This is a genomic window from Mesorhizobium sp. M0227 (assembly GCF_040321855.1).
In the GTDB taxonomy this organism is placed as follows: Bacteria; Pseudomonadota; Alphaproteobacteria; order Rhizobiales; family Rhizobiaceae; genus Mesorhizobium.
The window spans coordinates 107892-162933 of record NZ_JAMYSJ010000008.1 but is presented as its reverse complement, the minus strand read 5'-3'; the positions used below and the strand labels follow the sequence as shown (position 1 = coordinate 162933).

Sequence of the window (55042 nt, the reverse complement as noted above, 5' to 3'; positions counted from 1 at the left end):
TTGTAAGAGGCCTGCAAGAGCATCGTCGTCTTGCCGGCGTTCATAGTCGCGTAGTGGAAGTAAAGCTTGGCCATGCCGCTCTTTTAAGCCGACTTGCCCTGATACGGGGAGGGGCGGTCGCCCGCATTCCCCTGAAAAAGCCCGCCCGTCTTCGAAAAAACCGTCCGGCATGGCAAAAGCGCCTGATGTGTCGCTGATTGGCCAGCCCGCGCCGTTGATCGTGATTGTCTTAATGCTTGAAACCACACCAGAATGGTGTTTGGCTGACGAAACAAGGCGGGCATAGAAACCGTAGCTACGCTTCGCCAAAGAATCACAATGGGAGACTGTCTATGTCGCGTATGAACTCTTTCGTCGCCGGCCTCGGCCTGGCGGCTTTTTTGTCCACCAGCGCTGCCTTTGCCGGCGATCCGGCGAGCTGCAAGGCGGTGCGTCTTTCCGATGTCGGCTGGACCGACATCCAGGCGACGACCGGCGTCGCATCGGTACTGCTCACCGCGCTCGGCTACGAACCGCAGACGATCCAGCTGTCGGTGCCGGTGACCATGGCGTCGCTGAAGAACAAGGATCTTGATGTCTTCCTCGGCAACTGGATGCCGTCGATGACCAACGACATCAAGGACTACACCGCCGACGGTTCGGTCGAGACCATCAGCGAAAACCTCAGTGGCGCCGGCTACGGTATCGTCGTGCCGACCTATGTCGCGGACGCCGGCGTCAAGACGCTGACCGACCTCGGCAAGTTCAAGGACAAGTTCGACGGCAAGATCTACGGCATCGAGGCCGGCAATGATGGTAACCGCATCATCCTCGACATGATCAAGAACCCGAAGGACAATCTCGAAGGCTTCGAGCTGGTCGAATCCTCGGAGGCTGGCATGCTCACGCAGGCCGAGCAGTCGATCAAGAGCAATGAGTGGATCGCGTTCCTCGGTTGGACGCCGCATCCGGTGATGGGTGCCATGAAGATCACCTATCTCGATGGCATGGGCGACAGCGGCTTTGGCGCAGCCACCGTGCATACCAATGTGCGCAAGGGTTACACCACCGAGTGCCCGAATGCCGGCAAATTCATCGCCAACCTGAAGTTCAATCTCGACATGGAAGGCGAGATAATGGACGCGATCCTCAAGGGCGCCGATGCCAATACGGCTGCGACCGACTGGCTCAAGAAGCATCCGGACGCGGTTGCTCCGTGGATTGCCGGCGTGACCACTTTCGATGGCGGCGACGCCGCTGCAGCCGTGAAGACTGCGCTCGGAAGCTGAGCAGGTCTTGCGTTCGGCGTGACCGATCAAGAAGGGCAGTCACTGTAGAAAGGGCTGCCCTTTTTCATATCCTGTGACAAGATGACCGTCCGGCAAGGACGGCGACTGCCAAAGAGGGGCAAGATGGATCCGATTTCAAAATTCTTTGTCAGTTATAAAATCCCCATAGGCGAGTGGGGCAAAGCGTTCTTCACCTTCCTTACCGACAATTTCAACACCTTCTTCCGCGGCCTCTCCGGCGGCTTGAATTTCCTGCTCGATGGAGTGGTCGACACGCTGCTGCTGGTACCGCCGGTCCTTCTCATCGCGCTGATTGCACTGCTTGCCTATTATCTGCAGCGATCGAGAGGCTTGGCGGTGGCTGTCTTTCTCGGGTTGCTGTTCATCCTCAACCAGAACCTCTGGAAGCAGACGGTAGAGACACTGGTGCTGGTGGTTGCCGCCGCCGCCGCCTCGATGGCCATCGGTGTGCCACTCGGTATCTGGGCGGCGCACAAGCCGAAGGTCTATCGCGTCATGCTGCCGGTGCTCGATTTGATGCAGACGCTGCCGACCTTCGTATACCTCATCCCGGTGCTGACGCTGTTCGGCCTCGGCAATGCGCCCGGCCTCATCGTCACCATCATCTTCGTCATCCCGACCGCGGTTCGTCTCACGCATCTCGGCGTCGTCTCGGTGCCGAAGTCGATCGTCGAGGCCGGCGAGGCGTTCGGCGCCACCAAGAGCCAGTTGCTGTGGAAGGTGGAGCTGCCCTCGGCGCTGCCCACCATCATGGCCGGTCTGACGCAGTGCATCATGCTGTCGCTGTCGATGGTGGTGTTTGCCGCACTGATCGGCGCGGGCGGCCTCGGCACCGAAATCAACCGGGCGCTGGGTTCGCGCAAGATCGACCTCGGGCTCGAGGCGGGCCTCGCCATCGTCGTTTTGGCCATCGTGCTCGACCGGATGACCCGCATCGCCGTTGGAGGCAAGAAATGACCGTCGCCGTCGATTTCCGGAACGTCGATATCGTCTTCGGCGCCGACCAGGCCGGATCGCTGAAAATGATCGACGCCGGAGCCAGCCGCGCCGAGATCCTCGAAAAGACCGGCAATGTACTGGGTTGCGCCGGCGCCAGCCTGACCGTGAACGAGGGCGAAATCTCCGTGCTGATGGGTCTCTCCGGTTCGGGCAAGTCGACATTGCTGCGGGCGGTCAACCGGCTCAACGTGGTGTCGCGCGGCCAGGTGCTGGTCAAGGATGGCGATAAAACCGTCGACGTCGTCACCTGCGACGAGGCGACCCTGCGGCGCCTGCGCCAGAAACAGGTGGCGATGGTGTTCCAGCAGTTCGGCCTTTTGCCCTGGCGCACGGTGGAGGAGAATGTCGGTCTCGGCCTCGAACTCGCCGGCGTACCGGAAGCCGAGCGCAAGGAGCGCGTGCAACGCCAGCTCAAGCTGGTCAATCTCGACCAGTGGTCGAAGAAATACGCGCATGAGCTGTCGGGCGGCATGCAGCAGCGCGTCGGCCTGGCGCGGGCCTTCGCCACCGAGGCGCCGATCCTGCTGATGGACGAGCCGTTCTCGGCGCTCGACCCGCTGATCCGCACCAAGCTGCAGGACGAATTGTTGCAGCTGCAGGCCGAATTGAAGAAGACCATCATCTTCGTCAGCCACGACCTCGAGGAGGCGCTGAAGATCGGTTCCCACATCACCATCATGGAGGGTGGGCGCATTGTGCAAACCGGCGCGCCGGAGGACATCGTGCTGCGGCCCGCCAACGACTATGTCCGCGACTTCATCGCCAATGTGAACCCGCTGTCGGTGCTGACCGCCTGGAACGTGATGCGCGACCGTCGCGATCTGGAGCACGGCAAGGATGGCTGGGTGTGGCTCGACCGCCGCAAGACGACGCGCTTCAAGATCGATGATCACGGGCTGGTGGCGGCGGCCGAACGCGATGGCAAACCGGCGGTCTGGGTGTCGTGCGCCGAAGTCGAAGGCCAATCCGAAGAAGCCGCGCAAGTGTTCTGGGCCAATCCGGGCACCTCGCTGAAAACCGTGATGCTGGCCATGCACCGTTCGCAGACCGCTCCCGTGGCGCTGTTCGACGACCAGTCGCGCTTCGTCGGCGCCATCGGCATCCGCGACGTGCTGAGCGCGGTGCTGCGGCGGTAACCTTCGCCGTCAATTCAGCCCATAGGGCGGTTTATTGTTTTCGAGGGAACAGCCGGGTCGCATAATTGAGGTTGAGGAATGCGAAACGCGACGGTGGCTGCACTCATATACGAGTTTCTATTCGACGTTTACCGGCTAATCGACGCCGAGCGAGAGCACAACGAGTGGCTGCCAGACGAACATAGTGTGGTGCGCGAAGCCTTCTTTCACAGTTACATCAGCTGCTGGGAGTGGAGTACCTCGGTGCTGGAGGAGGTCGGCGCCACCAAGACCCTCCAGCTGCCGCACATTAGGCAAGACCCGAACAGGCGCAGTCCGTACAGCTACCCTTTAATGACCTTGGACGACTGTCGCGTTGCAGACTTTTCAGAGTTCGAGACATTCGACAATTATTGCTATGCAATGTTCACCTTTTACCAATTGATCGGTCAAACTTCGCGTGAGAACGAGGTCAATCTGGCCGTTCGGTCTCCCCGGTTCTTGGAGGCAGTCGCATCCAAGGACGATGTCTTCATGATCGAGGACATTCATTGCGTTAAATTTAGACGAGATCGCTTCGAGGAAAAGGTGATGACGCGTTGGCGCGAGATGCAACTTCGCATATTTCGACGCAAGGACGGCGTACTGAAATACGCAACCAGCCCATCCACCGCTCGTTGACCTATGCTGGTTGAAGTTGAGAGCAGACCGACGAAGAACCGGCTAACGAAACTGCCCTGTCATATTGTGGCAGCCTTATGCCGCCAGCGGCAGGCGCAGTTGGGTCAGCAGGCCGCCGCCCGGGTTGTTGGACAGGCGGATCTCGCCACCGGCGGCGCGCGCGATGTTGCGGGCAATGGTCAGGCCGAGGCCCAGACCGCCGGTCTGGCGGTTGCGCGATTGTTCGAGGCGCACGAACGAGCCGAACACGGCATCGATCTGTGCCTGCGGTATGCCCGGCCCTTCATCGCGGATGGTGAGCAGGATCATGTTCTCCGACCGGCGCAGCGAAAGATGCGCCTTCTTGCCGTAGGTGACCGCGTTCTGCACCAGATTGGTGACGCAGCGCTTGAGCGCCACCGGCCGCGCCATGCAGATCAGCCCGCGCGAACGGGTCTCGTCGTCGAACGACACGTCGTCATAGCCGTCGGCGATCGATTCCACGAGCGACCAGAAATCGATGCGTTCGTTCTTTTCCTCGGTCACTTCGAAGGTGGCGAAGTCGATCACCGAGCTGGCGATGCCCTCGACATCGGCGAGGTCGTGCGCCAATGCCTCGCGGACCGCCGATTTGCGCAACAGCTCCAGGCGCAGGCGCATCCTGGTCATCGGCGTGCGCAGATCATGCGCCAGTGCCGCCGCCAGATGTTCGCGGTCTTCGACATATTCGCGCAACCTTGCCTGCATGGCGTTGATCGCCTTGGCGGCGGCTCGCACTTCGCGGCTGCCGCTCTCAGCGATCGGTGGGCTCTTCAGATCCTTGCCGATCCGGTTCACGGCGGTTTCCATCATCCGGTAGGGCGCCGTCAGTCGGCGCAGCGACCAGATCGACATGATCACCACCAGCCCTGCGATCAGCGAATAGAGCGGCAGGCTGTCGAAGCTCAGGATCGGGCCGACCGGCGTGATCGGCTCGGTGAAGTTCAGCCATTGGCCGTCGGCGAAGCGCAGCGAGGCCGTCAGCTTGTCGCTCTGGGCGAAGTCGGCGGCCAATACCAGAAGGTCGCGCTCGACCTGGCCGATGTCGGGTCCCGGGGCCGTGCCGTCCGCGTCATCGGCCTCGCGCGTCGCCGGATCGCGGCGTACGCGTGCATCGGTGATGCCGAATTTCGACAGCCTGCCGACGAGGATGTCTTCGAGTTCGGCCAGTTCGTCGTCACCGGCGATCGACGAAGTGACCGCCGGCGTGTCCGAAACGGTGAGCGCATAGGTTGAATTGAACAGGCCGCTCGCCGTCGCCTTGCGCTCGTCCGGACTGGCGTCATGCATGAGCTGCACCAGCGAGAAGGCACGGTCGTTGAGCCGGTACAGGTCGACGACGTCGTTGGCGGCGGCGCGGTCGCGCGATACGATGTAAAGGGTCGCGACCTGGCTGATCAGCAGGCCGGCAATGACGATCAGCAGCACCCAGACAGGCAAGGTCTGCGGCAGGAAACGTCTCATTCGGAGGTCGTCTCGGGCAGGAACTGGTAGCCGCCGCTGCGCACGGTCAGGATCAGCTTGGGCGTTTTGGGGTCGTCTTCCATCTTGCGCCGCAACCGGCTGACCAGGATGTCGATGCTGCGGTCGAAGGAATAGTCGCTGTCGCCGCCGGACAGTTCGATGAGCTGGTCGCGAGTCAGCACGCGCTGCGCGCTCTTGACGAAGGTCTGCAGCAGATTGAATTCGGCCATGGTCAGTTCGACCCTGACATCGTCGGGTGCGATCAGCCGGCGCCGAGCACAATCCATCGTCCAGCCGGCGAAGCGGTAGATCTGCTTGGTGGTGGCGCGCTTCGGCTCGGCGGCGCCATTGCGCCTGAGCACGGCGCGGATACGCGCCAAAAGCTCGCGCGGGTCGAAGGGTTTGGGCACATAGTCGTCGGCGCCCATTTCCAGGCCGACGACGCGGTCGGTCGTCTCGGTGACGGCGGTCAGCATGATGATCGGCGTCGAATACTGGGCGCGCAGGTCGCGGCACAGCTCCAGCCCGCTCTTGCCGGGCAGCATCACGTCGAGGACGATGAGGTCCACCTGGACGCGCCGCAGGATGGTCTCCATCTCGATGCCGTCGGCGGCAACCGAGGTGTGCAGGCCCCGTTTCTGGAAGAATTCCTGCAGCAGGTCGCGGATACCCTTGTCGTCGTCGACGATCAGTATGTGTGCGTCGGATTTCACAGCAGCCCTGTCATTGTTGCCAAGCCCTTCTGTCTTTGATTGCCAAGCCCTTCTGTCGCAACCCACACGATAGAATTCAGGCCATATGTTGGCCAGTGGCTATGACGGGTTCACACCGGCTTTCTCAGACACAATCCAGAAACAAAATTCTACAGTTCAGAAAAACTCCTGAAAAATTTCAAGGGCATAACTGATCTCGTGGCGGTCAGGTCATCGGCTGCGACGCTAGTCTCCGGGTTTACGGATAAACCGATGCCAAGGTTGTCGATCAGTTTGTTGGGTGCGTTGCTGGGCTTCTGCCTGGTCACTGCCGCTGTCGGACAATCGGACGCAAAGGTGACGCTCACAACCCGGAGCGAACGGTGCGCCAATCTTAGCCACCAATTTGATGAAGCCCTCGAAACCCATGCCACGGCAACGCAGGTCACCGCGGCAAAGGCACTTCAGAGAAAGGGCAACCGGTACTGCGCCGCCAAGAAACAGGCGCAGGGCATCCGGATGCTCGCCAGTGCTTTGAAGCTGCTTGGAGTGACGCCGAACGACCCGGTTCAGTAACACTCCGAAACTTGGCCCGCATAAAAAGGAAACGAAGCCATGAAAAAGTCCATCCTCTCCGCAACCGGTCTCGCCGTCGCTCTCGCCGTCGCGATGCCGGCTCTCGGCAACGCCGCCGCCACCACGACCGCTGCTCCGGCTGCTTCGACGACCACCGCTCCGGCGACTGCCGCTCCGGCCAAGGCTGCTCCGAAGAAGGTCGTCAAGAAGACCGTCAAGAAGCACAAGAAGGCTGCCGAGAAGGCCGTCAAGAAGGACGCCCCGAAGACCTAATAAGGTCCGGCGCAAAATGCCGGCCTGTTGACCAAGGCCGCTCCAGCTGGTTTCGGCTGGAGCGGCCTTCTTCCTGTCCGAACCGCTGAAGCCCTGACGTTGGCGATGAAGCGGGTCGATGGGTTCAACTGATCTTGACGAAGTCTGGCACCGGCAGCTTCCGCCTCGACTGACACTTAACCCGTTTGCAACGCCGACCGTGTAGGACAATCCGCATGAAGAAGCGGCTTTCGTCCATTTTGCGCTCGATGGTGATCGGCGGCCTGGTTGCCACCGGCGTCGCCAGGGTGCTGATCCTGTTCACCGCCAGCCCGGTGCCCGATCCGGCCACCGGACGCACCGAGCCTTCGCTGTTCGCGCCGGCGATTTCCACCAGCTGGGACTACATCACGCCGGCACAGACCTGGCTGCTGGTCGTGCTGACCGGCGCGACGCTGATCTGCGTCGCCGCGTGGCCGATCGCGACCTGGCTGGAACGCCGGGCGGATGCCGGTGGAAACCGCTTTCGCCCCGATATGCCGTCCGCCACGACCGCGCGGCAGATTCCAAGCCGTCGGATGTTCGGTCGCCAGGGCCGTTGAACGGCAAACGACACTTTCCCACATAGGTGTGAATAGCCGCGCCCGGCTTGCGGCGTTGATCAAAATAGACGGCTGCTTTCGCTGGTGCCAGAATGGCGAAGGTCGCTTACGCAAATGGTCGGTTCCAATGCCTGAAATCACCACAAAACCGCGCGTCCAGGTCAAGCCGCAGGTCGAACGGCCAAAGCTCTACAAGGTCATCCTCATCAACGACGATTTCACGCCGCGCGAGTTCGTGGTGACGGTGCTGAAGGGCGAGTTCAAACTCAGCGAAGACCAGGCGCATCGGGTGATGATCACCGCGCATCGGCGTGGCGTCTGCGTCGTCGCCGTGTTCACCAGGGATGTCGCCGAGACCAAGGCGACGCGTGCCACCGATGCCGGCAAGGCCAAGGGCTATCCGCTGATGTTCACGACGGAGCCGGAAGAGTAGCCCTACCGTCCTTCGCGGTACCACATCGAACCCATTGCCAGAAGCAGCAGGCCGAGGCCGAGGAAGCCGCCGAACAGCGGCACGCGCGAGACGGCCTTGAGCACGCTGTCGTCCGTGGTGCGCAGTCCGATCCAGTCGTTGCCGGACGCGGCGCCAGCCGAGCGCACCGGCACGATGGAGGGCAGCGTCACGTCGCTGCCAAGGGCTGTGGACGACGCCAGCCGGCGCACGCTGCCGCCGGTGGCTTCAGCCGGCGCCTTCAGCCGGCTTTCGGTGGAAATGACGTCGGCGAATTCCGGTGCGTTGACCGGCCCGACATGGGCGAGCGCGGTGAGGTCGCCATTGGCGACCTGATAGAGGCCGATCTCGCTGGTCTCGACGCTGCCGAGGAAGACCCCGGGCTCGGATTTATCGAGCTTGACGGTCAAGGTCTTGCCGGACGGGGTGATGATCTGCGCGGGGCCGGGATCGTCGGCCATCGTCTGGCGGCGGATTTCCAGCACCATGCCACGGCCGTCGGCGGTCAGCCGCTCTTCCTCGAGTTCAGGCTCCTTCATCAGCCAGTGGGCGATGCGCCGGTAGAGCTGGACATGCGGGCCGCCGCCCTCGAAGCCGCGCGCCCACAGCCAGCCCTGATCGGACAGCAGCATGCCGACGCGGCCTTCGCCCTTGCGGTCGAGCAACAGCAGCGGCCGGTTGTCGGCGCCCTTCATCACCACTGCGCCTTCGGGATTCTGCACGCCGATGGTGCGGAACCAGCGGCTCCAGTGCGGCGGCTCGCTAGCAGAGCCATCCAGCCCACGCGTCACCGGATGGCGCTGGCCGAGTTCGGTGAGGCGCGGATAGAAGGCCTTGTCGACCACCTCGCCGGTCGGCATCGCCGGCAGGGCGGACATCAGCGGCGTGCGCGCGATCGAGCTTTCGCCGGCATATTCGGGGCCGGCCGCGATCAGCAGCGCGCCGCCCTTTTCGACATATTCGGAGATGTAGTCGTAATAGAGGATCGGCAGCACGTCGCGGTGCTGGTAGCGGTCGAAAATGATGAGGTCGAAATCCTTGATCTTCTCGACGAACAGTTCGCGGGTCGGGAAGGCGATCAGCGACAATTCGTTGATCGGCGTGCCGTCCTGCTTTTCCGGCGGCCGCAGGATGGTGAAATGGACGAGATCGACCGAGGCGTCTGATTTCAGCAGGTTGCGCCAGGTGCGTTCGCCGGCATGCGGCTCGCCGGAGACGAGCAGCACGCGCAGATTCTCGCGAATGCCGTCTATGAGCGCGATGGCGCGGTTGTTGGTGTCGGTCAGTTCGCCCGGTTCGCGGTCGATGGCGAGTTCGACGATGTTGCGCCCGGCGCCCGGAATGGTCACCTGCAGCGGCATCGCCTGGCCAACGGTGGCGTGCTCGACGGCGACCTGTTCGCCATTGACCGAGACGCGCACATCGACCGGGCCGGTCTCGTTTTCGGTCGAGATGACGCGATAGGTCATGTCGAGCGGCTTGCCGACAAGGCCGAAGCGCGGCGCGTTCTCGAAGCGGATGCGGCGGTCCTTTTCGTGGTCGTTGCCGGTGATCAGGGCATGCAGCGGGGCGTTGAAATCGGGCGCGGCCGGGGGGGCGTCATGGACCTCGCCATCGGTGATCATGATGGCGCCGCCGATGCGTGACGGCGGCACGTCGCGGAAGGCGCCTTCAAGCGCACCGAACAGCCGTGTCTCGGTGCGCTCCTCGGCGGCCTCGGATTTGCCGGCCTCGACGAGGCGCACGTCGAACTGCTTGAAGCGGCCAAGTCGCTGCTGCAGCCCGGCCAGCGCCTCGTCGGTCTGCTTAGTGCGGTCGCCAATGTCCTGGCTCTGGCTGCGGTCGACGACGAGGGCGACAACGCTTTTCAGCGGCTCGCGCTCCTCGTTGAGGAACACCGGGTTGAACAAAGCGGCGGCGAGCGCCAGAAGGGCGATGAAGCGGAAGACCGAGCCGCGCTGGCGAAACCACAGGCCGACAAGCGCCAGCAGCGCCAGCGGCACTAGCGCCAAGGCCAGCAGGGGCCAGGAGATCAGCGGTTCGAAGGAGATCGACCAGTTCATTCCTTACCCTCCCCTTTGTGGGGAGGGTTTATCCGAGACCGGAGGGCACCAAACAAACTCATCTTACTGCCCCAGCCGTTCGAGCAGGATGGGCACGTGCACCTGGTCGGATTTGTAGTTGCCGGTCAGCATGTACATCATGATGTTGACGCCGGCACGCAGCGCGTAAATGCGCTGCATCGGGTCTGCCGGTACGGTCGGCAGCAGCGGATCGCCATTCTCGTCGACCGCCCAGGCGCCGGCGAAATCATTGGCGGTGATCATGATCGGCGAGACGCCGTCGCCGGTGCGCACCGGCCGGTTCTCGGCATTGCTGGCGTCGAGCGACGCCTCGACCCACAGTGGGCTGCCGGCGAAGCGGCCGGGGAATTCGGGCAGGATGAAGAAGGATTTGGTCAGCACGTGGTCGGACGGCACCGGCTCCAGCGGCGGCACGTTGAGGTTGCCCAGGATGTCGCGTAGCCGCTCCGTCGCCGGACTGGTCGAATCGGCGCCGATGCCGTTGGCGAACTGGTCGCGGGTATCGAACAGCACCGTGCCGCCCTGCTGCATATAGGCGTCGATGCGGGCGATGGCGGCCTGGCTCGGCATTGGGGCGGCCGGATCGATCGGCCAATAGATCAAGGGATAGAACGACAGCTCGTCCCTTGAGATGTCGACGCCGGCCGGCGCGCCCGGTTCTAGTGCCGTCTTTTCGACCAGGAAGCGGGTCAGGCCCTCGAGCCCGGCGCGGCTGATCGAATCGTCGCCCGGCACGCCCGTCAGCACATAGGCGATGCGGGTCTTCGAAATCGCCTCGATGGCAACCTCATCACCTGACTTGGCGTCGTCGGCGCGGGCAAGGTCGGCATGACCGAACAGGCTACCCAGCGCAATAAGGACCGCGGCGGTGGTTGCCACGGCACCGGCGCGACGCGGCCGGCGTGAAAACAGGCCGCCCATCCAGAACACCGCCAGCGTATCAAGCAGCATCAGCACCAGGGCGGCCGCGACCAGCGCGCCTTTCAAATTGCGCGATTCGTCAAAGGCATACTGGATCGAGGTGATGGGAACAGTGATTTGCGGGCGCGCCAGCGGAGCCAGCGTGCTGTCGGCTTCAAGCAAATTATGGGCAAATACACCTGTCTCGGAACCATAGAGACCGGGCGGGTTTTCAAAAGTCACCGGCAGCGCGCCGGCGCCCGGTACAAGCGGCCGCGCGTCCGGCGTCGGCGGCACCAGCGAGCCGTCGGCTGCAATCATGCGATAGGGCGCCAGCGACGCCGCGGCGGCTTCGGCATTGGCGATGGCCGCGCCCTGGTTGCGCGACAGCTGCACGATGCGGCGCAGCATCTCGACGAAGCTGCCAGAGATCGGCAGGTTCGACCAGGTTGCCTCAGGGGTGACGTGGAACAGCACCAGCGTGCCCTTGCCTTTCTTCAGTCCGGTGACCAACGGCGTGCCGTCGGCAAGGGCCGCCCAGGTGCGCTCGACGATATCGGGTGTCGGCTCGGCCAGCACCTGCCTGCTGACGGTGACCTCGGTCGGGGGCGCCAGATCGGCGAACGGGCCGGCCTTGGGGAATTCGGTGACAGGCTGCGGCGACGTCCATGATAGCGCGCCGCCGAGCGAACGCTCGCCGGTGCGAAGGCGGACCGGCAGCAGATCGTCGTCATCGCCCGCAGTAGCCAGCCGCGAACCGGCGAAACGCACCAGCGTGCCGCCATTGTCGACCCAATCGACAAGCCTCTGCCGGACTTGTCCGGGAATGGTGCCGATATCTGCCATGACGATCATCGCGGGCTTCTGGTCGAGGATCTGCGGGATGGCGTCGGCAAGATCGGCGCTGGAGGGTTCGACCAGATCGGCGAATGGCTGCAGCGCCCGCCTGATGTAGTAGAGCGGCGACAAAAGCGGCTGTGCCTGGTCGGCCTCGGCCTGCGACAATAGACCGACGCGCCGCCGCTTGGAGCTTTCGTCGAGCACGCGGACCGCACCGGCCTGCCGCTCGCCGTCGAGCGCGATGGATGCGAAGTCGTTGCGCAGCTCGAACGGCACCGCCATGGTGCCGGTGGCGGTGGTTTCGCCAGGCGAAAAGGTCAGCGTAGCATCGGCGATGCGGCGGCCCTTGTCATCGAAGGCGCCGGCGGTGACCTGAGCCGGGGCAGGGTCGCCCGGCGCGCGGATGGCGGTCAGTGCAAAGCCGTCGACCTGGTTGTCGGCGGTGGTCAGGCCGGTCAGCGACAGCCTGTCTGCGGTTGCCCAGACGACACGGGTGGCATTTTTCGACAAAAGTGTGTTGAAGGCGGCTTCATCGCCTTTTGCCGCCAGGCCGTCGGCAAGCACGGCGACACTGGCCCCGGGCAAGGTCTCCAGCACGCCGGCGACGCGGGCATAGACGGCGGGCCGGTCGGTCGGGATCGGCCGCGGCTTGGCGGCACGCAGCCGGTCAAGGGCGGTGGCGGCATCGAACGGCCCGATCTCGGCATTGGCCTTTTCGGCGGTGAAGGCGATGACGACCGGCACGCCGTTGGAGCCGGCGTCGTTGATCAGCCGCTCGGCGGTGGCGACGCGTTTGCCCCAGTCGGCGGCACTTGCCCAGTCATTGTCGATGACGAGCGCAAGCGCTGCACCCTCGGCCGGCAGCTTTTCGCGCGGATTGAAGACCGGGTCGGCCAATGCGGCGACGATGAGGGCCGCCATCAAGAGCCTGAGCAGCGTCAGCCACCACGGACTCTGCTGCGGCGTCTCCTCGCGCTTCAGCACGCGGGCCAGGATCTTCAGCGGCGGGAAGATTTCGGTCTGCGGCTTGGGCGGCGTCAGCCTGAGCAGCCACCAGATCACCGGCAGTGCCAGGAGGCCCCACAGCACCATGGGGGCGCCAAAGGAAAGCGGCAGCCAACTCATGCGACAGCCTTTCCTGGCCGATCGCCACCGGCGATCGTGCCGGCACGACCGTCAGCGGTCGGCCTGACCGAGGGGCCATCAGTGGTCATCGCCATGTGCAGCCGCACCAGCGCGTCGGAAGCCAGCCGATCGGTGTGGTTGACGGTAAAGCTCCAGCCAAGCCGTTTGCACCAGGCTGCCAGTTCGTGGCGTCGGGCGGCGTAGAGCAGGCGATACTCATCCCCCAGCATTTCGGCGCGGCCGGCGGTCAGCTTGTCGCCGGTCTCGGGATCGGTGAACTCGGTTCGGCCAGCATAGGGGAAGGTCTCCTCGGCCGGGTCGGCGACCTCGATCAGGTGGGCACGTACGCCGTGGCGGGCCAGCACGTCGAGCCAGGCCATCGTCTCTTCGACGGGATCGAGGAAATCGCTGACGATGACGATGTCGCAGAAGCGCCTGATATCGGACAAATCGGGTTTTGCCGGCAAATCGCCGGCATGCATCAACTGGGCGGCGATGCGTTCGGCGCCGTTGCGGGCGGTGAACGGATCGGTGAGGCCCGGCCAGGCGATGCGCTCGCCGCTGCGCGACAACAGCTCGGCCATGGCCAGCGCCAGCACCAGCGCGCGCGATTGCTTGGAAACGCTGGCGCCGGTCGATTTGTAGAGCATCGACGGCGAGGGGTCGGCCCACAGCCAAACGGTATGGGCGGCTTCCCATTCGCGGTCGCGCACATAGGTGTGGTCGTCGCGGGCCGAGCGGCGCCAGTCGATGCGCGAGGAATCGCCCTCGACATAGGGCCGGAACTGCCAGAAATTCTCACCGATGCCGCGTTTGCGGCGGCCATGCCAGCCGGCGATCACGGTGTTGACGATGCGCCGCGCCTCAACCAGCAGGTCTGGCACAAGCGAGGCCCGCAACCGGCCACGGGCGAGCGCGTCACGCGTCGCTGCCGGAGCCTGGACCTCGCCGATGCGCGGCATCAAATCCCTTTCACGAGTTTCGCCACCACGTCACGCACGCTGGTGCCTTCGGCGCGGGCGGCGAAGGTCAGCGCCATGCGATGCTGCAGCACCGGCTCGGCCAGCGCACGCACGTCGTCGACCGAGGGCGCCAGCCGTCCGTCGTAAAGCGCGCGCGCCCTTGTGCACAGCATCAGCGCCTGGCTGGCGCGAGGGCCGGGGCCCCACGCGACGTTCTTGTCGGTTTCGGCGTTGCCTTGGCCGGGACGCGCCGAGCGCACCAGCGTCAGGATCGCTTCGACGACGCTTTCCGGCACCGGCATGCGGCGGATCAGCGTCTGGATCTCCTTCAGCCGCACCGGCTGCAGCACGTTTTGCGCTTTCGCGTCCTCGATGCCGGTGGTTTCCAGAAGGATGCGGCGCTCTGCCTCGATTTCGGGATAGAGGATATCCACCTGCATCAGGAAGCGGTCAAGCTGGGCCTCGGGCAACGGATAGGTGCCTTCCTGCTCCAGCGGGTTCTGGGTTGCCAGCACATGGAAGGGGGCCGGCAGGTCATGGCGGGCGCCGGCAATGGTGACGTGGTATTCCTGCATGGCCTGCAGCAGCGCCGACTGGGTGCGCGGCGAGGCGCGGTTGATCTCGTCGGCCATCAGCAACTGGGCGAAGATCGGCCCGGGAATGAAGCGGAAGGAGCGTTTGCCGGTCTCGTCCTGCTCCATCACTTCGGAGCCGAGGATATCGGACGGCATCAGGTCCGGCGTGAACTGGATGCGACGCGAATCGAGGCCGAGCACGATGCCAAGTGTTTCGACCAGCTTGGTCTTGGCGAGGCCCGGCACGCCGACCAAAAGCGCATGTCCACCGGCCAGCAGCGCCACCAGCGTACGCTCGACGACGCTTTCCTGTCCGAAGATGACCCGGCCGACCCCGTCGCGGATCCGGGAGATGTCGGCAAGCGCCTTTTCGGCCTCGGCGATCATGTCCTTTTCGCTGATCGGGCTTTCCTTGACCATCACGCTCATGCCGCATCGATCCTTGTGGTTGGAATACCATGGCTGGAACAACGGCTGCACCATACCATAAGTTGCCGCGATTCGGCCTCGCGTGGCGCCTATGTCGAAACTTAAATCACAGACTTAGGCTGACAAGCGGAACAACAGTGACTATTTCGTGACCATGACGGGACCCTTGGGACATCGTGAAGAAAGCCTGACTGATGCCACCGAGGCGCGTGGTCTCGAGGCGCTGATCTCGCGCGCCGCCCGTGCCGGCAAGGGCGCGGCACCCGTCGAACGCTGGAATCCCGACTTCTGCGGCGATCTCGACATGGAGATCAAGGCCGACGGCACTTGGTTCTATCTGGGCACGCCGATCGGGCGCATGCCGCTGGTGCAGCTGTTTTCCTCGGTGCTGCGCAAGGACGCCGATGGCAGGACCTATCTGGTGACACCCGTGGAAAAGGTCGGCATCCGCGTCGCCGATGCGCCGTTCATCGCCGTCGAGATGGACGTTGCGGGTAGCGGCGAAGCGCAGACTATCACCTTCCGCACCAATGTCGGCGATGTCGTCGAGGCCGGGCCGGAGCGCCCGCTGCGCTTTGTCGACGAGAACGAGACCGGCGGGCTGAAGCCCTATGTGCTGGTGCGCGGCCGGCTGGAGGCGCTGGTGGCGCGGCCGGTGATGTATGAACTGGTCGGGCATGGCGAGGAGATCGAGATCGGCGGCAAGACGATGTTCGCGGTGCGCTCCAAGGGCGCCGTGTTCCCGATCATGCCGGCGGACCAGTTGAAGCGGCTGAGTGTGTGATGGACCAGGTGACGCCGGCGCCGTTTTCATCCGCGGATTTTCGCGCGCGCTTTGCCGTGCAGCCCGATGCGCATGCAGGCGACGATTATGGCGATCATCGCTTCAACCCCGGCCATCCGCGCCTCAATCAGGGCATGGCGCTGCGCAATGCCGCGGTGCTGATCCCGGTGGTCGATCATGAGGGCGATGCGACGGTTCTCCTGACCAAACGGGCCGAAAAGCTGCGCAGCCATTCGGGGCAGGTGGCATTTCCGGGCGGCACAATCGATCCGACCGATCCGAGCCCTGAGGCTGCGGCGCTGCGCGAGACCTTCGAGGAGATCGGGCTTGGCCGAGACCGCATCGAGATCATCGGCCGCATGCCCGACTATGTGGCCGGCAGCGGCTACCGCATCGCGCCGGTGCTGGGCATCGTGCTGCCCGGTTTCCAACTGACGCTCAACGCCGACGAGGTCGACGCCGCTTTCGAAGTGCCCCTGCGCTTCTTGATGGACCCGGCCAACCACAAGCGCGACAGCCGTATGTGGAACGATCTCGAATGGTTCTTCTACGACATGCCTTACGGCGAACGGCGCATCTGGGGCGTCACCGCCGGCATCATCCGTACCCTCTATGAAAGGCTTTATGCGTGAGTGTCTCGATCGCGGAAAGGGCCGACTGGCTCGGCGACAAGCATCTGCAGCGCCTGCTGTTCGCACTGGCCGAAGGCGGTGAAGAGGCGCGAGTCGCAGGCGGCGCGGTGCGCAACACGCTGATGGGCCAGCCGGTCGCCGACATCGACATCGCCACCACCTGCCTGCCAGAGGAAACCCTCCGCCGCGCCGAAGCGGAAGGGTTCAAGGCGGTGCCAACCGGCATCGAGCATGGGACAATCACCGTGGTTGCCGGCGGAAAACCTTATGAAATCACGACCTTGCGCGCTGATATCGAGACCGACGGGCGGCGCGCGAAAGTGTCGTTCGGGCGCGACTGGAAGCTCGATGCCGAGCGGCGCGACTTCACCATCAACGCGCTCTATGCCGGGGCCGATGGCAAGGTGGTCGACCTGGTCGGCGGCATTGCCGACATCGAGGCACGCCGCCTGCGCTTCATCGGCGACCCGGAAGCACGCATTCGCGAAGACTACCTGCGCATCCTGCGCTTCTTCCGCTTCTTCGCCTGGTACGGCGACGGGCGGCCGGACGCCGAAGGGCTGAAAGCCTGTGCCCGGCTTAAGGAAGGGCTGGCCCAGCTTTCGTCCGAGCGAATCTGGTCGGAACTGAAGAAACTTTTGTCGGCGCCCGATCCGTCACGGGCGCTGCTCTGGATGCGGCAGGCAGGTGTCTTGACCGCAGCGCTGCCGGAAAGCGAGAAATGGGGCATCGATGCCATCCATGGGTTGGCCAAGGCCGGGAAGGATCTGGGCTGGGCACCCGACCCGCTGCTCAGACTGGAAGCGATCGTGCCGCCCGATGCCGCGCGCATGAAGACGCTTGCCGAGCGGCTCAAATTTTCGACCGCTGAAGCGGATCGCCTGCGCCACTGGGCGCTTGCCACCGCCGTCGAGCCGAAGACGACCGAGGGCGAACTGGCGAAAAGGCTCTATCGCGGTGACCGGCAGGGGTTTGTCGACCGTCTGCGGCTGTCGCTTGCGGCAGCCAGGGTGCGCGCCGTCGAGGACAATGAGGCGCTGCTCGAAGCCGGTGGCTTTTCGCGCCTGCTCGCCTTCGCCATCAACTGGGAAAAGCCGTTGTTTCCACTGAAAGGTGCCGATCTCACGGCGCTCGGCGCAACTCCAGGACCGAAACTCGGCGAAATCCTAAGGAATCTCGAGGCGGAATGGGTCGAAGCCGGGTTTGCCCCTGATCGCGACGCGCTCCTCAAGCGCGCCGCCGAAGCCTTGAAGGCCGGGTAGATCAGGCCGCGTCGCGGGTCTTTTCGATGCGCGAGCGGATCGCCTCGATCATCGTCTCGCGGATCACCGTCTCACCATGCGTCTCGCGCATGTGCTCGACGGCACGGCGCATGACCTCGGCCTCCTCGTCGGCACGCGTGTGCCAGTCACAGCCGGGCACGAGCGACCCGCAGTGAAATTCCTTCATGAGATTTCTCCTTTTCCTCCGTGGAGCCCGAGGCTCCGGCACTTTTTTGGCTGACGGTCCAAATCCGAGATCGGATACTGGGGCCGCGAGCGGGAGAAGCATAACACAGGTAGAGTGGCATTGGTTGCAGTCAACGGCGAAAAGGCGGAGCAGGCGCTGCTCCGCCCTCTTACGCTACCCCCAAACAGGACCGGATATCGTCTCATCCTGCTCTGGCGGGCAAGCCATCATTTTGCGACCTTGACGGCCTCGGCGACCTTGTTCTTGCCCTTCATATCCCATGAGACGCGGACCTTTTCACCGACCGTCAGGCCAGGATCCTTGAAGGTTTTGGGAAGCGTAAAAGACGATCCATCATCGAGGACCAGGCTCATGGCCGTCGTGTCAAAGGTCTTGATCGTTCCGGTGGTGTGCTTGACGGCGGCGAATGCCACTGAACCGGAAGCGAGAAGGGCAGCGGCGGCAGCCGAAACAATGATCTTGCGCATTGCGAAGTACTCCTGGAAAGGCGGGTATCTTTTGACGAAGATGTCCCGCATCGTCTTGGGCCGTCCGGTCGCGTCGGGTCGCGGCTCGCTTTGTCTTGACGCAATTCCGGTCGGAAAGCCGTTTCGCACTTTCCTGGAATTGCGCGCAGGCGAGCCGCCGGCGCTTCCCGACCCGGCGCCACAAATAGACCAGTCTTTTCAACAGCCTATTAGACGAAAAAGAAATTTTTCGCCGCACCGTGTGCCACATTCCATGCCCATTTCGAGCGAATGGGACATCAATGCGGCTCACGCCGGGCTCACCATTTTGTTACGGCCAGCGGACCTCGGGCGGCAGGCTGGAGAGAATGGACGCGACATTGCCGCCGGTCTTCAGTCCGAAGATGGTGCCGCGATCGTGAAGCAGATTGAATTCGACATAGCGGCCGCGGCGGATGAGCTGTTCGTCACGGTCGCCATCGGTCCAGTTCTCGTTGAAGTTGGCGCGCACCAGGTGGCCATAGACGACGAGAAAAGAGCGGCCGACATCCTGGACGAAGTTGAAATCGGCATTCCAGCCGCCTTTGTCGTCACCCGAATGCAGCCAGTCGAAGAAGATGCCGCCGGTGCCGCGCGGCTCGTTGCGGTGCGACAGATAGAAGTACTCGTCGCACCAGGCCTTGAATTTCGGGTAATCGGCGACCGCGGCATTCTTCTCGCAAGCGAATTGCATGGCGCGGTGGAAGGCGACGGTATCAGGGTCGTCCTGGGTGCGGCGGCGATCGAGCACCGGTGTCAGATCGGCGCCGCCGCCGAACCATTGGCGAGATGTGACCACCATGCGCGTGTTCATGTGCACGGCCGGAACGTTTGGGTTCCAGGGATGCGCGATCAGCGAAATGCCAGATGCCCAAAAGCGCGGGTCTTCCTCGGCGCCCGGCATCTGCTTCCTGAATTCGGGTGAGAACTCGCCGTGGACGGTCGAAGTGTGGACGCCGACCTTTTCGAAGACGCGGCCGTGCATCATCGACATGGTGCCGCCGCCGCCGCGCCCCTCGTCACGTTCCCATGGCGTCTTTTCGAAGCGGCCGGGCGACCACGAGGCCAGCGGCCCGCCAAGATCCTGCTCGATCTGCTCGAAGGTGGCGCAGATGCGTTCGCGCAGCGCCTCGAACCACAGCCTTGCCTTCATCTTCTTCTGTTCGATGTCGGCGGGCAGGCCTGCCGGTATTTCTGGTCGTTCCAAGTGCCGTCTCCGGTTGGGGCGGCGAGTCCCACAAATGACTCGTCTTTTGCCGGCGCGATCCCTAATCTCTTAAGGGCAAGGGTCAAGTCACTTTGGTTTTGCGCATGATCCTTTCCGAAACTCGATTCCGATTTCGGGGTCATGCGCCAGGTGCAAGGAGTTGTTTCGTGCGCACCCCGGCAAGACCGCCGCTGGATGGCCTGAAGAAAAGGCTCGACCAAAGCCGTGCCGAGCGTGTTCGTATGCCGCGCGACGGTTTCCTGCGCGAGACCTTCGTGCTGCCGCGCTCCGATGCGCGGCTCAAGGCCAAGGAATGGTTCGAGCGCTTTCCCAAGCAGGCCTACTGGACCGAGATCGAAAGCTGGTTCGAGCGGCCGGGCGACTTGATTGAGTTCACCATCAGGCGCTTGCCTGCGGCTGACTAGGATGTCCTCGAGAGAGGCGGAGCAACCAGCCTTCTTGCCCCTGTCCCCTCGCGCGCCAGCCGGTCGCCCTTGTTACGCAGCGGGCATTTGTCGATCGACATGCAGCCGCAGCCGATGCAGTCGGTCAGCCCGTCGCGCAGTTTCTTCAACTGGGCGATCTTGTGATCGAGCCCGTCGCGCCAGGCGGTCGACAAAAGGTTCCAGTCATCGCGCGTCGGCGTGCGGCCTTCTGGCAGCGATGCCAGGGCTTCACCGATCTCGGCCAGCGAAATGCCGACCTCCTGCGCCACCTTGATGATCGCCACGCGCCGCAGCACGTCACGGCCGTAGCGGCGCTGATTTCCCGCCGTGCGGTGGCTGCGGATCAGGCCGCGGGCCTCATAGAAATGCAATGCCGACACCGCCACACCGCTGCGCATGGCGACCTGGCCGACCGTTAATTCCGTTATCGGTGCCATCTCTGTTTTTCGTCCCGATTTTTCCGCTTGACCTCAAGTTAAGTTGAGCTTGTAGCGAAGAAACCCAGGATCTGCAAACGAAGGAGAAGGCGATGTGCGCCTGGGTCAAGATGACGGGAGACGGGCTTGCCGGCGAACCCCTATCCCAGTTGCCGGATGGCTTCGCCCGCCACCATGGCGACGGAAAGCGCGACATTGATGCTGCGCGCCGCGCCCTGCATGGGGATGGTCAGCCGCGCATCCGCCGCCTGATGAACAGGATCCGGAACGCCTGCGGATTCGCGGCCGAACAGGAGGATGTCGCCATCGGCGAAGGTGAAGCTGGTGTAAGCGGTCGTGGCTTTGGTCGACAGCAGCACCAGCCGGTGCGCGCCGGCTTTGCGCCAGTCCTCGAAGGCGTGCCAGTCGACATGCCGGATCAAAGCAGCCATTTCGAGGTAGTCCATGCCGGCTCGCTTGAGCGCTTTGTCGGAGAGCGGAAAGCCGGCCGGTTCAATGATATCTACGCCGAGCCCGAGGCAAGCGGCGAAGCGCAGGATTGTCCCGGTGTTGCCGGCGATATCCGGCTGGTAGAGCGCGATGCGGAGACGACAGTTCATTTCCGCGTCTTTCTAATAAGTGGCAAATCGGCCACAGCGGGCTCGCGGTTTTGGAAATTGCTGGACCTGCGGGTGGCCATTTTCTGCGAAGTCGGGTATGTCAGCTCCATTGTCAACCCGAACCGATGGAGGGGTAATTCATGATGACCATGCACATCCAGCGCCCCTCTTATGGGCTTACCTGCCTGCCGGCGGTTTCGGTACGACGATTCTCCTGACTCTCTAAGACTTGATCGCACCGATTCCCGCCGAAACGATTTTTCGGCTCTCGAAGGAATCCTGCGATGTTTTTCAAAAAGTCAAAAGGGCTAAACGCCCCAACTGAAGCTGTCCGGACCGATGCTTGTCGTGTCCGGACCGATGCTTATCGTGTCCAGACCGACGCAAAGCGCGCCTCCGGCCGAATGCCGGCGGACGATATTGCTTCGCCTTTTTATCTCGATTTTCACACGGAGGACGGACCGATGTTCGATCCCTATAGAATACCTGGCTCGAGGAGCCTGCATATCCACCGACTGCCGACCTGGGCGCTGCTGATCGGCGACACCTATTCGTCTGCGGTTCACGCCGAGGTTCGCCGCCGGCCGCATCGCGGCATGCTGCCGGATGTCGATTTTTCGCGCGCGGTTCCCGATCCGAGCCGCCCGTCGCTGGTGCGCCGGATCATCCGGCTGGTCAGGCCGGGCGCGAAAAACCGGGCTGGCGGCACCGTGTCGTCAGGATCGGCTGGCGCAGCTGTCGGCGAAAAGCCCGCGAGCCCCTATATTGCACGAGGCATGGCCGACGGTCCGGGTGATTCCAGACCGTCGGCCCTTGATGCCATGGGTACCGGGGATTTCGTACGCTCACGTGCCGCGTAAGCGGCAAACACATTTCACAGGCATAACCTATGTTGTTGTTTAGCTGGTTTGAAAAAAGGCTCGATCCGTTCCCCGCAGCGGAACCGGCCGAGCCGCCCAAGACGCTGGTTGCCTTCTGCCTGCATTATACGCGCGGCGCATGGCCTTATATCCTTTTCGACGCGGTGCTGGTGACGGCCATCGCGATCGCCGAAGTATGGATGTTCGGCTTCCTCGGCCGCATCGTCGACTGGCTGTCGGGGCAGAATCGCGAAACCTTCCTGCAGACGGAAGCCTGGAAGCTCGCCGGCATGGCCTTCATCGTGCTGTTCGCGCTGCCGGGCACGGTATGGCTGCATTCGTTTCTCAACCAGCAGACGCTGATGGGCAATTATCCCATGCGCATCCGCTGGCAGGTGCACCGCTATCTGCTCAAGCAGTCGATGAGTTTCTACCAGGACGAGTTCGCCGGCCGCATCGCGACAAAGCTGATGCAGACGGCTCTCGCCGTGCGCGAATGCGTCATCAAGGTGATCGACGTCCTGAACTACGTTATCGTCTATTTCCTCGGCATGCTGCTCATCGTCGGCTCGGCCGACTGGCGGCTGGCCGCGCCGCTCGGCGTCTGGCTGGTCGGCTATATCCTTTTGCTGCGGTTTTTCATTCCCCGGCTGGGCAAGGTTGGCGAGGAACAGGCCAATGCGCGCTCGATCATGACGGGCCGTGTCGTCGACAGCTACTCCAACATCCAGACGGTCAAGCTGTTCAGCCATGCACGCCGCGAAGCGTCATTCGCCAAAGACGGCATGTCCGGCTTTCTCGAAACGGTCTACCGGTCGATGCGGCTGGTGACAGTGCTTTTTGGCTCGCTTTACATCCTAAATGCATTGCTCTTGTTCTCTGTCACCGCGATGGCGTTGTGGCTGTGGCTGGGGCAAGCAGTGACGATCGGCGCGGTCGCCGTGGTCATCGGCCTTGTGCTCAGGATGTGGGGGATGTCGCAATGGATCATGTGGGAAATGTCGGGCCTGTTCGAGAACATCGGCACGGTGCAGGACGGCATCGCCTCAATCTCGCTGCCGCGCCTTGTCGAGGACAGGCCGGACGCGAAGGAGATCAGCGTTTCCAGGGGTGAGATCCGCTTTGAGGACATTCGCTTCCACTACGGCAAGCAGAAGGGTGTGATTGAAGGCCTGTCGCTGGCGGTGAAACCGGGCGAGAAGGTCGGCATCGTCGGCCGTTCCGGCGCCGGCAAGTCGACGCTGGTCAACCTGTTGCTGCGCTTCTACGACCTCGAAGCCGGGCAGATATTGATCGACGGCCAGGAGATCGCCGGTGTGAAGCAGGATTCGCTGCGTGCGCAGATCGGCATGGTCACGCAGGACACCTCGCTGCTGCATCGTTCGGTGCGCGAGAACATCCTTTATGGCCGGCCCGATGCCACCGACGAGATGCTTGTCGAGGCGGCGCGCCGCGCCGAGGCGCTGGATTTCATCGGCGGGCTTTCGGATGCCAGCGGCCGCAAGGGCTTCGATGCCCATGTCGGTGACCGCGGCGTCAAATTGTCCGGCGGCCAGCGGCAACGCGTCGCCATTGCTCGCGTTATGTTGAAGGACGCACCTATACTTATCCTTGACGAAGCGACTTCGGCGCTTGATTCCGAAGCCGAGGCGGCGATCCAAGAGAATCTCTACAAGCTCATGCAAGGCAAAACCGTCATCGCCATAGCGCACCGGCTGTCGACCATCGCGGCGATGGACAGGCTGGTGGTGATGGACAAGGGTCGTGTCATCGAGGAAGGTTCGCACGAGGAACTCGTCGCCAAGGGCGGGCTCTACGCGCAGCTCTGGCAGCGCCAGTCGGGCGGGTTCCTGCTTGAGGACGGTCCCGCCGACGCCGCCAACGACGCACTTGCAAAGGGGCAAGCCGCAGAATGATGGCCGCCGCATGATGACAGCCGTCTATCGCTGGTTCGAGAACTGGGTCTATCCGTTCAGGGAGCCAGCGAATCTTCGGCCACCGACCAGCGTCGGCGGCTTTCTCTGGCACTATGTCGGCCAGGCGAAGTTCGCCTTCTTCGCCATGCTGGTCATCGGCGGCATCGCGCCGCTGGTCGAGGCCGGCCTGTTCTACTTCGTCGGGCGGCTGGTCGATATTCTCGACCAGCTTCCCGCCGAGCGCAGTTGGCACGCACTGTGGGCCGCCGCAGGCCCTGAACTGGTTTTCATGGCCGTGGTGGTGCTGGTCATCCGCACCGTCGTCGTCGGCCTTTCGGCGCTGGTCGACGAACAGACGATCACGCCCGGCTTCTACAATCTGGTGCGCTGGCAGGCGCACCGGCATGTCTCGCGCCAGTCCGACGCCTTCTTCCAGAACGATTTCGCCGGCCGCATCGCAACAAAGGTCTGGCAGGCGGGCCAGGCCACCGGCGACCTGATGGAAAGCTTCATCGAGGTCGTCTGGTTCATGATCGTCTATACGGTGACGACGCTGGCGCTGGTCGCAGGCCTCGATCTCAGGCTGGCGGTGCTGGTGGTGATCTGGATTTCCGCTTTCGCTTGGCTGGCCAAGCTCTATCTGCCGGCAATCCGCAAGCATGCCGAGGAAACAGCCGAGGCCGGCTCGATGATCACCGGCCGCATTGTCGATTCCTATTCCAACGTGCAGACGCTGAAACTGTTCTCGGCCGATGGCGACGACCGCTACATCAGGAACGGTTTCGACATCTACCTCGACGCATTGCGCCCGTTCACCCGCCGGCTGACCGGCGTGCGCATGGCGCTGACGACGCTGTCGGGCATCATGATCACGGCGATCGGCTGTTTTGCCGTCTATCTCTGGGTCGAGGGCTCGATCACCGTCGGCGCTGTCGCCTTCACCCTGTCGCTGGTGCTGCGGCTCAACATGCTGCTTGGCCGGCTGATGATGCAGCTCAACAGCATCTTGCGAAACCTCGGCGTGCTGGAGAACTCCAAGGCGCTGATTTCGCAGCCGCTCGGCCTCACGGATGCGCCCCACGCCAAGGAACTCGTGGTGGCAGGCGGGCGTATCGAGGTGAGGAACGTCGAGTTCCATTACGGCAAAGGTTTCGGCGTGCTGAACGGCATCGACCTTGTCGTCAAGCCGGGCGAGAAGGTCGGGCTGGTCGGACCGTCTGGCGCGGGCAAGACGACCCTCGCCAATCTGATCCTGCGGCTCTACGATCTGGAGAGCGGGTCGATCACCATCGATGGCCAGGATGTCGCCAAAGTCACGCAAAATTCGCTGCGCGCCAATATCGGCGTCGTCAGCCAGGACACGGCGCTGTTCCACCGTTCGCTGCGCGACAACATCAAGCTCGGCATGCCTGACGCGACCGATGCGGAGGTGATCGCGGCGGCGAAAAAGGCCGAGGCGCACGAGTTCATCCTGACCTTGCGCGACAACAGGGACCGCGCCGGCTACGAGGCCTTTGTCGGCGAGCGCGGCGTCAAACTGTCGGGCGGCCAGCGCCAGCGCGTGGCGATCGCCCGTGTCTTCCTGAAGGACGCGCCGATCCTGATCCTCGACGAGGCGACCTCGGCGCTCGACTCGGATATCGAGGCGGCAATCCAGGAGAATCTGACGCGGCTGATGGAGAACAAGACGGTCATCGCCATCGCCCACCGTCTGTCGACGATCGCGGCACTCGATCGGCTGGTGGTGCTCGATGGCGGCCGCATCGTCGAGCAAGGCACGCATGACCAGCTGGTGGCGCTCGACGGGCTCTATGCGCGGCTGTGGAAGCGGCAGTCCGGCGGCTTTCTCTATCACGAGGACAGCGTGCTCGAAGAGACGCGGCCTGCGGAGTAGCTCCATGGCTGGATCAACAGGCGCCATCTCAGAGGTCGGCTACGTGCTCAAGCGGCTCCGGCCGACCATGCCGGCCTTCGACACGCTGAAGGAAGAGAGCCGGCTGGAAGGCTACTGGATGCTGGTGCGCCTGGCGGATGGCTGGGCAAGTGGCCGCAACAAGTTCCTGAAACGGGGCGAGGCGCTGTACGGAGCCTGGGATGGAAGGGAACTCGCCGGCGTGTGCGGGTTGAACATAGATCCCTATTTCGAGGCCAGGGACCACGGCCGGGTCCGGCACCTGTTCGTCAGTGCGCGGCACCGTCGCGCCGGCCTTGGCCGGATGCTGGTCGAGACCGTTATCGACAGGGCACGTCACCATTTCGCCGTGCTGAACACCCGCGCGCCGCAAGAAGCCTTCGGTTTCTACGAACGGCTTGGCTTTCAGCGCGTGGAAGGCGAAGAATTCGTCACACACCGCATGGTCTTCGGGAAAGGAAGCTGAAATGTCCTTGCGTCCGCCATCTCATCTAGCCGGCGCCTCGTCCGCGGAAGCCGCCTTCGACGCGCTCGGCCATGAAATATTGGCGGAAAAGGCGGCAGCACTTGGCCGCGCCGGCCAGCGGGTAGAGGAAACGTTGGCCAGGCTGCGCGACAATGCCGACGAGCAACTGCGCCCCCGGCTGCTCAAGGATGCCGCCGAGGCGGTGCATGGCTATTTCATCCAGCGCGAGCTGTGCGGCTTGCGCAAGCACGATACCGTCATTCGTGAATACAACATCCCGAAAGCGGTGCTGGCCAGGCTCGGCGCGAAATAACTCTCTTTTGTTGGACCATGATCCCGAAAACCGGTTCCCACTTTTCGGGATCATGGTCTACTCAAGCCATTCGGTGATGAAGCTGCCATTCTCGTGGATGTCGGTCGTCTCCAGCGGGCCTGGGCCGAGATTGGTGAATTTGTGCGGCGTATTGGGCGGCACGATCAGGATCTGGCCGGCGGATGCCTCGATCTCCTGGTCGCCGACGGTGAACAGGCCGGTGCCCTGGCGAATGATGAAGATCTCAGCGTAGGGATGTGTATGCAGGCGGGGCCGCCTCCGACGCCAGGCAGATAGTTGAAGATCAGGCAGGAGAGCCGTAGGCGCCACATTGCAATTCGCCCTTCCAATGGTCGGAACGAACAGACCAGGTGTCGCGGTCTATGATTTGTGCCCTGGCTATCTAGCCCTTCGCGGGTATCCAGGGATTGAAAAGCTTCACCCCGGTGCCCTCAAAATCCTTGGTATTGCGTGTCACGACTGTCAAATTATTGACAAGCGCGCTGGCGGCAATGAGAGCATCGCGTTCCGGCTTAGGGTCAGGAACGTGGAGGTTTGCGCAACGCACGACAACGGCCGTGTCTATGCTCAGTATCCGGTCGTCGAACTGTGGAATTAGTATTTGATCCAACCACTCACGGTACATGGCGGCCTGGCGGGTGTCCTTCCTCGACAACAACAGTGTTCCGATTTCGAGTTCCAGGATCGAAATCACCGACATGAAAAAGCTGGCGACGTCGTGGGTCTCAGACCAGGCTAAAACGTTGCGATCGGCCTTGTCCCGACGACGCAGATTCGAAACGACATTGGTGTCGAGAATAAACATCAGTCGAGATCGGGAATCTTGAAAAACGGTCCTTCCAGGCGAGGTGGTTCCCAGTCGAAGTCTGCTTCGGGGCGATCGTCGGCAATCGCGTCCGCGAGGCTTCTCGGCTTCTTCTCCAACCGCTCGTATTCCTCCATCGAAATCAGCACATGGGAAGGCTTGCCGCGATCGGTGATGATAACCGGTCCGTTCCTGGCAGCCCGCTTCGCAAGCGCCGTGTCCTGGTTGAATTCACGGCTCGACATGATGGTGATCGTCTTCGTTGAGATGTTCATTTCAGCACCTCCGTCGAGTAGATGTAGACATATTGCTACATTTAGCCAAGCACGTCAAATTCATCGCTGTGCGGAACGCCCGCGACAATCTGCCCTTGTGCCTTCACCCGTCTGGACAAAAACGGGCTTCACGCATAAACCGAAGTCCAAATGCCGGAGGAATTCGCAAGCCTGTTCGCCATGCGCTGTCGGGTTGGCGTAATTGAGCGGGGAACAAGGCTCAGCCACCGGCACGGAAGAGGCGAAAGGATCAGGCACCCGTGAGCGCAACCGACACCCAGGATCCCAACCGTCGTGATTTTCTCTACGTCGCCACCGGCATGGCCGCAGTGGTCGGCGCGGGTGCTTTCGCGTGGCCGTTCATCGACCAGATGCGCCCCGATGCCTCGACGCTGGCGCTCGCTTCCGTCGAAGTCGACGTCGCCTCACTGACGCCGGGCATGTCGCTGATCGTCAAGTGGCGCGGCAAGCCGGTCGTGGTCCGCAACCGCACCGAACAGGAAATGAAGGACGGCGAGGCTGTCAATCTCGCCGATCTCAAGGATCCGATCGCCCGCAACGCCAATCTGCCGTCCGATGCGCCGGCGACCGACGCCAATCGCACCACGCCCGGCAAGGAGGCCTGGATGGTGATGGTTCAGGTCTGCACGCATCTCGGCTGCATTCCGCTTGGCCAGGAAGGCGATTTCGGCGGCTGGTTCTGCCCGTGCCACGGTTCGCAATACGATACGGCCGGCCGCATCCGCAAAGGCCCGGCGCCTGAGAACATGGCGGTTCCGGTATTCAAGTTCATTTCCGATACCAAGATCCTTATCGGTTGAGGCAGGGGATATTTCGATGAGCGAGGGACACTCGACCTATACGCCCAAAACCGGTCTCGGACGCTGGTTCGACGCCCGCATGCCGCTGCCGCGGCTGGTCTATGACAGCTTCGTTGCCTATCCGGTGCCGCGCAACCTCAACTATGCGTGGACCTTTGGCGGCATCCTTTCGATCATGCTGGTGGCGCAGATCCTGACCGGCATCGTGCTGGCCATGCATTACACGGCTGACACCAATCTGGCCTTCGGCTCGGTCGAGAAGATCATGCGCGACGTGAATTCCGGCTGGCTGCTGCGCTACATGCATTCGAACGGCGCCTCGTTCTTCTTCGTCGCCGTCTACATCCACATCTTCCGTGGCCTCTATTACGGCTCCTACAAGGCGCCGCGCGAACTGCTCTGGATCCTCGGCTGCATCATCTATCTCCTGATGATGGCGACCGGTTTCATGGGCTACGTGCTGCCATGGGGCCAGATGAGCTTCTGGGGCGCCACCGTCATCACCGGCTTCTTCAGCGCCATTCCGCTGGTCGGCGACTGGATTCAGCAGCTGCTGCTCGGCGGCTTTGCCGTCGACAACCCGACGCTGAACCGTTTCTTTGCGCTGCACTATCTGTTGCCGTTCATGATTGCCGGCGTCGTCGTTTTGCACATCTGGGCGCTGCATGTCGTGGGCCAGTCGAACCCGACGGGTATCGAGGTCAAGTCGAAGACCGACACTGTCGCCTTCACCCCCTACGCGACCATCAAGGACGCGTTCGGCATGATCGTGTTCCTGTTCTTCTTCGCTTATTTCGTCTTCTACCTGCCGAACTATCTCGGCCATCCCGACAACTACATCGTCGCCAACCCGCTGAAGACGCCGGCCCACATCGTGCCCGAATGGTACTTCCTGCCGTTCTACGCGATCCTGCGCGCCATCACCTTCAATGTCGGGCCGATCAACTCCAAGCTCGGCGGCGTGCTGTGCATGTTCGGCGCCATCGTCATGTTGTTCCTGGTGCCGTGGCTCGACACTTCGAAGGTACGCTCGGCCGTTTACCGGCCCTGGTACAAGCTGTTCTTCTGGTTGTTCGTGGCCGATGCCATCCTGCTTGGCTGGCTGGGCTCGCAGCCGGCCGAAGGCAGCTATGTGTTCATGGCGCAGATGGCGACATTGTTCTACTTCGCCTTCTTCCTGATCGCGCTGCCGGTGCTCGGCCTGATCGAGACGCCGCGACGGCTGCCGAACTCGATCACCGAGGCGGTGCTCGAGAAGAACAAGGGCGGCAGCGGACATCCGGCGGGCGCTACGGCGGCTCCGGAAACCAAAGGCTGAGCGGGTAGAGAATCTAAGGGGATTTGGCATGAAAAAGATTCTCACCTCGCTGGCGCTGATCGGCCTCGTGGCCGTCGCCGCTGGGGCCGCGGGCACTCGGGCGATCGCCGCCGAAGAGGCACACAATGTGGCCAATCCGACACATTTCCCGATCGACGAGCCGAAGGAAATGGACTGGAGTTTCACCGGCCCATTCGGCACTTACGACAAGGCGCAGCTGCAGCGCGGCCTCAAGGTCTACAAGGAAGTCTGCTCGGCCTGCCATTCGATGAACCTGGTGGCTTTCCGCACGCTGTCGGACCTCGGCTATTCCGATGCGCAGATCAAGACGCTGTCGGCCGAGTACACGATCCATGACTGTCCCAACGATGCCGGCGACATGTTTGACCGTCCAGGCAAGCCGTCCGACCACTTTCCGCCGCCGTTCGCAAACGACGAAGCGGCCGCCGCTTCCAATGGCGGCGCTGCCCCGCCCGACATGTCGCTGCTGGCCAAGGCGCGCGGCGTCGAGCGCGGCTTTCCGCAATTCGTCTTCGACATCTTCACCCAGTATGACGCGGGCGGCCCCGACTATATCCACTCGCTGCTGACCGGCTACGACCAGACGCCGCCGGCCGGCATGGTGATCCCGGAAGGCACCCACTACAATCCGTACTTCATGTCCGGCGTGTCGCTGAAAATGCCCAAGCCGCTCTCCGACGGCCAGGTGACCTATGATGACGGTGCGCCGCAGACCGTCGATCAGTATTCCCGCGACGTCTCCGCCTTCCTGGCGTGGGCGGCTGAGCCGCATATGGAAGACCGCAAGAAGACCGGTTTTCGCGTTCTGGTGTTCCTGCTTTTGTTCGGCGCGCTGGTCTATCTCACCAAGCGCAAGGTGTGGGAAGGCGTGGCCCACTAGGCCACACAATCAAGTGATCGCGAAGGGCGCCGAGAGGCGCCCTTTTGCATTTCCGGAGGCTGGTCATGTCACATGGCCGTCATCGCATCCGGCGATCCTGTGCTGCTCTCATCAAAGGATCGCATTCATGAAAAGATACGCATCGCTCGCGGCAGGCCTGTTGCTGCTCATCCTCGGCTCGGCCGCGCAAGCGGAAGACGCTCAGCCCTTCGTCACCAACAAGGACGTCGACCTGACGATGATCCTGCCGCCGCCGCCGGCAAACGATTCGGCGCAGACCAAGGCCGAACTCGGCGAGGTGCTGACGCTGCAGGTGACGCGCACCCCGGAGATGGTCGCCAGCGCGGTGGCCGATGCCGAGGAGAATGTCTGGCGCTTTGCCGACGTCATGGGGCCGAAATTCAACAAGGAAACGCTGCCGAAATTCAGCGCTTTCTTCGATCGCGTGGTGGCTACCGAAGGGGCTGTCGTCGACCCGGCCAAGGATGTCTGGAAGCGCCCGCGCCCGCATCAGCTCAGCGATCTCGTCAAGCCGGCGGTCAAGCTGTCGAGCTCCGGTTCCTGGCCGTCTGGCCATGCCACCGTAGGCACGATGATGGGCATCATCCTGTCCGACATGGTCCCGGAAAAGCGCGCCGAGATCATGGCGCGTGCGGCCGAATACGCCCACAACCGCGAGGTCGGCGGCATCCACTATGCGTCCGACGTCGAGATGGGCAAGATTTCCGGCAGCGTTATTGCCGCGGTCCTGCTCAACCGGGACGACTTCAAGGCTGAATATGAAGTGGCCAGGGCCGAGCTTCGTTCCGATCTCGGCATGTAATCCTCGTCAGCCGGATTTAGACGGGAAGGGGCGCTTAAGGCGCTCCTTTTTTGTTAACGCTCGTGCTCAAGCGAAAGTTCGGCAATTAGTCCGTTGGCATGGCGGCATCAGGTTGATATTCGACGCATCGAACGGTGGCGAGAAGCTCGTCCCGCCATGGCCTTTGGAATTCGATGATGCGGCTCAGCGACTGTCACAACTTTTCCGATTTCCGGCGGATGGCACAGCAGCGGCTGCCCGGGCCGATCTTCAACTACATCGACGGCGCGGCCGACGATGAGGTCACTTATCGCCGCAACACCGAAAGCTTCGAGACCTGCGACCTTGTTCCCAACGTGCTGCGCGGAGTGAGCGAGGTCGACATGTCGGTGACGGTCATGGGCCAGAAGCTGGCGATGCCGTTCTATTGCTCGCCGACCGCCTTGCAGCGCCTGTTCCACCATCAGGGTGAGCGCGCGGTCGCCAGGGCCGCCGCCAAATACGGCACCATGTTCGGCGTCTCCTCGCTTGGCACCGTCAGCCTCGAGGAGGCGCGCGGCATCAGCAGCAGCCCACAGGTCTACCAGTTCTATTTCCACCGGGATCGCGGCCTCAACCGGGCGATGATGCAGCGCGCAAAGGCGGTTGGCGTCGAGGTGATGATGCTGACCGTCGACAGCATCACCGGGGGAAACCGCGAGCGCGACAAACGCACCGGCTTTGCCATTCCCTTCAAGCTCAATCTCGCCGGAATGGCACAGTTCGCGCTCAAGCCGGCCTGGGCGATCAACTATTTCACCCATGAGGGGTTCAAGCTGCCGCAGCTCGACGAGCATGTCGACATGGGCGGCGGCACGATGTCGATCAGCCGCTACTTCACCGAGATGCTAGACCCGTCGATGACGTGGGACGACGTGGCCGAGATGGTCAAGCTTTGGTCGGGTCCGTTCTGCCTCAAGGGCGTCATGTCGGTGGAGGATGCAAGACGCGCCGTCGACATCGGCTGCAGCGGCATCGTGCTGTCGAACCATGGCGGGCGGCAGCTGGATGGCTCGCGGGCGGCGTTCGATCAGCTTGCCGAGATCGTCGACGCCGTTGGCGACAGGATCGACGTCATCATGGATGGCGGCGTGCAGCGCGGCACGCATGTGCTGAAAGCGCTGTCGCTGGGTGCCAAGGCCGTCGGCGTCGGACGCTACTATCTGTTCCCGCTCGCGGCGGCCGGCCAGCCCGGCGTCGAACGGGCGCTTGAACAGATGCGGGTCGAGATCGAACGCGGCATGAAGCTGATGGGCTGCAGTTCGATCGAACAATTGTCGCGCAAGAACCTCCGTTTCAGGTAATCTCGACCCATGAAATCCTCCCTCGAAGACACATTGCTCGCCGCGATCCGCACCATTCCGGATTATCCCAAGCCCGGCATCCTGTTTCGCGACATCACCACGCTGCTCGGCAATGCGCGCGCCTTCCGCCGCGCCATCGACGAACTGGTGCATCCCTATGCCGGCCAGAAGATCGACAAGATCGCCGGCATCGAGGCACGCGGGTTCATCCTTGGCGGCGCCGTCGCCCATCAGCTCTCGGCCGGCTTCGTGCCGATCCGCAAGAAAGGCAAGCTGCCCTACGAGACGGTGCGCGTCGCCTATAGCCTGGAATATGGGCTGGACGAGATGGAGATGCACAAGGACGGCGTTGCTCCGGGCGAGAAGGTGATCCTTGTCGACGATCTGATCGCCACCGGCGGCACCGCGGAGGCGGCGGTCAAACTTCTGCGCCAGATCGGCGCCGACATCCTCGCTGCCTGTTTTGTCATCGACCTGCCGGACCTCGGCGGCCGCGCCAAGCTCGAAGCCCTCGGTGTGCCGGTCAGAACGCTGATAGGGTTCGAAGGACATTGAGGAGTGCTCTCCCTTCTCCTACAAGAAGGGAGAGGGAAAGTGGCGTTACTCGGCCTTCACCAGAACGGCGCTTTCGAACTCGAGCACCTTGTCGCCGGTGGAATCGAAAGCTTCCGAACGCAGCGCCAGCAGCCGCCAGCCGGGGCGTGAGGCGATTGGGCGGTGCGACAGCGCGGTGCGCGTGAAGGTGATGGTTTGCCCGGCATAGACCGGCTTCAGCCATTTCAGGTTCTTGAAGCCGGGCGAGGGACCGAATTCCGGCACTGGACCGGGACCGCTCCACGCAGCGATCTCGGCGTCCATACGGTTTTCCAGATTGAGTTTCATCCAGGTCGCGGCCGTGTGCCAACCGGACGCGCAGAGGCCGCCGAGCACACTTTTCTTCGCGGCCTCCTCGTCGATATGGAAGATTTGCGGGTCGTACTTACGGGCGAAGGCCTTGATCGCCTCGGGCTCGAATGAGTGCGAGCCGAGCGTGACGGTGGTGCCGATACGGAAGAACTCGTCCAGTGTCATGCTTGGCTCCCCGCGGCATCGCGCGTGAGGAACATGACGGAGTTCTCGAGCTCGAAGACGCTTTCGCCACGCTGGTTGAACAGTTCGCTGCGCATGGTGACCAAGCCGAGTTGCGGCTTCGATTTCGACAGGCGCTTGGCAATAACCATCAGGGTGCCGGTCAGTTGGTCGCCGGCCAGGACCGGCTTCTTCCATTTGACCTGATCGACTCCGGGCGCGCCCTGGCAGGTCGAGTCCAGCAGGAACGCATCGCACAGCATGCGCATGAACATTGCGCAGGTGTGCCAGCCCGACGCTGCCAGCCCGCCGAGGATGCTGGCCTTACCGGCTTCCTCGTCGAGATGCATCGGCTGCGGGTCGAATTCTCCGGCGAATTCGACGATCTCGGCGGCACTCACGAGCTTCGAGCCGAGGTCGATCGATGCGCCCTCGATGAAGTCCTCATAGGCCCATGTTTTTATCTCTGCAGTCATGGTCTGGAATCCGGCTTGTCGACCCACGATCCCCAGGATCGGGGTTTCCGGATGCAGGCCGGCGTTCGTTTGGTCAAGCGATTTCTACTGCGCCAGCCTGTGGCAGCCGATCGACAGGGCCACTCAGAGCCAGCCGCGGCGGCGGAAGTACCAGAAGGGCAGGATCGCCGACAGCACCATCATGGCGATGGCGAAGGGATAGCCAAGCTCCCATTTCAACTCGGGGATGACGTCGAAATTCATGCCGTAGATCGAGGCGACCAAAGTCGGCGGCAGGAAGATGACGGCGGCGACCGAGAAGATCTTGATGATGGCGTTCTGCTCGATCGAGATCATGCCGAGGGTGGCGTCGAGCAGGAAGGAGATCTTCTGCGACAGGAAGGTGGCGTGGTCGGCCAGCGACAGCACATCGCGCGACAGCGTCTTGATGCGCGCCTTGGTGTCCTTGCTCATCTTGGTGCGGGTCGAGGCATGGGCGAAAAAGCCTGCCAGGCGCTGCAGCGAGATCAGGCTGTCGCGGATCGAAGACGCGATGTCCTCCTTGCGGCCGATGGCTTTCAGGAGTTCCTGGAAGTCGCGATTGCGCTTGGAAACCTTGGTCGATCGCGCTTCGAAGATATCGCGCGAGATCGCCTCGATGTCGCGGCCAGCGCGTTCCAGAATGTCGGCGAGACGGTCGACGATCGCCTCCAGCAAGCCGATCAGGATGGTGTCGCCGCTGGTGCAGCCGGTCGCCACCTTCTCGGCGCGCTGCGGAAAGGTCTTGAAGGCCTTCGGCTCGTGGTAGCGCACCGTGATCAGCCTTGTGCCGGCCAGCACGAAGGTAACTGGCGACATCAAGGGATCGTCGATTTCGGTCTGGGCGGGCAGGGTGGCGGTCATGAAATAGGCGCCGTCCTCGACATAGAGGCGGCTCGAAATCTCGATCTCCTCCATCTCCTCGCGCGTCGGAATGGCAACGCCGAGCCAGCTCTCGATCGTCGCTTCCTCTTCCTTTGTCGGGTTGAACAGGTCCGCCCAGACGATGGTCTCGCTGTTTGCCAGGAGATCGTCGACGACGCGCAGGCGATCATTGTCCACGACGAAGGCCTTGATCATCGCCTGGTATCCCTTGCTGGGGCCAAAGGGTGCGTTCGGATTGACGCGTCGTGTTGGATTGCACGGTTCTCGACGTCAGCGCCGACCGTGCTTCTGCCGCTTAGACCTGTGACGTGACAAAATCAAGACAAGTGGCGACCCAACCGATCGCCACGGGCCGGATCGGAAGATCACGCCGAGAAAGCTTCCCCGATTACTCGTCGGATGTTTGGGTGCCTGACAGGCCGGCGTCAGGTGTTGAACTTGAACAGCAGCACGTCGCCGTCCTGGACGACATACTCCTTGCCTTCGTCGCGCGCCTTGCCGGCTTCCTTGGCCGCCACTTCGCCGCCCAGTGTGACGAAGTCGTTGTAGGAGATGGTCTGGGCGCGGATGAAGCCGCGCTCGAAATCGGTGTGGATGACACCGGCGGCCTGTGGCGCCTTGTCGCCCTTATGGATGGTCCAGGCGCGCGTCTCCTTCGGCCCGGCGGTGAAATAGGTGATGAGATGCAACAGGTCGTAGCCGGCGCGGATGACCTTGTTCAGGCCGGGTTCGTCGAGGCCCAGCGACGACAGGAATTCCATTTCTTCCTCGTCGGAGAGCTGGGCGACTTCCGCCTCGATCGCCGCCGAGATCACCACGGTGCCGGCGCCTTGGGCGGTGGCCATGTTTTCCACGGCACTGGTGTGCTCGTTGCCGGTGGCGGCGTCGGCCTCGGCGACATTGCAGACATAGAGCACGGGATGCGAGGTCAGAAGGTTCAAGCCCTGCAGGATGCGCAAATCTTCGGGCGAAACACCCTTGAGCAGAATGCGGGTCGGCTTGCCGGCCTGCAGCAGTTCGAGCGCTGCCTCCATCAGCGGCAGCACGGTCGTCGCTTCCTTGTCCTTGCTGCCGGCGCGCTTGCGGAATTGCACGATGCGGCGTTCGAGGCTGTCGAGGTCGGCGAGCATCAGCTCGGTCTCGACCGTCTCGGCATCGGCGACGGGGTCGATGCGGCCCTCGACATGGGTGATGTCGTCATCCTCGAAGCAGCGCAGCACATGCACGATGGCGTCGACCTCACGGATGTTGGCGAGAAACTGGTTGCCCAGCCCTTCGCCCTTCGAGGCACCGCGCACCAGACCGGCAATGTCGACGAAGGATATGCGGGTCGGGATGATCTCCTTCGACTTGGCGATCGCGGCGATCTTCTGCAGGCGCGGATCTGGCACCGCCACCTCGCCGGTGTTCGGTTCGATGGTGCAGAATGGATAGTTGGCGGCTTGCGCCGCAGCCGTTCTGGTCAACGCGTTGAAAAGCGTCGACTTGCCGACGTTGGGCAAGCCAACGATGCCGCATTTGAAACCCATTTTTGTTCGGTCCTATCGGGAAAATAGAAATTTGATCAGGGCTATGGGCGATAGGGGTGATCAACGTCAAGCCCTTCGGTCCCCTTGATGCTCAGTCCTTGCCGCCGAACAGCTTCTTCAGCATGGCGGCCATTGGACCGCTTTCCGGCAGCTTGGCTGGCACCTGCTGCGGCCGTGCCTGGCGGACGTGACTTTGCTGCTTCTGCGCCGGCTGCTTCGGTGCCGGCTTTTCCGGTTGCGAGCCGGCCTTGCCCTGGACGGCGAGGCTGGTCTTGTTCATGAAGCCGGACTCGTCGCCCTTGGCGATCATGGCGGCGTTGTCGGCGATCGCGTCGAGCAGCGGTTCGAGCCATTCGCGGTCGGCCTTGTCGAAATCGCCGAGCACATGGTGCTGGACCATTTCCTTGACGCCGGGATGGCCGACGCCGATGCGTACGCGGCGATAGGCGTTGCCGACATGGCCGTCGATCGAGCGAATGCCGTTATGGCCGCCGGCACCGCCGCCAGTCTTTATGCGCAGCTTGCCTTCGGCAAGGTCGATCTCGTCATAGAAGACGGTGAGCGCGGAAAGCTCGAGCTTGTAGAAGCGCAGTGCTTCGCCGACCGACTGGCCGGACAGGTTCATGAAGGTCTGCGGCTTGATCAGGACGATTTTTTCGCCGCCGAGCGTGCCTTCAGAAATCAGGCCCTGGAATTTCTTCGTCCAGGGCGAAAAGGAATGGCGGCGGGCGATTGCGTCCGCCGCCATGAAACCGACATTGTGGCGGTTGCTGGCGTATTTCGCGCCCGGATTGCCGAGGCCTGCAAAGACAAGCATCGTCTGCTCCGGGCGGGAAAGAGTTACTTCTCTTCGGCGGCAGGAGCCGCTTCAGGTGCAGCCGCTTCAGCCGTCTCTTCCGTCTCCGGCTTCATCGCCGACGAACCGGCAATGGTCGCGATGGTGAAGTCGCGGTCGGAGATCACAGGCTTGACGCCAGCCGGCAGCTTGACCGCCGAGATGTGGATCGAGTCGCCGATGTTGGCGCCGGTGAGATCGACGGTGATGAACTCCGGGATCGCATTGGCCGGGCAGTGGAACTCGACTTCGTGACGCACGATGTTGAGCACGCCGCCGCGCTTGATGCCGGGCGACTTGTCTTCATTGATGAAGTGGACAGGCACGTCGACATTGACCTGGGTGTCCTTGCCGATGCGCAGGAAGTCGACATGGACAGGGAAATCCTTGACCGGGTCGAGCTGGAAGTCCTTCGGCAGGACCTGGATCTTCTTGCCGTCGACATCGATCGTGGCGATCGTGGTCAGAAACCCGCCGCCATGGATCTTGTAGTAGATGTCCTTGTAGGTGAGCGCGATAGCCAGGGGAGGCTGCTTGTCACCATAGATTACTGCAGGCACTTTACCGTTGCGGCGAACTGCACGGGCGGACCCCTTACCGACCTGTTCGCGTGCTTCGGCCTTGAGCTCGTAAGTGTCGTGGCTCATGGCATTTCCTTTCGGTTTGTTCTGGAGCGCTCACGGTGGGCAGAGTGCCTGGACCGTAAACGTCGAAAGCCGACATACCCATGCATGATCTGGTCCGAAAACCGGAATCCACTTTTCGGGATCATGCGGGAAGGCGGCCTTCCGCCGCGTTGCCTCCAAGGGTGTCTACGCGGGTGGCGGCTCTATAGCGGAAGGCGGCCGGAGGTGCAAGCCAAAGGCACGCCCGGCCTGGTGCAGTCCAGGCGGTCGCTATCCGCGCTTTTCGATGACGGCATAAAGCACGTTGCGGTTCTCGCCGAAGAACACCTGCGCCTCGACGGTGTTGCGGTCGACGCTGGCATTGACGATGTTCCACATATCGATCTCCGATCTCAGCAGCAACACCCAGTCCATGAATGTCTCCCGGTAGCCGGCGTCAGGCGTGCCCTCGGCGTAGTTCGCAAACAGGAAGGTGCCGTTCGGCTTCAACATCTGCAGGCAGGTCTTCGTGAGTTTCACGGCGACGTTGTGGGCGAGGTAGTCGTAAAGGCCGGAGGCATAGATGAAGTCGAATTTGCCGAGCTTGTGGCCTCGCGTGAGCACGGTTCGCACCGAGCCGTCGATGGCTTCGACCGCGGTGCCCTGGAAGTCGCGCGCGATAAGCCCAACGCTCTGGGGGTCCTGGTCGAGCGCAACCCAGCGCTTGAGCCGGCCCTCCGTCAGGGCGACCGAACGATTGGCTTCCCGCAAATGGCCGGCCGCGATCGCCAGGACCTCGGTTTCCGGTCCATTCTTGGCCGCGATCTGATCGACATATCGGGTCAAGAGATCGCGCCGCTCCCGTGCGGCGACGCATGACGGTACGTTCTGGGTATGGCTGTACAGGGCCTTGCCGATCTCCGAGGCGTTGGCCACGCTCTCTGCCACATGCGGATCGCAATAGATGTAATCAAGCAACTGCGCGTCGCCGGAATAGCCCCTGGGCTTGGTGAAGGACCAGTGCGTCAGCGGATCCTCGAGAAAATACTTCAGGATCGGATGGTTCTGCGCGACCGGTATCAACGCATGCCAGACGTCGGGATGAACCTTGGAATGCAGGCCATTCAGAAAGGACAGCAAGCGACCGACGATCTCGGCCGGGTTCTTGTCCTGTTCGACCTGCTGCTGTGTCGCGTGGAGAATGAGGGCCAGCTCAGCACGCGCGGTTTCGAACGCTTCGCCATGATGCTCGAGCTTTCCCCGAGGCAGCGTGCCGGCGAGCATCTCGGCAGTAATCAAGCTTTTGCCATCAAGAACGGTCTGCACGCCATCACTCCATAGTTAACAGTCGGTTAACTTATTGCGTAGAATGCTCCCTTTGCCAATGTCGGGCCGACGGCATTTTATCGTTATGATTAATTTCCCGCCAACCATGTTCCTCTTTAGACGGCTTTCGGCCCGAATTCCGGGTTCGAGTTAACGGAAACTTGTCTTGCGCGATTGCATTTGTTTGCCCGGCGTCGCAATCGCCGTCGCGTCCAAGGAGCCGGCCCGCGTGGGGGCAGAAGCTGGAAATGAGTTCGGAAAACAAAATCCCTTTCAAACGGGGTCTATTGTGATGAACGAACACCTGTCCTCCGTATTGGTCGATGCGGTTGATGCGGAGCCGTACGAGCCGCGCTACGAACTGGGGGCCGACGAGCTTCGCACCCTTTACCGCACGGAAGCGCAGGCGACGCGAAGAGGGGAAGCCAGGCCAGGGCTTTGGATCGCGGTTGCGATCTATCTCTTGTTTTCGGCAACCGATCTGCTGCTGATCCCGGATGTGGCCGCCTATACGATCACGGCGCGCTTCACGGTCGGATTGAGCGCGCTTTTGATCCTGGAAGCGCAGCTTCGCCATGGCGTCGGGACGGAATGGCTCGACGTGACCTGCGCCGGGGCCATTATCTTTGGCTATGTTGGTTGGCTGTGTCCGGCGATTATGGGCGCGGACAAGGAAAGTGTCTCTTACTATATGGTCTTTGGGACCATATTCATGATGAGCGCCAATCTTTTCTTTACGTTCAATTTCAAGCTTTCTATCGTAACTTCTGCAATAATTTTATGTATACTTTACATTGTAAACTACTTTGTTCCTTCAACCCTCACATACAAAATGGTTTTTGGGGCTTTCTATGTTTCTTGTTTCACGTTCACCTCGTATGTGAACTGGAAACTAAATGAGGAACGCTACAACGTCTTTCTGAATGCCCTGGAAGCCAAGATCCAGCACAATGAGGCGACCGAACGCGGCAAGGCCCTGCTGAGATTGTCGCGGACCGATCCGCTTACAGGTCTGGAGAACCGGCGCGCGATCGACGAGAAGCTGCGGGACTACTGGAGCGATTGGCAAAAGGTCGGCACCAGCTTCGGGGCGATCCTCATCGACGTGGACTTCTTCAAGAAATTCAACGACTGCTACGGCCATCAGGAAGGCGACCGCTGCCTGATCCATGTCGCCAATGCCCTTAGCGAGATGATCAAACAGTATAATGGTTCCATAGGCCGCTACGGCGGCGAAGAGTTCATCGTCCTGGCGCGCATGGAGACAAAAGAGCAGATCCTGAACATCGCGGAAGCCATTTGCAGCACGGTGGAGAACCTGGCGCTTACCCACGAGCTCCGGCGCGACGGCGTCTCGATCGTAACGGTGAGCGTTGGCGCCGCATTCACCAGGACGCAGACCGGGGCCAAGCTGGAGAAGATCATCCACGAGGCCGATCGCGCTCTCTATCTGGCAAAAGCCGGCGGCCGAAATTGTGCCCGGCTGTTCGATCCAACCGATCCGCAAAGCAGCGACGAGAGTGAGAACATTGCGGCCTTGCTGAAGATCGCGATCGGCCAGAATCTCGTTTCACTCGTTTATCAGCCCATCCAGGATGTCAAATCGGACCGGGTCGAAGCGGTGGAGGCTCTGATGCGCCTCAAGATGCTGGACGGCACATCGGTTCCGCCCAGCCTGTTCATTCCCGTCGCCGAACGAACCGGCGCGATCCTGGAACTCGGGCGCTGGGCGATAAGGACAGTGTGCGCCGAGCTCCTGGCAGACGATCACGTCCATGTCGTCAGTGTCAACGTCTCCCCGATCCAGCTTAAGACACCGGGCTTCGCAACGTCTGTTGCGACCATTCTGGGCGAGACCCGCGTCGCCGGCAGCAGACTGGCCTTCGAGATCACCGAAGGGCTGGAGATGGAGATGCATTCGGACATCCTGCGCTGCATCAGCGACCTGAAGCTGCTCGGGATCAAGATATGGCTCGATGATTTCGGGACGGGCTTCGCGGGTCTTTCGTGGCTTCGCCTGATCGATTTCGATACGGTGAAGATCGACCGCTCGTTTCTTCACGACTGCAGTTCCCCGAGCGGCAAGGCAATGCTGCAGGACATTATCACCCTGGTCCGAAATCGCGGCCACAAGATCCTGGTCGAAGGGGTGGAAACCGACGAGCAGATGGTCTTGATGCGCGAATTCGGCATAGACAAGATCCAGGGCTTCCATGTCGGCCGCCCCGCTCCCGCCGTCAGTTTCCAGGCAAAGCGGGCCATGCGCAAACGGTCATTTGCCGTGCTTAAGTCCGCATGATGACGTGTGGGCGGTGGCATTTGGCTTAGAGCTTAGGCCGCTATTTGGCCGCGACGGGCCAAAAGCCGAAGTCTAGCTGACTTCATCTGAGCGCCGCGCCGGCTTCCAGTTTCTGGCCTGCTTCATATCGGCAGGAACACCGTCAGCGGGCTGAGCCGCGGCGGATGTCGAGACGCGGCCCGGCACCAAAGACGACCACGTGGAGAAGGCCGGCGACAGATCAGCCCGACATCGCCGTGAGGATCATCGCACCATCCGCTTGGCGGACCGGGTCAAGATCGCCACCGGCGGCAAGGTGATTGCGTCTACTTTTTCCTGATGGGGATCTCGCGCAAAACACCTTGCTTCCGCGAAACGGCTCGATCGAGGAATGCTATTCCCTAGATTAGTCTATTAAAACCATATATTTACTTTGATATTTGGCTCCCGGCCCTACCCTGCCAGCTCAACCACGATTGCTTGCAGGATTCCGGAACCGACAATGAGCAAGACCATCCGCTTCAATGCCTTCGAAATGAACTGCGTCGGTCACCAGTCGCCCGGCCTCTGGCGCCACCCGCGTGACCGGTCCTGGGACTACAAGGATCTGGAGTATTGGACAGATCTCGCCAGGCTTTTGGAGGCCGGGTTCTTCGACTCCGTCTTCATCGCCGATGTGATCGGCTATTATGATGTCTACAAGGGCAACCTCGACAATGCGTTGCTGCAAGGCGTGCAAATCCCGGTGAACGATCCGTTGCAGCTCGCCAACCCGATCGCCTTGGCCACCAAACATCTCGGCATCGGCATCACGGCTTCGACGAGCTTTGAGCATCCCTACACCTTCGCACGCCGCCTCTCGACGGCGGACCACCATACCAAGGGCCGTATCGGCTGGAACATCGTCACGTCCTATCTGGAGAGCGGGGCCAAGAACATCGGCCAGGGCGGGCTGCGCAGCCACGACAATCGTTATGACGTTGCAACCGAATATGTCGAAGTCCTCTACAAGCTGTTCGAGGGCAGTTGGGAAGAGGGAGCCGTGCTGCGCGACAAGGAGCGCGGGATATTTGCCGATCCGACAAAAATCCACGAGATCGGCCACAAGGGAAAATATTTCGATGTGCCGGGCTTTCACCTATGCGAACCTTCGCCACAGCGCACGCCCGTTCTCTTCCAGGCCGGCGCCTCGGGTGCCGGCAAGCAGTTCGCCGCCGGCCACGCCGAATGCGTGTTCATCTCGACGCCTCTGAAGGATGCCACCCGCGCCTATGTCGCGGAAATCCGCAAGCGCGCCGCCGAGCAGGGTCGCGATCCGAAAAAGGTGCTGATCTACGCGATGGCAACCATCATCGTCGATGAAACCGACGAAAAGGCACGGGCTAAATATCAGGATTACGCGAACCACGCCTCCTATGACGGCGCCCTGGTCCTGATGTCTGGCTGGACCGGCATCGATTTCGGACACTACAAACCGACGGATACGGTCAAGAAGGTCAAGACAAACGCGATCATCTCCGCCGTCGAGCATCTGGCCGGAGGCGACAAGGTCTGGTCCATCGAAGAGCTTGCAAAATGGGGCGGCATTGGCGGTCTCGGGCCGCTTTTCGTGGGATCGCCATCGACGATCGCCGATCTTCTGCAGGAGTGGGTCGAGGAAACCGACATCGACGGCTTCAACCTGGCTTATGCGCTGGCGCATGACAGCTTTGCCGACGTCATCGGATACGTCGTGCCGGAACTGCAGAAGCGCGGGGTCTACGCGACGCAGTATCGCGAGGGCACACTGCGCGAAAAGCTGTTCGGCGAAGGCCCCTATCTGCCGGCAAACCATCCGGCCCATCGCTTCCGCGACATCGAACGCGTCAAGCGCGACGAGGCCGCGGCGCAATCAACCTTGACCGAAGGGCATGCCCGCCAATCCGAACCGGCCTGACATCATCCCTGCACGGCGCCGGAGGGAAAGCGGCCCGCGCCGCCGGACCGTCGGACTTTGCCTCTGTTAGCCACCATGGAGCGCTGAATTCATGACAACGCCATCCGCACCCGCATTGGAAGTCAAGAACATCTCCCTCGCATTCAAAGGCGTGAAGGCGATCTCCGATCTAAGTTTCGAGGTGGCGCCTCAGGAAATCTGCGCCCTGATCGGCCCGAATGGGGCGGGAAAAAGCTCGCTGCTGAACATACTGAACGGCGTCTATGTTCCCGATTCAGGCGAGATCATCTTCGAGGGCGAACATTTCCATCGGATGCAGCCGCTGGAGGCCGCGCGCCGCGGCATCGGCCGCGGGTTCCAGAACAACGCGCTGTTTTCGGGAATGAGTGTCGCCGACAATGTCATTGCCGGCCTGTCCAGGCATGCTCGCGCAACGCTCCTGGAAGAAGCACTGCTTTTGCCGCGCGCACGCGCCGAGGCGAGCCGTTTCCGCGAGCGCGCCCATGAAGTCCTGCGCCTCTTCGATCTGGAGCGGCATGCCGAGACCACCGTGGCCTTGCTGCCCTACGGCGTGCAGAAGAAGGTCGAACTAGCGCGCGCCATTGTCGCGGCTCCCCGCCTGCTGCTTCTCGATGAACCGCTGGCAGGCATGAACAGCGCCGAGAAACAGGAAATCGCGCAGATCATTGCCAGGCTGAACCGCGACCTGAAGCTGACGATCGTGCTGATCGAGCACGATATCGGCATCGTGCTGAAGCTCGCTCACCATGTCGTCGTGCTCGATTATGGGCGCAAGCTGGCCGATGGCGCGCCGGATACCATTCGCGACAATCCCGAGGTCATCGCCGCGTATCTGGGCCACGACAAGGTTGAGATCGCCGCATGAACATGTTTCTCGAAACCCTCATCGGCGGCCTGCTGGCGGGCACGATGTACTCGCTCGTCGCCATCGGCTTCGTGCTTATCTACAAGGCCTCCGGCGTCTTCAACTACGCGCAGGGGTCCATCCTGCTGTTTGCAGCCCTGACCTTCGTGTCGCTGACCGATCAGGGTGTGCCGGTGCTGGTGGCGCTGGCGATCACGGTGGTCGTGCTTGCGCTGATGGCAGTCGGGATCGAGAGGCTGATCCTGCGCCCGCTCGTCAACCGCAGCCCGATGACGCTGTTCATGGCGACGCTCGGGCTGGCCTACATCGTCGAAGGGACAGCCCAAGGGCTCATGGGGTCGCAGGTCAGGGCGCTCGATCTCGGCATCGAGGATCTGCCGATCTTCCTCGGCGACATCATGATCAGCCAGTTTGATCTCACCGCCGCCGCAGTCGCGCTCGTCCTGGTGGTGGCCCTGTCGCTGCTGTTCAACAAGACCCGCCTCGGAGTTGAGCTCAGGGGCGTGGCCGACGATACTCGCGCCGCTCTCTCCATCGGCATCGATGTCAACCGCATCTGGCAGATCGTCTGGACCATTGCGGGGCTCGTCGGGCTTGTGGCCGGTCTGCTCTGGGGCGCCCGCCAGGGCGTGCAGTTCTCATTGTCGCTGGTGGTGCTGAAGGCCCTGCCGGTGCTCATCATCGGCGGCTTCACCTCTATCGCCGGCGCCATCGTCGGCGGGCTCGTTGTCGGTGCAACGGAAAGCCTAGCCGAAACCTATATCGGCCCCTTCCTCGGCGGCGGCATCACGCCCTGGTTTGCCTATGCGCTGGCGCTCGCCTTCCTCTTCATCCGCCCCGCCGGTCTGTTTGGCGAACAGAAAATCGAAAGAGTCTGAATCATGTCCGATATTGAACTCCGGCTTACCGGCGGCATAGGCGAGGGCGCAAGCACCCGGACACTGGTCGGCATAGCCGCGGCTGCCCTCATTGTTGCCCTACCTTTCCTCGCCACGGAATACTGGATCAATGCTATCGCCGTGCCGTTCCTTATTCTGTCGCTGGCAGGTCTCGGCCTCAACCTTTTGACGGGTTATGCCGGCCAGATATCGCTCGGCGCCGGTGCGTTCATGATGGTGGGCGCCTATGCGGCATTTGCCTTCCAGCTGCGGCTGCCCGAACTGCCGCTGCCATTGGCACTGATAGCAGCCGGCATCGTCGCCGGCGCGGTCGGGTTCGCCTTCGGCTTTCCCTCGACCCGCATCAAGGGTTTCTATCTGATCGTCAGCACGCTTGCCGCGCAGTTCTTCTTCGAATGGCTGTTTCTCAAATTTCCGTGGTTCTACAACGGTGATCCGTCCGCCACGATCTCGCTTCCAGCGGGTCTGTCCGTCTTCGGCATCGATCTCAACAGCCCGCACGGACGCTATTACCTGACGCTCGCCAGCGTCGCCGTGCTGACCTGGCTTTCCTACAATCTCGTGCGCAGCCAGACCGGTCGCAACTGGATGGCCATCCGCGACATGGATACGGCAGCGGCCGTGATCGGCGTGCCGATCCTGCGCGCGAAACTCCAGGCCTTCGCCGTATCGAGCTTCATCTTGGGCATTGCGGGCGCACTCTGGGCATTTGCGTATCTCGGATCGGCCAGCGTGCAGAGCTTCGGCCTGACGCGATCCTACCAGATACTCTTCATCATCATCATTGGCGGCATGGGCACCATTCGCGGCGCTTATTTCGGAGCCGCCTTCGTCAGCCTGTTGCCGCTGGCGCTCGACTGGCTGTTCCAGCGGCTGCTCGGCGGCCATGTCGACGCCGGACTGCTTCAAAACATCCAGAAGGTGATCTTCGGGGTCCTCATCCTCTGGTTTCTCATCAAGGAACCGGAGGGACTAGCCCGCTTGCTGCAAAGACAGCGTGGAGATTTAGGCAATCGCCGCCTTGCGCGGCTCAAAATCAGGAGACAGACGTGAAGAAACTGATCATTGCCGCGCTTTTGGCGGGTGGCGCCTTCGTGGCGAGCCCCGCCACGCTCAACGCCGCGGATGTGTCGCAATATATCCCGCTGCCGACCTATCGTGTCGGTGCCTACGCCTCTTCGGGCGAACTCTGGTGGGCAGGCGAAAGGGACTATTTCCGCTATATCAATGAGGTCGAGGGCGGCATCGACGGGATAAAACTCAACTACGAAGAGTTCGAGACCGAGTGGAGCCCGGACCGGACTGTCGAGGTCTACGAGCGGGTCAAGGGCGGCAAGGATGGTTCGCCGATCGCTTTCTTCTTCACGCACGGCACGCCCGCGACCTATGCGCTGCTCGAGAAGGCTGCCGCCGACAAGATCCCGCTGATCGATCCGGCCGGTGGGCGCACCGAATCCATCGACGGCAGGGTGTTCCCGTATGCCTTCCCGCTGCTGTTCAGCTATTACAGCCAGGCCTCGACCGGCATCAACTATATCGCGTCCAAGGTCGGTGGGTTCGATAAGCTCAAGGGCTTGAAGATAGCAACCGTCTATCACGACAGCGCCTATGGGCGTGCCACCCAGCCCGCTGTCGACCTGCTCGCCAAGAAATACGGCTTCGAGAACATCCAGATCCCCGTCGCCGATCCAGGCAATGAACAGTCGCCGCAATGGCGCCAGGTCCATGAGCTGAAGCCGGACTGGGTGTTCTTGCGCACCTGGGGTGTCTCCACCGTGGTGGGCATCAAGACGGCAGCCCGCTTCGGCTTTCCGGCCGATCATATCATCGGCGACGTCTGGGCCGGCTCCGAATCCGACGTCATCCCGGCCGGGAAGGCGGCGATCGGCTATTCCGCCCTTGCGCCTTATCCGGCGGGGGCCGATTTCGAGATCCATCAGCGGCTCAAGAAATTCATTCTCGACGCCGGCAAGTCCGACCTGCGCGATCAGAAGTATTTCGGCGCCGTCAATTACAATGTCGGTCTGGTCAATGCCGCGCTCGCCGTGGAGGCGCTCCGCACCGGCTACAAGAAGTTTGGCGCTCGTCCCCTGAATGGCGAGGAAGGCCGGTGGGCCTTCGAGCATCTGACCATCGACGAAAACCGTCTCAAGGAGATCGGCTTTGTCGGCCTGCTGCAGCCGATCCAGATCACGCCGCTTGACCATGAAGGCGGCGGCGCTGCCCGCATCCAGAGCTGGGATGGCAAGAAGTGGGTTCTCCAGACCGACTGGATCAAGGCCGACCACGAAGCGCTACGGCCGCTGATCGAGCAGCAAGCCGCCGCCTATGCCAAGGAACACGGCATCGCACCGCGTACGCCAGATACCGAAACCAATTGATATTCCACTTGATAGTCCCACCGGGGGAGGGGCGTCGTGCCCCTCCTTGCCTGAAACAGGAGTTCACCATGCACCAAAAGCTCGCCATGCACCAAAAGCTCTTGCGCGCTGCCCTGGCGGCTGCCACTTCGTTGCTGCTGCTTGCCAGTGCAGCCAAGGCCGTTGAAACCCAGCCGGGTCCCGACAGCGACAAACAGTTTTTCCCGATCGCCAGCTATCGCGTCGGCCCCTATGCGGCGTCGGGCGCTTCCATCTGGGCCGGGCAGATCGATGATTACCGCTATATCAACGAAGTCGAAGGCGGCATAAACGGCGTCAAGATTGCCTGGCAGGAATGCGAGACGGAATGGACGGCCGAAAAGGGCATCGAATGCTATGAGCGCTTCAAGCACGGGCTGAACGGCGCTCCGGTCGCCGCCTATTTCCCGAACGGCGCGCCTGCCGCCTATGCACTTTCCGACCGCGCGGCCGCGGACAAGATACCGCTGGTAACACTTGCCTACGGTCGCACCGAGGCCACCGACGGGCGTGTGTTCCCCTATATCTTTCCGGTCATGGTGACCTTCTACAGCGAGGCGTCGGCGGTCGTGAACTATGTTGCCGAGCGCGAAGGCGGCTTCGACAAGCTCAAGGGAAAGAAGATCGCCACCGTCTACCATGACAGCGCCTATGGCCGCGAGACGCTTGATCCGCTCGCCCTTCTGGCAAAGAAATACGGTTTCGAGAATATCCAGATTCCCGTTGCCGATCCGGGCAGCGAACAATCCTCGCAGTGGCGGCAGGTCCGCGAAGCAAAGCCGGACTGGGTGTTCCTGAGAACCTGGGGGGTTTCGACGCCGGTAGCCATCAAGACCGCGGTGCGTTTCGGCTTTCCCGCCGACCACATCATCGGCGATGTCTGGGCTTCGTCCGAGGAAGACGTGATCCCGGCCGGCGAAGCGGCGGAGGGATATCTGGCGCTGACGCCTTATCCGGCCGGCGCCGACTTCAAGATCCACGAGCGTTTGAAGAAGGACATCATCGACGCCGGCAAGTCCGACCTGCGCGATACCAAGGCCTTCGGCAGCGTCTATTACAATTCAGGTCTCGTCGGCGCCCTGCTCTCTGTGGAGATCGTTCGGCAGGCCCAGGCCAAGTTCGGCAACCGCCCGATCACCGGAGAAGAAGGCCAGTGGGCGCTGGAGCACCTGAAGCTTGATGACGCAGCCCTTGAAAGGGCAGGTTTCCGAGGCCTGGTGCAGAACCTCCAACTGACGCCCGCGGACCATGAGGGCGGCGGCGCGGTGCGCGTGCAGCAATGGAACGGGTCCAAATGGTCTCTCGTCAGCGACTGGGTGCAGGCCGATCGCACAACGCTGCGTCCGTTGATCGACGCGAAATCCGAGGCCTATGCCAAGGAGCATGGAATTACGCCCCGCGATATCGGCAGCAACTGACAGGACGCGGCGGCCGCTTTGACGGTTTCCCACGATAAGGAGAAACGCCATGACCACGACATCGAAGCCCGTCGCCCCGGCGGCTGATCAGGACACCCTTCTCGAAGTGTCGGGCATCGAAGTCGTCTATGGGGGCGCCATTCTGGCCGTCGCCGATGTGTCGCTGACGATCGGCAACGGCGAAATCGTTGCTTTGCTTGGAGCGAACGGTGCCGGCAAGAGTACTGTGCTCAAGGCGATTTCGGGCCTGGCCAGCGCCGATCGGGCCAAGGTGGGCCGGGGGCATATTCGCCTCGACGGTGAGGATATTCTCGGGCTTGCGGCCAACAGACTGGCAACGCGGGGCATCGTCCACGTCATGGAAGGGCGCCATGTCTTCTCGCATCTGACGGTCGAGGAGAACCTCTTGACCGGCGCATTTCTGCACCGGCCAAGCCGCAAGGAGCTGCAGCGTCAGCTCGACGACGTCTACGGCTGGTTTCCACGCCTGCGCGACAAGCGGCGCACGCATGCCGGGCTTGCGTCCGGCGGCGAACAGCAGATGCTGGCCATCGGCCGGGCGTTGTTGACGCAACCAAGGCTCGTCCTGCTCGACGAGCCCTCCATGGGGCTCGCACCGCGCATCGTTCAGGAAATCTTCGCGATCATCGCGCGCCTTAACCGGGAGAAAGGGACGGCCTTTCTGCTGGCGGAGCAGAATGCGGCTCTCTCGCTTGCCTACGCACAGCGCGGCTATGTTCTTGACACCGGCCGCGTGGCGCTCGAAGGGCCGGCGGCCGACCTTGCAGCGCGTGACGATCTCCACCGCATCTATCTGGGCGACGCGCCCTGACGCAGTCGTCGCGTTCGATCCGCGAATGTCTTCGAGGATGCATCTCGCGGGCAGAGGCCGGCGGGTGAGGTCCGACCGTCGAGAAGGCCGGGCCGGCTACCGGTCGCCGATCAACGCGGCGCGTAGCGCCTGGATCTGCCGGTTCAAGGCATCGAGCTCGGCCAGCGTCATGCCCGAGCGTTCGACCAAGGTCTCGTTCAGACAGTTGCACTGGACCAGCAGCGCGCGCCCGGCTGATGTCAGGTCGACCTGCACCTGGCGTTCGTCGGTCTGGCTGCGCTGGCGGGTCACCAGCCCGGCTTGCTCCATTCGCTTCACCAGCGGCGTGACGGTGCTCGATTCCAAAGCCAACCGGTTGGCGATGGTGCCGACCGACATCCCATAGGCCTCTCCAAGTGCGTTCAGCACCAGGTACTGCGGATAGGTGATGCCCATCTCGTCCAGCATCGGCTTGTAGGTGCGGTTGATCGCCATGCTGGTGGCATAGAGCGTGAAACAGAGCTGATTGTCCAACGGGAGAGGCACGGCGCATTCCTTTTGCCAATATGGGCATCAATTCGATACCACGAAAAATGATATCGCGATACATATTTTTGTAGACAAGGGTTTTGGGCTCCGTTAGCTATATCGTTATCGCGATATTGTTTATCGCGGAAATAACCAGAAGGAGATTGAGATGACCTCGCAAACCAAGCCCAGCTCCGGTAGCGGCACGATCACCACCAAGGACGGAACGCAGATTTACTACAAGGACTGGGGGACCGGGCAGCCTGTCGTCTTTCATCACGGCTGGCCGTTGAGCAGCGACGATTGGGACGCCCAGATGCTGTTCTTCCTGTCACAGGGCTACCGTGTCATTGCCTATGATCGCCGAGGTCACGGCCGCTCGACCCAGACGGATATCGGCAACGAGATGGATACCTATGCCGCCGATGTGGCGGAACTTGCCGCCCATCTGGGTCTCAAGAACGCCATTCATGTCGGCCATTCGACCGGCGGCGGCGAAGTGGCACGTTATGTCGCTCAATATGGCGCCGGCGGCCGTGTCGCCAAGGCAGTGCTGATCGGCGCGGTACCGCCAATCATGCTCAAGACCGCGGCCAATCCCGACGGCTTGCCGATCGAGGTTTTCGATGGCTTCCGCTCCGCCCAGGCAGCCAATCGCGCCCAGTTCTTCCGCGACATTCCATCAGGTCCGTTCTACGGCTTCAATCGTCCGGGTGCGGAGGTATCGCAGGGCGTCATCGACAATTGGTGGCGCCAGGGCATGATGGGCGGCACCAAGGCGCATTATGATTGCATCAAGGCCTTCTCGGAAACCGACTTCACCGAGGATCTGAAGGCGATCGACGTGCCTGTGCTGGTCGTGCACGGCGACGACGACCAGATCGTTCCCATCGCCGACTCGGCGCTGCTGACGATCAAGCTGCTCAAGAAGGGCGAACTCAAGGTCTACAAGGGCTTCCCGCACGGCATGGCCACGACCCATGCGGACGTCATCAACGCCGACCTGCTGGCCTTCTTCAAGGCGTAAGGCGCTTCCGAAGAGACTACAAAGCACCCGCCCTCAGGCGGGTGCAGTTTGTGGGTTCAGATCCGCCTGATCTAGGCGGCCGCCTGCGCCTTGCGCGCTTCCTTCATGTTCGGCAGGAACACGGTGAGCAATCCAAGAAACGGCAAATACGAGCAGATCTGGAAGACGAAATCGATGCCCTTCATATCGGCGACGATACCGAGCACGGCCGCCGCGATGCCGCCCATGCCGAAGGCGAAGCCGAAGAAGATGCCGGCGATCATGCCGACGCGGCCCGGCACGAGCTCCTGCGCAAAGACGACGATGTTCGAGAAGGCCGAGGACAGGATCAGGCCGATCAGCACCGTCAGCACCATTGTCCATTCCAGATTGGCGTAGGGCAGGGCGAGCGTGAAAGGCAGCACGCCGACGATGGAGAACCAGATCATCGCCTTTTGCCCATAGCGGTCGCCGAACGGGCCGCCGAGCAGGATGCCCAGCGCCGAGGCACCGAGGAACAGGAACAGCATGACCTGCGACATCTGCACCGAAACGCCGAACTTATGCATGGAATAGAAGGTGTAGTAGCTGGCGAGGCTGGCGATGTAGGCATTCTTGCTCAGCACCAGCAATGTCAGCACGATCAATGCATTCGTCACCTTGCGGCGCGGGAAAGGCGAAACGAAGCTCGCCGCCTTGCGGGTGCCCTGCGCGGCACGCAGCCGGCTGTACCAGCCGCCGACCTGCCACAAAACGATGATGCCGATCAGCGAGCCGACGGCGAACCAGGAAATGCTGGTCTGGCCGAACGGCACGACGATGAAGGCCGCCAGCAGCGGCCCCATGGACTGGCCGAAATTGCCGCCAACCTGGAACAGCGACTGCGCCAAGCCGAAGCGGCCGCCGGAGGCGAAGCGGGCGATGCGCGAGGATTCCGGATGGAAGATCGCCGAGCCGATGCCGATCAGCGAGGCGCCGATCAGCAGCAGCGAATAATGCCCGGCATAGGCGAGCACGATCAGGCCGATCAGCGATGCCGCCATGCCGTAGGGCAGCGAATAGGGCATCGGCCGCTTGTCGGTGATCATGCCGATCACAGGCTGCAGCAGCGATGCCGTCACCTGAAAGGTGAAGGTCAACAAGCCGATCTGCCAGAAATCGAGGCCATAATTCTCTTTCAGGAGCGGGTAAATGGCCGACAGCAGCGACTGCATGATATCGTTGATGCAATGGCAGAAGCTCACCGCCAGGATGACGGTGAAGGCCGTCGCCTGGGCTGAAGCGTGACTGGTGGTCGCCGGTGGGGCGACGCTGGCGGCTGTCGTATCGGTCAAGGTAGGCTCCGTGGTCTTTTTGGCGGGCACACCCGCAGGCAGTTGACGGACGCTCCTGCGGCCGCCTTGTCGGACGCTCCTGTGGGGCGCCTGGGGACGGTGCCTTATAAGCCGCTTGCGACACGACTTCTTTCGTGGTTTGGTCCAATAGTTTCGCAAGTGGGCCATATCGGATGCCGCACGGCAAAGAAGTCTTTCACGTCGGCAATGCCAATCTCGGCCAGTTGCACGAGAGCCGTTGGCAATGGCTTGAGCAAGTGGCCGGGCCGGCGGTGGCACTGCCGACCGAATATCCGGACGGCTACCGCGTGCCGCAGCACCGCCACAGCCGCAGCCAGCTCTTGCATGCGCTTGTCGGCGTGGTGCTGGTGACGACGCGGTACGGGCGCTGGATGGTGCCGCCCGACCACGCGATGTGGATTCCAGCCGGCACCGAGCATTCCGTCGAGATGCTGGGCGATGTCTCGATGCGTTCGGTTTATGTCATGCCTCAGGCGATCCCCGGGCTGCCTGAAGGCTTGCGCGTCGTCGGCGTCACCGACCTGATGCACAGCCTGATCGTGGAATCGGAAAAGCTGCCGCAAGGCGGCGTTCTGGAAGGACGCGGTGGGCTGATCATGAACCTTTTGCTGCACGAAATCCCGACCTTGCCGGAACGGCCTCTCGGGCTGCCATTCCCGTCCGATCCAAGGCTGTCGGCGCTGTGCCGGCGCTTCGTCGCGGCACCGTCGCCGCACGCGACGATCGACGAGTGGGCCGATGCAGCCGGCATGAGCCGGCGTTCGTTCACGCGCGCCTTCCAGCGCCAGACCGGCCTGTCGCTGTCAACATGGCGCCAGCAGGCCTGCCTGTTCGCGGCGCTGCCCAGGCTGGCGGACGGCGAGCCGATCACCAGGGTGGCGCTCGATCTCGGCTATGACAGCGTGCCGGCCTTCATCACCATGTTCAAGCGCATGCTGGGGACCTCGCCGCGCGGCTATATGCGCGGCGCACGAGAGAGCGTCGAGGTCGCTCGTCGCCTGATCGGGCCGGTTCGGTTGGAAAGCTCTGCGCCGTAACGGCAGGTGCTGTTCTAGAAGCATCTCACCGTTTCACGGAAACGGCGATCTGCTCTAACTCTTTGTCGCAGTTCTAGACGGAAAACCGCTTCACACTTTTCCTGGAATTGCTCTAGTCGAACAGGCTCGACACCGATTCTTCGGTCGCGGTGCGCGAAATGGCTTCGCCCATCAGGTCGGCGATCGAGATGACGCGGATGTTGGGAGCATCGAGCACGCCCTGCGTCGGCTGGATGGAATCGGTGATCACCAGTTCCTGGAGCTTCGAACCGCTGATGCGGGCAACCGCGCCGCCCGACAGCACGCCGTGCGTGATATAGGCGGTGACGCTGGTGGCGCCGTTGGCCAGCAGCGCATCGGCGGCGTTGCACAGCGTGCCGCCGGAATCGACGATGTCGTCGATAAGCAGGCAATCCTTGCCGGCGACCGCGCCGATGATGTTCATGACTTCCGATTCGCCGGGACGCTCGCGGCGCTTGTCGACGATGGCCAGTTGCGCATCGAAGCGCTTGGCCAGCGCACGGGCGCGGACCACGCCGCCAATGTCGGGCGAGACCACCACGACGTTGCCGAGCTGCTTGTATTTGGCCTTCACGTCGCGGGCCATCACCGGCACGGAAAACAGATTGTCGGTCGGAATGTCGAAGAAGCCCTGGATCTGGCCGGCATGCAGGTCAAGCGTCAGAACGCGGTCGACACCGGCGCGGGTGATCATGTTGGCGACCAGCTTGGCCGAGATCGGCGTGCGGCCGGAGGCGCGGCGGTCCTGCCTGGCGTAGCCGAAATAGGGGATGACCGCCGTGATGCGCTTGGCCGAGGAACGCATGAAGGCATCGATCATGATGAGCAATTCCATCAAATGATCGTTGGTTGGGAACGA

Annotated in this window: 57 protein-coding genes and 1 pseudogene (2 of these 58 only partly in view); 33 read left to right on the top strand and 25 right to left on the bottom strand. The window is 62.3% G+C overall.

Annotation, left to right across the window (positions count from 1 at the left end):
• On the bottom strand, positions 1–74 hold the start of the coding sequence (locus tag NKJ00_RS13825) for a thymidine kinase (RefSeq protein WP_023809864.1). The gene continues 538 nt to the left of window position 1, outside the view; the window shows 74 of its 612 coding nt (coding positions 1–74); it begins with the start codon at positions 72–74; its stop codon lies beyond the left edge, outside the window.
• A 258-nt stretch (positions 75–332) separates the two neighbouring features.
• Between NKJ00_RS13825 and NKJ00_RS13820 the strand changes: the two genes are divergently transcribed.
• From NKJ00_RS13820 to NKJ00_RS13805, 4 genes are all read left to right on the top strand, one after another.
• The gene (locus tag NKJ00_RS13820; RefSeq protein WP_023809863.1) at positions 333–1268 is read left to right on the top strand and encodes a choline ABC transporter substrate-binding protein; all 936 of its coding nucleotides are present in this window, start codon (positions 333–335) and stop codon (positions 1266–1268) included.
• Between the two features lie 123 nt (positions 1269–1391).
• A complete protein-coding gene (gene choW / locus NKJ00_RS13815) occupies positions 1392–2246 on the top strand; it encodes a choline ABC transporter permease subunit (protein ID WP_127266555.1) in 855 nt (284 codons plus the stop codon).
• Positions 2243–3424: a choline ABC transporter ATP-binding protein gene (gene choV, locus NKJ00_RS13810; protein WP_128303733.1), complete on the top strand. Its 1182-nt coding sequence runs from the start codon at positions 2243–2245 to the stop codon at positions 3422–3424. Before choW ends, choV begins: the two co-directional genes overlap by 4 nt.
• Before the next feature lie 78 nt (positions 3425–3502).
• Positions 3503–4084, top strand: a complete 582-nt coding sequence (locus NKJ00_RS13805) for a hypothetical protein (RefSeq protein WP_128303734.1) — start codon at positions 3503–3505, stop codon at positions 4082–4084.
• 75 nt (positions 4085–4159) lie between these two features.
• On the opposite strand, the gene NKJ00_RS13800 is transcribed toward NKJ00_RS13805, so the two are convergent.
• Positions 4160–5566 (bottom strand): ATP-binding protein, encoded by a 1407-nt coding sequence (locus NKJ00_RS13800; RefSeq protein WP_128303735.1) that lies wholly within the window; start codon positions 5564–5566, stop codon positions 4160–4162.
• Positions 5563–6279 (bottom strand): response regulator, encoded by a 717-nt coding sequence (locus tag NKJ00_RS13795; protein ID WP_013529960.1) that lies wholly within the window; start codon positions 6277–6279, stop codon positions 5563–5565. Before NKJ00_RS13795 ends, NKJ00_RS13800 begins: the two co-directional genes overlap by 4 nt.
• A gap of 252 nt (positions 6280–6531) precedes the next feature.
• Between NKJ00_RS13795 and NKJ00_RS13790 the strand changes: the two genes are divergently transcribed.
• The 4 genes from NKJ00_RS13790 to clpS all read left to right on the top strand — a co-directional run bounded on the left by NKJ00_RS13790 (position 6532) and on the right by clpS (position 8121).
• Positions 6532–6834 carry a hypothetical protein gene (locus NKJ00_RS13790; RefSeq protein ID WP_023809859.1) on the top strand — a complete coding sequence of 101 codons (303 nt, stop codon included), beginning with the start codon at positions 6532–6534 and terminating at the stop codon, positions 6832–6834.
• Positions 6835–6873: 39 nt separating this feature from the next.
• Positions 6874–7107 carry a hypothetical protein gene (locus tag NKJ00_RS13785; protein WP_352630060.1) on the top strand — a complete coding sequence of 78 codons (234 nt, stop codon included), beginning with the start codon at positions 6874–6876 and terminating at the stop codon, positions 7105–7107.
• Positions 7108–7322: 215 nt separating this feature from the next.
• Positions 7323–7688: a hypothetical protein gene (locus NKJ00_RS13780; protein ID WP_023809858.1), complete on the top strand. Its 366-nt coding sequence runs from the start codon at positions 7323–7325 to the stop codon at positions 7686–7688.
• A 127-nt stretch (positions 7689–7815) separates the two neighbouring features.
• A complete protein-coding gene (gene clpS, locus NKJ00_RS13775; RefSeq protein ID WP_023809857.1) occupies positions 7816–8121 on the top strand; it encodes an ATP-dependent Clp protease adapter ClpS in 306 nt (101 codons plus the stop codon).
• Between the two features lie 2 nt (positions 8122–8123).
• Here the strand turns inward: clpS and NKJ00_RS13770 are convergent, their stop codons facing one another.
• The 4 genes from NKJ00_RS13770 to NKJ00_RS13755 form a co-directional block, all read right to left on the bottom strand.
• Positions 8124–10202 carry a hypothetical protein gene (locus NKJ00_RS13770; protein ID WP_352630057.1) on the bottom strand — a complete coding sequence of 693 codons (2079 nt, stop codon included), beginning with the start codon at positions 10200–10202 and terminating at the stop codon, positions 8124–8126.
• Between the two features lie 63 nt (positions 10203–10265).
• A complete protein-coding gene (locus tag NKJ00_RS13765) occupies positions 10266–13088 on the bottom strand; it encodes a DUF4159 domain-containing protein (protein WP_352630055.1) in 2823 nt (940 codons plus the stop codon).
• Entirely contained in the window at positions 13085–14050 is a 966-nt protein-coding gene (locus NKJ00_RS13760) for a DUF58 domain-containing protein (RefSeq protein ID WP_023809854.1), read from the bottom strand. Before NKJ00_RS13760 ends, NKJ00_RS13765 begins: the two co-directional genes overlap by 4 nt.
• Entirely contained in the window at positions 14050–15054 is a 1005-nt protein-coding gene (locus NKJ00_RS13755) for an AAA family ATPase (protein WP_352440366.1), read from the bottom strand. Before NKJ00_RS13755 ends, NKJ00_RS13760 begins: the two co-directional genes overlap by 1 nt.
• A 154-nt stretch (positions 15055–15208) precedes the next feature.
• On the opposite strand from NKJ00_RS13755, the gene NKJ00_RS13750 reads away from it, so the two are divergent.
• The 3 genes from NKJ00_RS13750 to NKJ00_RS13740 are packed head-to-tail and all read left to right on the top strand — an operon-like array spanning position 15209 to position 17732.
• Complete coding sequence (locus NKJ00_RS13750; protein WP_352440367.1) at positions 15209–15838, top strand: DUF1285 domain-containing protein; 630 nt, start codon at positions 15209–15211, stop codon at positions 15836–15838.
• Positions 15838–16470 (top strand): CoA pyrophosphatase, encoded by a 633-nt coding sequence (locus tag NKJ00_RS13745; RefSeq protein ID WP_023809851.1) that lies wholly within the window; start codon positions 15838–15840, stop codon positions 16468–16470. The genes NKJ00_RS13750 and NKJ00_RS13745 overlap by 1 nt, the downstream gene beginning before the upstream one ends.
• On the top strand, positions 16467–17732 hold the full coding sequence (locus NKJ00_RS13740) for a CCA tRNA nucleotidyltransferase (protein ID WP_352630053.1): 1266 nt from the start codon (positions 16467–16469) through the stop codon (positions 17730–17732). The genes NKJ00_RS13745 and NKJ00_RS13740 overlap by 4 nt, the downstream gene beginning before the upstream one ends.
• Position 17733: 1 nt before the next feature.
• Here NKJ00_RS13740 and NKJ00_RS13735 read toward each other — a convergent pair whose 3' ends face one another.
• From NKJ00_RS13735 to hemF, 3 genes are all read right to left on the bottom strand, one after another.
• The gene (locus NKJ00_RS13735) at positions 17734–17919 is read right to left on the bottom strand and encodes a DUF1059 domain-containing protein (protein WP_013529972.1); all 186 of its coding nucleotides are present in this window, start codon (positions 17917–17919) and stop codon (positions 17734–17736) included.
• Between the two features lie 227 nt (positions 17920–18146).
• A complete protein-coding gene (locus NKJ00_RS13730; RefSeq protein ID WP_023809849.1) occupies positions 18147–18407 on the bottom strand; it encodes a DUF1344 domain-containing protein in 261 nt (86 codons plus the stop codon).
• Between the two features lie 310 nt (positions 18408–18717).
• Positions 18718–19632 carry an oxygen-dependent coproporphyrinogen oxidase gene (gene hemF, locus NKJ00_RS13725; RefSeq protein ID WP_352610490.1) on the bottom strand — a complete coding sequence of 305 codons (915 nt, stop codon included), beginning with the start codon at positions 19630–19632 and terminating at the stop codon, positions 18718–18720.
• A gap of 167 nt (positions 19633–19799) precedes the next feature.
• On the opposite strand from hemF, the gene NKJ00_RS13720 reads away from it, so the two are divergent.
• A complete protein-coding gene (locus NKJ00_RS13720; RefSeq protein ID WP_013529975.1) occupies positions 19800–20057 on the top strand; it encodes a hypothetical protein in 258 nt (85 codons plus the stop codon).
• On the opposite strand, the gene soxR is transcribed toward NKJ00_RS13720, so the two are convergent.
• Together soxR and NKJ00_RS13710 are read right to left on the bottom strand one after the other, a co-directional pair.
• On the bottom strand, positions 20054–20515 hold the full coding sequence (gene soxR, locus NKJ00_RS13715) for a redox-sensitive transcriptional activator SoxR (protein ID WP_023809847.1): 462 nt from the start codon (positions 20513–20515) through the stop codon (positions 20054–20056). The two genes, NKJ00_RS13720 and soxR, sit on opposite strands and share 4 nt — an antisense overlap.
• 140 nt (positions 20516–20655) lie before the next feature.
• Positions 20656–21114 carry a tRNA (cytidine(34)-2'-O)-methyltransferase gene (locus NKJ00_RS13710; RefSeq protein ID WP_127290158.1) on the bottom strand — a complete coding sequence of 153 codons (459 nt, stop codon included), beginning with the start codon at positions 21112–21114 and terminating at the stop codon, positions 20656–20658.
• Between the two features lie 464 nt (positions 21115–21578).
• On the opposite strand from NKJ00_RS13710, the gene NKJ00_RS13705 reads away from it, so the two are divergent.
• The 5 genes from NKJ00_RS13705 to NKJ00_RS13685 are packed head-to-tail and all read left to right on the top strand — an operon-like array spanning position 21579 to position 26581.
• Positions 21579–21974 carry a hypothetical protein gene (locus NKJ00_RS13705; protein WP_023809845.1) on the top strand — a complete coding sequence of 132 codons (396 nt, stop codon included), beginning with the start codon at positions 21579–21581 and terminating at the stop codon, positions 21972–21974.
• A 29-nt stretch (positions 21975–22003) separates the two neighbouring features.
• Positions 22004–23890 carry an ABC transporter ATP-binding protein gene (locus NKJ00_RS13700; protein ID WP_352630051.1) on the top strand — a complete coding sequence of 629 codons (1887 nt, stop codon included), beginning with the start codon at positions 22004–22006 and terminating at the stop codon, positions 23888–23890.
• Positions 23891–23900: 10 nt separating this feature from the next.
• Positions 23901–25784, top strand: coding sequence for an ABC transporter ATP-binding protein (locus tag NKJ00_RS13695; RefSeq protein ID WP_352610487.1), 1884 nt, complete (start codon positions 23901–23903; stop codon positions 25782–25784).
• A 4-nt stretch (positions 25785–25788) separates the two neighbouring features.
• Complete coding sequence (locus tag NKJ00_RS13690) at positions 25789–26268, top strand: GNAT family N-acetyltransferase (protein WP_352610486.1); 480 nt, start codon at positions 25789–25791, stop codon at positions 26266–26268.
• A 1-nt stretch (position 26269) separates the two neighbouring features.
• A complete protein-coding gene (locus tag NKJ00_RS13685; RefSeq protein WP_023809841.1) occupies positions 26270–26581 on the top strand; it encodes a DUF6665 family protein in 312 nt (103 codons plus the stop codon).
• Positions 26582–26638: 57 nt separating this feature from the next.
• Here NKJ00_RS13685 and NKJ00_RS13680 read toward each other — a convergent pair.
• From NKJ00_RS13680 to NKJ00_RS13670, 3 genes and pseudogenes are all read right to left on the bottom strand, one after another.
• Positions 26639–26984: pseudogene (locus NKJ00_RS13680) on the bottom strand (cupin domain-containing protein).
• A complete protein-coding gene (locus NKJ00_RS13675; protein ID WP_023809840.1) occupies positions 26985–27407 on the bottom strand; it encodes a type II toxin-antitoxin system VapC family toxin in 423 nt (140 codons plus the stop codon).
• Positions 27407–27682: a type II toxin-antitoxin system Phd/YefM family antitoxin gene (locus NKJ00_RS13670; RefSeq protein WP_031212730.1), complete on the bottom strand. Its 276-nt coding sequence runs from the start codon at positions 27680–27682 to the stop codon at positions 27407–27409. Before NKJ00_RS13670 ends, NKJ00_RS13675 begins: the two co-directional genes overlap by 1 nt.
• 260 nt (positions 27683–27942) lie before the next feature.
• Here NKJ00_RS13670 and petA point away from each other — a divergent pair, with 260 nt between their 5' ends.
• The 6 genes from petA (at position 27943) to NKJ00_RS13640 (ending at position 33422) form a co-directional block, all read left to right on the top strand.
• Positions 27943–28503, top strand: a complete 561-nt coding sequence (gene petA, locus NKJ00_RS13665; protein WP_023809838.1) for a ubiquinol-cytochrome c reductase iron-sulfur subunit — start codon at positions 27943–27945, stop codon at positions 28501–28503.
• Positions 28504–28519: 16 nt separating this feature from the next.
• Positions 28520–29821 carry a cytochrome b gene (locus NKJ00_RS13660; protein ID WP_013529985.1) on the top strand — a complete coding sequence of 434 codons (1302 nt, stop codon included), beginning with the start codon at positions 28520–28522 and terminating at the stop codon, positions 29819–29821.
• Between the two features lie 28 nt (positions 29822–29849).
• Positions 29850–30722, top strand: coding sequence for a cytochrome c1 (locus tag NKJ00_RS13655; protein WP_352630049.1), 873 nt, complete (start codon positions 29850–29852; stop codon positions 30720–30722).
• A gap of 127 nt (positions 30723–30849) precedes the next feature.
• Positions 30850–31545 (top strand): acid phosphatase, encoded by a 696-nt coding sequence (locus tag NKJ00_RS13650; RefSeq protein WP_023809836.1) that lies wholly within the window; start codon positions 30850–30852, stop codon positions 31543–31545.
• Positions 31546–31721: 176 nt separating this feature from the next.
• On the top strand, positions 31722–32867 hold the full coding sequence (locus tag NKJ00_RS13645) for an alpha-hydroxy acid oxidase (protein ID WP_128303835.1): 1146 nt from the start codon (positions 31722–31724) through the stop codon (positions 32865–32867).
• A gap of 9 nt (positions 32868–32876) precedes the next feature.
• Positions 32877–33422, top strand: coding sequence for an adenine phosphoribosyltransferase (locus NKJ00_RS13640; RefSeq protein ID WP_013529989.1), 546 nt, complete (start codon positions 32877–32879; stop codon positions 33420–33422).
• A gap of 45 nt (positions 33423–33467) precedes the next feature.
• On the opposite strand, the gene NKJ00_RS13635 is transcribed toward NKJ00_RS13640, so the two are convergent.
• From NKJ00_RS13635 to NKJ00_RS13605, 7 genes are all read right to left on the bottom strand, one after another.
• The gene (locus tag NKJ00_RS13635) at positions 33468–33938 is read right to left on the bottom strand and encodes a MaoC family dehydratase (protein WP_023809834.1); all 471 of its coding nucleotides are present in this window, start codon (positions 33936–33938) and stop codon (positions 33468–33470) included.
• Positions 33935–34411, bottom strand: coding sequence for a MaoC family dehydratase (locus tag NKJ00_RS13630; protein ID WP_352553447.1), 477 nt, complete (start codon positions 34409–34411; stop codon positions 33935–33937). Before NKJ00_RS13630 ends, NKJ00_RS13635 begins: the two co-directional genes overlap by 4 nt.
• 123 nt (positions 34412–34534) lie before the next feature.
• Entirely contained in the window at positions 34535–35509 is a 975-nt protein-coding gene (gene corA / locus NKJ00_RS13625) for a magnesium/cobalt transporter CorA (RefSeq protein WP_352630047.1), read from the bottom strand.
• Between the two features lie 230 nt (positions 35510–35739).
• Positions 35740–36843 carry a redox-regulated ATPase YchF gene (gene ychF / locus NKJ00_RS13620; protein ID WP_352630045.1) on the bottom strand — a complete coding sequence of 368 codons (1104 nt, stop codon included), beginning with the start codon at positions 36841–36843 and terminating at the stop codon, positions 35740–35742.
• Between the two features lie 91 nt (positions 36844–36934).
• Entirely contained in the window at positions 36935–37660 is a 726-nt protein-coding gene (gene pth / locus NKJ00_RS13615; RefSeq protein WP_352553450.1) for an aminoacyl-tRNA hydrolase, read from the bottom strand.
• Between the two features lie 23 nt (positions 37661–37683).
• On the bottom strand, positions 37684–38325 hold the full coding sequence (locus NKJ00_RS13610) for a 50S ribosomal protein L25/general stress protein Ctc (protein ID WP_023809827.1): 642 nt from the start codon (positions 38323–38325) through the stop codon (positions 37684–37686).
• 249 nt (positions 38326–38574) lie between these two features.
• Entirely contained in the window at positions 38575–39609 is a 1035-nt protein-coding gene (locus NKJ00_RS13605; protein WP_023809826.1) for a class I SAM-dependent methyltransferase, read from the bottom strand.
• Positions 39610–39901: 292 nt separating this feature from the next.
• Here NKJ00_RS13605 and NKJ00_RS13600 point away from each other — a divergent pair, with 292 nt between their 5' ends.
• The 8 genes from NKJ00_RS13600 (at position 39902) to NKJ00_RS13565 (ending at position 50257) form a co-directional block, all read left to right on the top strand.
• Positions 39902–41908, top strand: coding sequence for a putative bifunctional diguanylate cyclase/phosphodiesterase (locus NKJ00_RS13600; RefSeq protein ID WP_128303836.1), 2007 nt, complete (start codon positions 39902–39904; stop codon positions 41906–41908).
• 481 nt (positions 41909–42389) lie between these two features.
• Positions 42390–43823, top strand: a complete 1434-nt coding sequence (locus NKJ00_RS13595) for an LLM class flavin-dependent oxidoreductase (protein ID WP_352553454.1) — start codon at positions 42390–42392, stop codon at positions 43821–43823.
• Between the two features lie 91 nt (positions 43824–43914).
• Entirely contained in the window at positions 43915–44709 is a 795-nt protein-coding gene (locus NKJ00_RS13590; protein WP_352630042.1) for an ABC transporter ATP-binding protein, read from the top strand.
• Positions 44706–45587: a branched-chain amino acid ABC transporter permease gene (locus NKJ00_RS13585; protein ID WP_023809823.1), complete on the top strand. Its 882-nt coding sequence runs from the start codon at positions 44706–44708 to the stop codon at positions 45585–45587. Before NKJ00_RS13590 ends, NKJ00_RS13585 begins: the two co-directional genes overlap by 4 nt.
• A 3-nt stretch (positions 45588–45590) precedes the next feature.
• Positions 45591–46661, top strand: a complete 1071-nt coding sequence (locus tag NKJ00_RS13580; RefSeq protein WP_352630040.1) for a branched-chain amino acid ABC transporter permease — start codon at positions 45591–45593, stop codon at positions 46659–46661.
• Positions 46658–47989: an ABC transporter substrate-binding protein gene (locus NKJ00_RS13575; protein WP_128303762.1), complete on the top strand. Its 1332-nt coding sequence runs from the start codon at positions 46658–46660 to the stop codon at positions 47987–47989. The genes NKJ00_RS13580 and NKJ00_RS13575 overlap by 4 nt, the downstream gene beginning before the upstream one ends.
• An 86-nt stretch (positions 47990–48075) precedes the next feature.
• Entirely contained in the window at positions 48076–49425 is a 1350-nt protein-coding gene (locus NKJ00_RS13570) for an ABC transporter substrate-binding protein (RefSeq protein ID WP_352630143.1), read from the top strand.
• A gap of 49 nt (positions 49426–49474) precedes the next feature.
• Complete coding sequence (locus NKJ00_RS13565; RefSeq protein ID WP_352610483.1) at positions 49475–50257, top strand: ABC transporter ATP-binding protein; 783 nt, start codon at positions 49475–49477, stop codon at positions 50255–50257.
• Positions 50258–50353: 96 nt separating this feature from the next.
• Here NKJ00_RS13565 and NKJ00_RS13560 read toward each other — a convergent pair whose 3' ends face one another.
• Positions 50354–50782, bottom strand: a complete 429-nt coding sequence (locus NKJ00_RS13560; RefSeq protein ID WP_352610482.1) for a MarR family winged helix-turn-helix transcriptional regulator — start codon at positions 50780–50782, stop codon at positions 50354–50356.
• A gap of 151 nt (positions 50783–50933) precedes the next feature.
• Here NKJ00_RS13560 and NKJ00_RS13555 point away from each other — a divergent pair, with 151 nt between their 5' ends.
• A complete protein-coding gene (locus NKJ00_RS13555) occupies positions 50934–51791 on the top strand; it encodes an alpha/beta fold hydrolase (RefSeq protein ID WP_352630038.1) in 858 nt (285 codons plus the stop codon).
• A gap of 71 nt (positions 51792–51862) precedes the next feature.
• On the opposite strand, the gene NKJ00_RS13550 is transcribed toward NKJ00_RS13555, so the two are convergent.
• Entirely contained in the window at positions 51863–53104 is a 1242-nt protein-coding gene (locus tag NKJ00_RS13550; protein ID WP_352610480.1) for an MFS transporter, read from the bottom strand.
• Between the two features lie 173 nt (positions 53105–53277).
• Here NKJ00_RS13550 and NKJ00_RS13545 point away from each other — a divergent pair, with 173 nt between their 5' ends.
• Positions 53278–54162 carry an AraC family transcriptional regulator gene (locus NKJ00_RS13545; RefSeq protein WP_128303764.1) on the top strand — a complete coding sequence of 295 codons (885 nt, stop codon included), beginning with the start codon at positions 53278–53280 and terminating at the stop codon, positions 54160–54162.
• 112 nt (positions 54163–54274) lie between these two features.
• Here the strand turns inward: NKJ00_RS13545 and NKJ00_RS13540 are convergent, their stop codons facing one another.
• Positions 54275–55042, bottom strand: partial view of a ribose-phosphate pyrophosphokinase gene (locus NKJ00_RS13540; protein ID WP_013530002.1) — the 3' portion only. It continues 168 nt past the right edge of the window; 768 of the gene's 936 nt are visible here — the last part of the coding sequence; its start codon lies beyond the right edge, outside the window; it ends in the stop codon at positions 54275–54277.

What these genes read in the sequence shown, in the direction of transcription:
- NKJ00_RS13750 (WP_352440367.1), top strand. Translation starts at nt 15,209, where the DNA reads ATGACGGGACCCTTGGGACATCGTGAAGAAAGCCTGACTGATGCCACC.
- pth (WP_352553450.1), bottom strand. Translation starts at nt 37,660, where the DNA reads ATGCTTGTCTTTGCAGGCCTCGGCAATCCGGGCGCGAAATACGCCAGC.
- NKJ00_RS13710 (WP_127290158.1), bottom strand. Translation starts at nt 21,114, where the DNA reads ATGAACTGTCGTCTCCGCATCGCGCTCTACCAGCCGGATATCGCCGGC.
- NKJ00_RS13640 (WP_013529989.1), top strand. Translation starts at nt 32,877, where the DNA reads ATGAAATCCTCCCTCGAAGACACATTGCTCGCCGCGATCCGCACCATT.
- NKJ00_RS13670 (WP_031212730.1), bottom strand. Translation starts at nt 27,682, where the DNA reads ATGAACATCTCAACGAAGACGATCACCATCATGTCGAGCCGTGAATTC.
- NKJ00_RS13595 (WP_352553454.1), top strand. Translation starts at nt 42,390, where the DNA reads ATGAGCAAGACCATCCGCTTCAATGCCTTCGAAATGAACTGCGTCGGT.
- NKJ00_RS13675 (WP_023809840.1), bottom strand. Translation starts at nt 27,407, where the DNA reads ATGTTTATTCTCGACACCAATGTCGTTTCGAATCTGCGTCGTCGGGAC.
- NKJ00_RS13570 (WP_352630143.1), top strand. Translation starts at nt 48,076, where the DNA reads ATGCACCAAAAGCTCTTGCGCGCTGCCCTGGCGGCTGCCACTTCGTTG.
- choW (WP_127266555.1), top strand. Translation starts at nt 1,392, where the DNA reads ATGGATCCGATTTCAAAATTCTTTGTCAGTTATAAAATCCCCATAGGC.
- soxR (WP_023809847.1), bottom strand. Translation starts at nt 20,515, where the DNA reads ATGGCACCGATAACGGAATTAACGGTCGGCCAGGTCGCCATGCGCAGC.
- NKJ00_RS13755 (WP_352440366.1), bottom strand. Translation starts at nt 15,054, where the DNA reads ATGAGCGTGATGGTCAAGGAAAGCCCGATCAGCGAAAAGGACATGATC.
- corA (WP_352630047.1), bottom strand. Translation starts at nt 35,509, where the DNA reads ATGATCAAGGCCTTCGTCGTGGACAATGATCGCCTGCGCGTCGTCGAC.
- NKJ00_RS13545 (WP_128303764.1), top strand. Translation starts at nt 53,278, where the DNA reads ATGCCGCACGGCAAAGAAGTCTTTCACGTCGGCAATGCCAATCTCGGC.
- choV (WP_128303733.1), top strand. Translation starts at nt 2,243, where the DNA reads ATGACCGTCGCCGTCGATTTCCGGAACGTCGATATCGTCTTCGGCGCC.
- NKJ00_RS13555 (WP_352630038.1), top strand. Translation starts at nt 50,934, where the DNA reads ATGACCTCGCAAACCAAGCCCAGCTCCGGTAGCGGCACGATCACCACC.
- NKJ00_RS13565 (WP_352610483.1), top strand. Translation starts at nt 49,475, where the DNA reads ATGACCACGACATCGAAGCCCGTCGCCCCGGCGGCTGATCAGGACACC.
- NKJ00_RS13580 (WP_352630040.1), top strand. Translation starts at nt 45,591, where the DNA reads ATGTCCGATATTGAACTCCGGCTTACCGGCGGCATAGGCGAGGGCGCA.
- NKJ00_RS13660 (WP_013529985.1), top strand. Translation starts at nt 28,520, where the DNA reads ATGAGCGAGGGACACTCGACCTATACGCCCAAAACCGGTCTCGGACGC.
- NKJ00_RS13800 (WP_128303735.1), bottom strand. Translation starts at nt 5,566, where the DNA reads ATGAGACGTTTCCTGCCGCAGACCTTGCCTGTCTGGGTGCTGCTGATC.
- NKJ00_RS13820 (WP_023809863.1), top strand. Translation starts at nt 333, where the DNA reads ATGTCGCGTATGAACTCTTTCGTCGCCGGCCTCGGCCTGGCGGCTTTT.
- NKJ00_RS13645 (WP_128303835.1), top strand. Translation starts at nt 31,722, where the DNA reads ATGCGGCTCAGCGACTGTCACAACTTTTCCGATTTCCGGCGGATGGCA.
- NKJ00_RS13600 (WP_128303836.1), top strand. Translation starts at nt 39,902, where the DNA reads ATGAACGAACACCTGTCCTCCGTATTGGTCGATGCGGTTGATGCGGAG.
- NKJ00_RS13770 (WP_352630057.1), bottom strand. Translation starts at nt 10,202, where the DNA reads ATGAACTGGTCGATCTCCTTCGAACCGCTGATCTCCTGGCCCCTGCTG.
- NKJ00_RS13635 (WP_023809834.1), bottom strand. Translation starts at nt 33,938, where the DNA reads ATGACACTGGACGAGTTCTTCCGTATCGGCACCACCGTCACGCTCGGC.
- NKJ00_RS13655 (WP_352630049.1), top strand. Translation starts at nt 29,850, where the DNA reads ATGAAAAAGATTCTCACCTCGCTGGCGCTGATCGGCCTCGTGGCCGTC.
- NKJ00_RS13760 (WP_023809854.1), bottom strand. Translation starts at nt 14,050, where the DNA reads ATGCCGCGCATCGGCGAGGTCCAGGCTCCGGCAGCGACGCGTGACGCG.
- NKJ00_RS13630 (WP_352553447.1), bottom strand. Translation starts at nt 34,411, where the DNA reads ATGACTGCAGAGATAAAAACATGGGCCTATGAGGACTTCATCGAGGGC.
- ychF (WP_352630045.1), bottom strand. Translation starts at nt 36,843, where the DNA reads ATGGGTTTCAAATGCGGCATCGTTGGCTTGCCCAACGTCGGCAAGTCG.
- NKJ00_RS13590 (WP_352630042.1), top strand. Translation starts at nt 43,915, where the DNA reads ATGACAACGCCATCCGCACCCGCATTGGAAGTCAAGAACATCTCCCTC.
- clpS (WP_023809857.1), top strand. Translation starts at nt 7,816, where the DNA reads ATGCCTGAAATCACCACAAAACCGCGCGTCCAGGTCAAGCCGCAGGTC.
- NKJ00_RS13765 (WP_352630055.1), bottom strand. Translation starts at nt 13,088, where the DNA reads ATGAGTTGGCTGCCGCTTTCCTTTGGCGCCCCCATGGTGCTGTGGGGC.
- NKJ00_RS13650 (WP_023809836.1), top strand. Translation starts at nt 30,850, where the DNA reads ATGAAAAGATACGCATCGCTCGCGGCAGGCCTGTTGCTGCTCATCCTC.
- NKJ00_RS13690 (WP_352610486.1), top strand. Translation starts at nt 25,789, where the DNA reads ATGGCTGGATCAACAGGCGCCATCTCAGAGGTCGGCTACGTGCTCAAG.
- NKJ00_RS13585 (WP_023809823.1), top strand. Translation starts at nt 44,706, where the DNA reads ATGAACATGTTTCTCGAAACCCTCATCGGCGGCCTGCTGGCGGGCACG.
- NKJ00_RS13705 (WP_023809845.1), top strand. Translation starts at nt 21,579, where the DNA reads ATGTTCGATCCCTATAGAATACCTGGCTCGAGGAGCCTGCATATCCAC.
- NKJ00_RS13700 (WP_352630051.1), top strand. Translation starts at nt 22,004, where the DNA reads ATGTTGTTGTTTAGCTGGTTTGAAAAAAGGCTCGATCCGTTCCCCGCA.
- NKJ00_RS13805 (WP_128303734.1), top strand. Translation starts at nt 3,503, where the DNA reads ATGCGAAACGCGACGGTGGCTGCACTCATATACGAGTTTCTATTCGAC.
- NKJ00_RS13685 (WP_023809841.1), top strand. Translation starts at nt 26,270, where the DNA reads ATGTCCTTGCGTCCGCCATCTCATCTAGCCGGCGCCTCGTCCGCGGAA.
- NKJ00_RS13785 (WP_352630060.1), top strand. Translation starts at nt 6,874, where the DNA reads ATGAAAAAGTCCATCCTCTCCGCAACCGGTCTCGCCGTCGCTCTCGCC.
- NKJ00_RS13695 (WP_352610487.1), top strand. Translation starts at nt 23,901, where the DNA reads ATGATGACAGCCGTCTATCGCTGGTTCGAGAACTGGGTCTATCCGTTC.
- NKJ00_RS13610 (WP_023809827.1), bottom strand. Translation starts at nt 38,325, where the DNA reads ATGAGCCACGACACTTACGAGCTCAAGGCCGAAGCACGCGAACAGGTC.
- NKJ00_RS13735 (WP_013529972.1), bottom strand. Translation starts at nt 17,919, where the DNA reads ATGAAGGAATTTCACTGCGGGTCGCTCGTGCCCGGCTGTGACTGGCAC.
- NKJ00_RS13790 (WP_023809859.1), top strand. Translation starts at nt 6,532, where the DNA reads ATGCCAAGGTTGTCGATCAGTTTGTTGGGTGCGTTGCTGGGCTTCTGC.
- NKJ00_RS13730 (WP_023809849.1), bottom strand. Translation starts at nt 18,407, where the DNA reads ATGCGCAAGATCATTGTTTCGGCTGCCGCCGCTGCCCTTCTCGCTTCC.
- NKJ00_RS13745 (WP_023809851.1), top strand. Translation starts at nt 15,838, where the DNA reads ATGGACCAGGTGACGCCGGCGCCGTTTTCATCCGCGGATTTTCGCGCG.
- NKJ00_RS13780 (WP_023809858.1), top strand. Translation starts at nt 7,323, where the DNA reads ATGAAGAAGCGGCTTTCGTCCATTTTGCGCTCGATGGTGATCGGCGGC.